This is a genomic window from Arthrobacter sp. Y3225209 (assembly GCF_059090685.1).
The window spans coordinates 1-56,241 of the sequence record NZ_JBNHFW010000017.1; the positions used below are offsets into that span (position 1 = coordinate 1).

General features: G+C 66.7%; 55 protein-coding genes (1 of these 55 only partly in view). 29 read left to right on the plus strand and 26 right to left on the minus strand.

Translation table 11 applies throughout. The annotated features are described in order from the left end of the window. The 5 genes from AC5RVB_RS10595 to AC5RVB_RS10615 all read left to right on the plus strand — a co-directional run. A partial coding sequence (locus AC5RVB_RS10595; protein WP_494142664.1) for a V-type ATP synthase subunit A occupies window positions 1–1,815 on the plus strand: 1,815 nt, incomplete at its 5' end. Further along, window positions 1,808–3,220: a V-type ATP synthase subunit B gene (locus AC5RVB_RS10600; protein WP_227902156.1), complete on the plus strand. Its 1,413-nt coding sequence runs from the start codon at window positions 1,808–1,810 to the stop codon at window positions 3,218–3,220. The genes AC5RVB_RS10595 and AC5RVB_RS10600, both read left to right, overlap by 8 nt. A 13-nt stretch (window positions 3,221–3,233) precedes the next feature. After that, the gene (locus AC5RVB_RS10605; RefSeq protein WP_227902157.1) at window positions 3,234–3,833 is read left to right on the plus strand and encodes a V-type ATP synthase subunit D; all 600 of its coding nucleotides are present in this window, start codon (window positions 3,234–3,236) and stop codon (window positions 3,831–3,833) included. A gap of 440 nt (window positions 3,834–4,273) precedes the next feature. Continuing rightward, window positions 4,274–4,732: a ribosomal maturation YjgA family protein gene (locus AC5RVB_RS10610; protein ID WP_494142665.1), complete on the plus strand. Its 459-nt coding sequence runs from the start codon at window positions 4,274–4,276 to the stop codon at window positions 4,730–4,732. Window positions 4,733–4,755: 23 nt separating this feature from the next. Continuing rightward, complete coding sequence (locus tag AC5RVB_RS10615; protein ID WP_494142666.1) at window positions 4,756–4,938, plus strand: hypothetical protein; 183 nt, start codon at window positions 4,756–4,758, stop codon at window positions 4,936–4,938. A 69-nt stretch (window positions 4,939–5,007) separates the two neighbouring features. Here AC5RVB_RS10615 and AC5RVB_RS10620 read toward each other — a convergent pair whose 3' ends face one another. Continuing rightward, entirely contained in the window at window positions 5,008–6,174 is a 1,167-nt protein-coding gene (locus tag AC5RVB_RS10620) for an acetyl-CoA C-acetyltransferase (protein WP_227927978.1), read from the minus strand. Between the two features lie 285 nt (window positions 6,175–6,459). On the opposite strand from AC5RVB_RS10620, the gene AC5RVB_RS10625 reads away from it, so the two are divergent. The 8 genes from AC5RVB_RS10625 to AC5RVB_RS10660 all read left to right on the plus strand — a co-directional run bounded on the left by AC5RVB_RS10625 (window position 6,460) and on the right by AC5RVB_RS10660 (window position 15,006). Then, on the plus strand, window positions 6,460–8,088 hold the full coding sequence (locus AC5RVB_RS10625; protein ID WP_227927979.1) for a peptide chain release factor 3: 1,629 nt from the start codon (window positions 6,460–6,462) through the stop codon (window positions 8,086–8,088). Between the two features lie 181 nt (window positions 8,089–8,269). Further along, window positions 8,270–9,700 carry a DUF6421 family protein gene (locus AC5RVB_RS10630; protein ID WP_227927980.1) on the plus strand — a complete coding sequence of 477 codons (1,431 nt, stop codon included), beginning with the start codon at window positions 8,270–8,272 and terminating at the stop codon, window positions 9,698–9,700. After that, window positions 9,697–10,464, plus strand: coding sequence for an SDR family oxidoreductase (locus AC5RVB_RS10635; RefSeq protein ID WP_227927981.1), 768 nt, complete (start codon window positions 9,697–9,699; stop codon window positions 10,462–10,464). Before AC5RVB_RS10630 ends, AC5RVB_RS10635 begins: the two co-directional genes overlap by 4 nt. A gap of 45 nt (window positions 10,465–10,509) precedes the next feature. Further along, window positions 10,510–11,592: a threonine aldolase family protein gene (locus AC5RVB_RS10640; protein WP_494142667.1), complete on the plus strand. Its 1,083-nt coding sequence runs from the start codon at window positions 10,510–10,512 to the stop codon at window positions 11,590–11,592. 123 nt (window positions 11,593–11,715) lie between these two features. Then, window positions 11,716–12,339 carry a DUF3000 domain-containing protein gene (locus tag AC5RVB_RS10645; RefSeq protein ID WP_227928084.1) on the plus strand — a complete coding sequence of 208 codons (624 nt, stop codon included), beginning with the start codon at window positions 11,716–11,718 and terminating at the stop codon, window positions 12,337–12,339. 51 nt (window positions 12,340–12,390) lie between these two features. Then, a complete protein-coding gene (locus tag AC5RVB_RS10650; protein WP_227927983.1) occupies window positions 12,391–13,722 on the plus strand; it encodes an HRDC domain-containing protein in 1,332 nt (443 codons plus the stop codon). A gap of 247 nt (window positions 13,723–13,969) precedes the next feature. Further along, window positions 13,970–14,395 (plus strand): SRPBCC domain-containing protein, encoded by a 426-nt coding sequence (locus AC5RVB_RS10655; protein WP_494142668.1) that lies wholly within the window; start codon window positions 13,970–13,972, stop codon window positions 14,393–14,395. 56 nt (window positions 14,396–14,451) lie between these two features. After that, window positions 14,452–15,006: a GNAT family N-acetyltransferase gene (locus tag AC5RVB_RS10660; RefSeq protein WP_227927985.1), complete on the plus strand. Its 555-nt coding sequence runs from the start codon at window positions 14,452–14,454 to the stop codon at window positions 15,004–15,006. Here the strand turns inward: AC5RVB_RS10660 and AC5RVB_RS10665 are convergent. Continuing rightward, complete coding sequence (locus AC5RVB_RS10665; RefSeq protein WP_227927986.1) at window positions 15,003–15,503, minus strand: DinB family protein; 501 nt, start codon at window positions 15,501–15,503, stop codon at window positions 15,003–15,005. The two genes, AC5RVB_RS10660 and AC5RVB_RS10665, sit on opposite strands and share 4 nt — an antisense overlap. A 145-nt stretch (window positions 15,504–15,648) precedes the next feature. On the opposite strand from AC5RVB_RS10665, the gene AC5RVB_RS10670 reads away from it, so the two are divergent. Then, window positions 15,649–15,906 carry a hypothetical protein gene (locus AC5RVB_RS10670; protein ID WP_227927987.1) on the plus strand — a complete coding sequence of 86 codons (258 nt, stop codon included), beginning with the start codon at window positions 15,649–15,651 and terminating at the stop codon, window positions 15,904–15,906. A gap of 140 nt (window positions 15,907–16,046) precedes the next feature. On the opposite strand, the gene AC5RVB_RS10675 is transcribed toward AC5RVB_RS10670, so the two are convergent. Together AC5RVB_RS10675 and AC5RVB_RS10680 are read right to left on the minus strand one after the other, a co-directional pair. Continuing rightward, on the minus strand, window positions 16,047–16,319 hold the full coding sequence (locus AC5RVB_RS10675; RefSeq protein ID WP_227902169.1) for a GlsB/YeaQ/YmgE family stress response membrane protein: 273 nt from the start codon (window positions 16,317–16,319) through the stop codon (window positions 16,047–16,049). Window positions 16,320–16,438: 119 nt separating this feature from the next. Then, complete coding sequence (locus AC5RVB_RS10680) at window positions 16,439–17,074, minus strand: hypothetical protein (RefSeq protein WP_227902170.1); 636 nt, start codon at window positions 17,072–17,074, stop codon at window positions 16,439–16,441. Window positions 17,075–17,267: 193 nt separating this feature from the next. Here AC5RVB_RS10680 and AC5RVB_RS10685 point away from each other — a divergent pair, with 193 nt between their 5' ends. Then, entirely contained in the window at window positions 17,268–19,097 is a 1,830-nt protein-coding gene (locus AC5RVB_RS10685) for an immune inhibitor A domain-containing protein (protein ID WP_227927988.1), read from the plus strand. Window positions 19,098–19,233: 136 nt separating this feature from the next. Here AC5RVB_RS10685 and AC5RVB_RS10690 read toward each other — a convergent pair whose 3' ends face one another. The 3 genes from AC5RVB_RS10690 to AC5RVB_RS10700 form a co-directional block, all read right to left on the minus strand. Continuing rightward, complete coding sequence (locus AC5RVB_RS10690; RefSeq protein WP_494142669.1) at window positions 19,234–19,758, minus strand: GNAT family N-acetyltransferase; 525 nt, start codon at window positions 19,756–19,758, stop codon at window positions 19,234–19,236. Continuing rightward, window positions 19,755–20,267 (minus strand): GNAT family N-acetyltransferase, encoded by a 513-nt coding sequence (locus tag AC5RVB_RS10695; RefSeq protein WP_494142695.1) that lies wholly within the window; start codon window positions 20,265–20,267, stop codon window positions 19,755–19,757. The genes AC5RVB_RS10690 and AC5RVB_RS10695 overlap by 4 nt, the downstream gene beginning before the upstream one ends. Before the next feature lie 87 nt (window positions 20,268–20,354). After that, the gene (locus AC5RVB_RS10700) at window positions 20,355–20,816 is read right to left on the minus strand and encodes an SAM-dependent methyltransferase (RefSeq protein WP_494142670.1); all 462 of its coding nucleotides are present in this window, start codon (window positions 20,814–20,816) and stop codon (window positions 20,355–20,357) included. 124 nt (window positions 20,817–20,940) lie between these two features. Here AC5RVB_RS10700 and AC5RVB_RS10705 point away from each other — a divergent pair, with 124 nt between their 5' ends. After that, window positions 20,941–21,450 (plus strand): PGPGW domain-containing protein, encoded by a 510-nt coding sequence (locus AC5RVB_RS10705; protein WP_227927991.1) that lies wholly within the window; start codon window positions 20,941–20,943, stop codon window positions 21,448–21,450. A 21-nt stretch (window positions 21,451–21,471) separates the two neighbouring features. Here AC5RVB_RS10705 and AC5RVB_RS10710 read toward each other — a convergent pair whose 3' ends face one another. Next, window positions 21,472–22,863 (minus strand): MFS transporter, encoded by a 1,392-nt coding sequence (locus AC5RVB_RS10710; protein WP_494142671.1) that lies wholly within the window; start codon window positions 22,861–22,863, stop codon window positions 21,472–21,474. Window positions 22,864–22,977: 114 nt separating this feature from the next. On the opposite strand from AC5RVB_RS10710, the gene AC5RVB_RS10715 reads away from it, so the two are divergent. Further along, window positions 22,978–23,379, plus strand: coding sequence for a ClpX C4-type zinc finger protein (locus AC5RVB_RS10715; protein WP_227902176.1), 402 nt, complete (start codon window positions 22,978–22,980; stop codon window positions 23,377–23,379). On the opposite strand, the gene uvrA is transcribed toward AC5RVB_RS10715, so the two are convergent. Further along, window positions 23,376–25,847 (minus strand): excinuclease ABC subunit UvrA, encoded by a 2,472-nt coding sequence (gene uvrA, locus AC5RVB_RS10720; RefSeq protein WP_494142696.1) that lies wholly within the window; start codon window positions 25,845–25,847, stop codon window positions 23,376–23,378. The genes AC5RVB_RS10715 and uvrA overlap by 4 nt on opposite strands. Before the next feature lie 360 nt (window positions 25,848–26,207). Between uvrA and AC5RVB_RS10725 the strand changes: the two genes are divergently transcribed. The 4 genes from AC5RVB_RS10725 to AC5RVB_RS10740 all read left to right on the plus strand — a co-directional run bounded on the left by AC5RVB_RS10725 (window position 26,208) and on the right by AC5RVB_RS10740 (window position 29,612). Continuing rightward, window positions 26,208–26,585 carry a PLDc N-terminal domain-containing protein gene (locus AC5RVB_RS10725; protein WP_227927993.1) on the plus strand — a complete coding sequence of 126 codons (378 nt, stop codon included), beginning with the start codon at window positions 26,208–26,210 and terminating at the stop codon, window positions 26,583–26,585. Window positions 26,586–26,677: 92 nt separating this feature from the next. Further along, the gene (locus AC5RVB_RS10730; protein WP_494142672.1) at window positions 26,678–28,588 is read left to right on the plus strand and encodes a MalT transcriptional regulator family protein; all 1,911 of its coding nucleotides are present in this window, start codon (window positions 26,678–26,680) and stop codon (window positions 28,586–28,588) included. Window positions 28,589–28,673: 85 nt separating this feature from the next. Further along, entirely contained in the window at window positions 28,674–29,099 is a 426-nt protein-coding gene (locus AC5RVB_RS10735) for a helix-turn-helix transcriptional regulator (RefSeq protein ID WP_494142673.1), read from the plus strand. A gap of 99 nt (window positions 29,100–29,198) precedes the next feature. Further along, window positions 29,199–29,612 carry a hypothetical protein gene (locus AC5RVB_RS10740; RefSeq protein WP_341482015.1) on the plus strand — a complete coding sequence of 138 codons (414 nt, stop codon included), beginning with the start codon at window positions 29,199–29,201 and terminating at the stop codon, window positions 29,610–29,612. Here AC5RVB_RS10740 and AC5RVB_RS10745 read toward each other — a convergent pair. Next, window positions 29,557–30,591, minus strand: coding sequence for an alpha/beta hydrolase fold domain-containing protein (locus AC5RVB_RS10745; RefSeq protein ID WP_494142674.1), 1,035 nt, complete (start codon window positions 30,589–30,591; stop codon window positions 29,557–29,559). The genes AC5RVB_RS10740 and AC5RVB_RS10745 overlap by 56 nt on opposite strands. 223 nt (window positions 30,592–30,814) lie before the next feature. Here AC5RVB_RS10745 and AC5RVB_RS10750 point away from each other — a divergent pair, with 223 nt between their 5' ends. Next, on the plus strand, window positions 30,815–32,029 hold the full coding sequence (locus tag AC5RVB_RS10750; protein WP_423723495.1) for a thiolase family protein: 1,215 nt from the start codon (window positions 30,815–30,817) through the stop codon (window positions 32,027–32,029). After that, window positions 32,029–34,158, plus strand: coding sequence for a 3-hydroxyacyl-CoA dehydrogenase NAD-binding domain-containing protein (locus tag AC5RVB_RS10755; protein ID WP_494142675.1), 2,130 nt, complete (start codon window positions 32,029–32,031; stop codon window positions 34,156–34,158). The genes AC5RVB_RS10750 and AC5RVB_RS10755 overlap by 1 nt, the downstream gene beginning before the upstream one ends. 193 nt (window positions 34,159–34,351) lie before the next feature. Here the strand turns inward: AC5RVB_RS10755 and AC5RVB_RS10760 are convergent, their stop codons facing one another. Then, complete coding sequence (locus AC5RVB_RS10760) at window positions 34,352–35,263, minus strand: SDR family NAD(P)-dependent oxidoreductase (RefSeq protein WP_227927996.1); 912 nt, start codon at window positions 35,261–35,263, stop codon at window positions 34,352–34,354. A gap of 101 nt (window positions 35,264–35,364) precedes the next feature. On the opposite strand from AC5RVB_RS10760, the gene AC5RVB_RS10765 reads away from it, so the two are divergent. Continuing rightward, window positions 35,365–36,030 carry a TetR/AcrR family transcriptional regulator gene (locus AC5RVB_RS10765; protein WP_494142676.1) on the plus strand — a complete coding sequence of 222 codons (666 nt, stop codon included), beginning with the start codon at window positions 35,365–35,367 and terminating at the stop codon, window positions 36,028–36,030. A gap of 59 nt (window positions 36,031–36,089) precedes the next feature. Next, window positions 36,090–36,323 carry a hypothetical protein gene (locus tag AC5RVB_RS10770; RefSeq protein ID WP_227902185.1) on the plus strand — a complete coding sequence of 78 codons (234 nt, stop codon included), beginning with the start codon at window positions 36,090–36,092 and terminating at the stop codon, window positions 36,321–36,323. A 322-nt stretch (window positions 36,324–36,645) separates the two neighbouring features. Here AC5RVB_RS10770 and AC5RVB_RS10775 read toward each other — a convergent pair whose 3' ends face one another. From AC5RVB_RS10775 to AC5RVB_RS10800, 6 genes are all read right to left on the minus strand, one after another. Next, a complete protein-coding gene (locus tag AC5RVB_RS10775) occupies window positions 36,646–37,623 on the minus strand; it encodes an aldo/keto reductase (protein ID WP_494142677.1) in 978 nt (325 codons plus the stop codon). Window positions 37,624–37,662: 39 nt separating this feature from the next. Next, window positions 37,663–37,980, minus strand: coding sequence for a hypothetical protein (locus tag AC5RVB_RS10780; RefSeq protein WP_494142678.1), 318 nt, complete (start codon window positions 37,978–37,980; stop codon window positions 37,663–37,665). A 49-nt stretch (window positions 37,981–38,029) separates the two neighbouring features. Then, the gene (locus tag AC5RVB_RS10785; protein WP_494142679.1) at window positions 38,030–38,884 is read right to left on the minus strand and encodes an SDR family oxidoreductase; all 855 of its coding nucleotides are present in this window, start codon (window positions 38,882–38,884) and stop codon (window positions 38,030–38,032) included. 50 nt (window positions 38,885–38,934) lie between these two features. Then, a complete protein-coding gene (dxs, locus tag AC5RVB_RS10790; RefSeq protein WP_494142680.1) occupies window positions 38,935–40,908 on the minus strand; it encodes a 1-deoxy-D-xylulose-5-phosphate synthase in 1,974 nt (657 codons plus the stop codon). Window positions 40,909–41,082: 174 nt separating this feature from the next. Next, window positions 41,083–43,908 carry an aconitate hydratase AcnA gene (gene acnA, locus AC5RVB_RS10795; protein ID WP_494142681.1) on the minus strand — a complete coding sequence of 942 codons (2,826 nt, stop codon included), beginning with the start codon at window positions 43,906–43,908 and terminating at the stop codon, window positions 41,083–41,085. A gap of 287 nt (window positions 43,909–44,195) precedes the next feature. Beyond that, window positions 44,196–45,485 (minus strand): class I SAM-dependent RNA methyltransferase, encoded by a 1,290-nt coding sequence (locus tag AC5RVB_RS10800; RefSeq protein ID WP_494142682.1) that lies wholly within the window; start codon window positions 45,483–45,485, stop codon window positions 44,196–44,198. Window positions 45,486–45,642: 157 nt separating this feature from the next. On the opposite strand from AC5RVB_RS10800, the gene AC5RVB_RS10805 reads away from it, so the two are divergent. Then, window positions 45,643–46,317 carry a potassium channel family protein gene (locus tag AC5RVB_RS10805; protein ID WP_227902192.1) on the plus strand — a complete coding sequence of 225 codons (675 nt, stop codon included), beginning with the start codon at window positions 45,643–45,645 and terminating at the stop codon, window positions 46,315–46,317. Beyond that, entirely contained in the window at window positions 46,314–47,099 is a 786-nt protein-coding gene (locus tag AC5RVB_RS10810) for a potassium channel family protein (protein ID WP_494142683.1), read from the plus strand. The genes AC5RVB_RS10805 and AC5RVB_RS10810 overlap by 4 nt, the downstream gene beginning before the upstream one ends. On the opposite strand, the gene AC5RVB_RS10815 is transcribed toward AC5RVB_RS10810, so the two are convergent. The 4 genes from AC5RVB_RS10815 to dut form a co-directional block, all read right to left on the minus strand. Then, window positions 46,988–47,725, minus strand: coding sequence for a DUF3159 domain-containing protein (locus AC5RVB_RS10815; protein ID WP_494142684.1), 738 nt, complete (start codon window positions 47,723–47,725; stop codon window positions 46,988–46,990). The genes AC5RVB_RS10810 and AC5RVB_RS10815 overlap by 112 nt on opposite strands. Beyond that, window positions 47,722–48,063, minus strand: coding sequence for a hypothetical protein (locus AC5RVB_RS10820; protein WP_227902195.1), 342 nt, complete (start codon window positions 48,061–48,063; stop codon window positions 47,722–47,724). Before AC5RVB_RS10820 ends, AC5RVB_RS10815 begins: the two co-directional genes overlap by 4 nt. Before the next feature lie 3 nt (window positions 48,064–48,066). Beyond that, a complete protein-coding gene (locus tag AC5RVB_RS10825) occupies window positions 48,067–48,807 on the minus strand; it encodes a DUF3710 domain-containing protein (RefSeq protein ID WP_494142685.1) in 741 nt (246 codons plus the stop codon). Window positions 48,808–48,871: 64 nt separating this feature from the next. Beyond that, window positions 48,872–49,342 carry a dUTP diphosphatase gene (gene dut, locus AC5RVB_RS10830; protein WP_341482016.1) on the minus strand — a complete coding sequence of 157 codons (471 nt, stop codon included), beginning with the start codon at window positions 49,340–49,342 and terminating at the stop codon, window positions 48,872–48,874. Window positions 49,343–49,577: 235 nt separating this feature from the next. Here dut and AC5RVB_RS10835 point away from each other — a divergent pair, with 235 nt between their 5' ends. Beyond that, complete coding sequence (locus AC5RVB_RS10835; protein WP_227902198.1) at window positions 49,578–50,048, plus strand: DUF3093 domain-containing protein; 471 nt, start codon at window positions 49,578–49,580, stop codon at window positions 50,046–50,048. Between the two features lie 4 nt (window positions 50,049–50,052). Here AC5RVB_RS10835 and AC5RVB_RS10840 read toward each other — a convergent pair whose 3' ends face one another. After that, window positions 50,053–50,352, minus strand: coding sequence for a DUF4193 domain-containing protein (locus AC5RVB_RS10840; RefSeq protein WP_227902199.1), 300 nt, complete (start codon window positions 50,350–50,352; stop codon window positions 50,053–50,055). 303 nt (window positions 50,353–50,655) lie between these two features. Between AC5RVB_RS10840 and sepH the strand changes: the two genes are divergently transcribed. Further along, complete coding sequence (gene sepH, locus AC5RVB_RS10845) at window positions 50,656–52,053, plus strand: septation protein SepH (protein WP_494142686.1); 1,398 nt, start codon at window positions 50,656–50,658, stop codon at window positions 52,051–52,053. A gap of 144 nt (window positions 52,054–52,197) precedes the next feature. Here sepH and AC5RVB_RS10850 read toward each other — a convergent pair whose 3' ends face one another. The 4 genes in view from AC5RVB_RS10850 to AC5RVB_RS10865 are tightly spaced (at most 60 nt apart) and all read right to left on the minus strand, a layout consistent with a single transcriptional unit that may run on beyond the window. Further along, window positions 52,198–53,001, minus strand: a complete 804-nt coding sequence (locus tag AC5RVB_RS10850) for a thymidine kinase (RefSeq protein ID WP_494142687.1) — start codon at window positions 52,999–53,001, stop codon at window positions 52,198–52,200. 2 nt (window positions 53,002–53,003) lie between these two features. Beyond that, on the minus strand, window positions 53,004–54,221 hold the full coding sequence (locus tag AC5RVB_RS10855) for an alkaline phosphatase family protein (protein WP_494142688.1): 1,218 nt from the start codon (window positions 54,219–54,221) through the stop codon (window positions 53,004–53,006). A gap of 4 nt (window positions 54,222–54,225) precedes the next feature. Next, a complete protein-coding gene (locus AC5RVB_RS10860; protein WP_227902203.1) occupies window positions 54,226–54,894 on the minus strand; it encodes a DUF5998 family protein in 669 nt (222 codons plus the stop codon). Window positions 54,895–54,954: 60 nt separating this feature from the next. Beyond that, window positions 54,955–56,241, minus strand: partial view of a bifunctional acetate--CoA ligase family protein/GNAT family N-acetyltransferase gene (locus tag AC5RVB_RS10865; protein WP_494142689.1) — the end only. The gene runs 1,401 nt beyond the window's last position; 1,287 of the gene's 2,688 nt are visible here — the last part of the coding sequence; its start codon lies beyond the right edge, outside the window — the gene reads right to left on this strand; the stop codon is at window positions 54,955–54,957.

Here is a 56,241-nt window from a genome sequence, read left to right on the forward strand (position 1 = left end):
TCGGCGGCGGCGGCGGGAGGAGCGGCAGCCGGGCAGGCACGGGGCGAAACGGGCGTGGTCACACGGGTCAGCGGACCGCTGGTTGAAATCCGCGGCCTGCCCGGCCTGACCATGCTTGAAGTGGTCAATGTGGGTCCCGAAGGTATTGCCGCCCAGGCGGTATCCATCAACGGGGATACCGCCACTGTCCAGGCGTATGAGTACACCGGCGGGCTGAAAAACGGTGACCCGGTGGAACGGACCGGCCACCAGCTTGCGGGCCTGCTGGGGCCCGGACTGCTCGGCACCGTTTTTGACGGGCTGCTCCGCCCGCTCTCGTCCGCCCCGCTCTGGCTCACCCAGCAGCGGCAGAGTTCCACTGAAGATCCGACGGTGCTGGAAACCGAATGGGACTTCACCCCCTCCGTAGCGGTCGGGGACACGGTCCGGGCAGGGCAGGTCCTGGGTATTGTCCCCACGGCAGGCACAGTTGAATTCCGGGTGATGTCGCCGCCGTCGGTCTCCGGGGAAATCGCTTGGCTGGCGCAGGGAAAAGTCCGACCGTTGGACCCGGTGGCCCGGGTGGGCGGAGTGGAGGTTACCCTGGCCCAGCGCTGGCCGGTGCACCGGCCCCGCCCCTTCGGCGAGCGCATTACCGATCTCGTCCCCCTGCAGACCGGACAGCGTGTGCTGGATCTGCTCTTCCCGGTTCCGCGCGGTGCGGCGGCAGCCGTCCCCGGCGGATTCGGCACCGGCAAAACGCTGACGCTGCAGCAGATTGCCAAATGGTCGGACGCGGACGTGATTGTCTACGTGGGCTGCGGCGAGCGCGGCAATGAGATGGCGGACGTGCTGGACGGGCTCTCGGGTCTGGATGATCCGCGTACCGGCGGCAAGCTCATTGACCGTACGGTCATCATTGCCAATACCTCCAACATGCCGATGATGGCCCGGGAGGCGTCCATTGCCTCCGGGGTTACCGTTGCCGAGTTCTTCCGTGACATGGGCTATGACGCCGTGGTGATTGCCGATTCCACCTCCCGCTGGGCTGAAGCCCTGCGTGAATTCGCCAACCGCAACGGGGACCTGCCCGCCGAGGAGGGCTATCCCGCCTCCCTGGCCAGCGAGCTGGCGGCGTTCTACGAGCGGGCGGCCCGGGTTCGGACCCTGGGCGGGGCGACGGCGTCGGTTACCGTCATCGGCGCCGTCTCCCCTCCCGGCGGGGACATGAGCGAACCGGTGACCACCGGTACCCAGCGCTTTGTCCGTACCCTCTGGCTGCTGGACCGGGATCTGGCTTACTCACGGCACTACCCCGCCGTCTCCTGGCGCGGTTCCTTCTCCCGGGACGCCGAGTCACTGGGCCGCTGGTACTCCGCCCACGGAGACCCGCAGTGGACCGCGCGGCGGGCCCGGGCCTCGCTGCTGCTGGCCGAGGCGGACCGGCTGACCGCGCTCGCGGAAATCATCGGCGCCTCCTCGCTGCCCGGCCATGAGCAGATGGTCCTGCTGGGCGGGCGCCTGCTGCGCGACGGGGTGCTGCTGCAGAATGCGCTCAGTCCCAATGACGGGTACAGCTCCGCGGACAAGGGTGCCGCCCTGCTGCAGACGGTGCTGGATGTGGTGGATACCTGCCAGGCGATGGTGGGACGCGGCGTGCCGCCGGCCGACGTCGAGCGCTACGACTTCTCCCCCGTCCTCCGGCTGCGCGAGGACACGGGCCCCACCGACGCCGAGGGAGTCCGGCAGCGCGCCCGGGACTTCCTGCGCCGGCTGACAGCGGATCTTGACCAGCCATCCACAGTGCAACCAGCGGCGGGAGCAGCCCATGGCTAACAACACCGGCCCCACGGCCCGGGTGGGACACAGCGACGTACGCGAGCTCCGGGGCCCGCTGCTGGTCCTGGGCGACACCGACGGCGTGGGCTGGGACGAGTTTGCCACCGTCTCGGTGGACGGCGGGGCGCAGCGGCACGGCCTGGTGCTGGAGATCGACGGGGACGAAACCACCCTGCAGGTCTTCGAAGGCACCGAGGGCATGGCGCTGGGCGGGGTGGAAGTGCGCTTCCAGGGCCGCCCGCTCTCCGTGCCCGTGGGAGACGGGTGGCTCGGCAGGGTTTGCAACGGCCGGGGGGAACCGCTCGACGGCGGCCCTCCCGTTACTGCCGAGGAAACCGCTCCGGTGGGCGGCTGGCCGCTGAACCCCGTGTTCCGGGAACCGCCGCAGGATCCGGTCATCACCGGCATTTCCGTGGTGGATGCCCTGACCACCCTGGTCCGCGGACAGAAACTGCCGATCTTCTCCATCCCGGGCCTGCCGCACCTGACCCTGGCTACGCAGATCGCCGCCCAGGCCGCCACCTCCTCGGGGCGGGCCTTCCGGGTGGTGTTCGCGGCCATGGGCATGACCCATGCGGACATTGCCTACATCCGCGACCGGCTGGAGGAACGCTCCGCCGCAGGAGAGCTGGTGCTGCTGCTCAACGCCGCTGATGATCCGGTGATTGAACGCATTCTCACCCCGCGGATCGCGCTGACGGTCGCGGAGTCCCTGGCCTATGACCACGGCTCGGATGTGCTGGTGGTGATGTCGGACATGACCAGCTACGCGGAGGCAGTCCGCGAGGTCTCCGCCGCGCGGCGGGAAATACCGGCCCGCCGCGGCTACCCCGGCTACCTCTACAGTGACCTGGCCACCCTGTACGAACGCTGCGGGCGGGTTAAGGGCCGCGAAGGCTCGGTCACCATTGTGCCGGTGCTGACCATGCCCGCCGGGGACATCACCCATCCGGTGCCGGACCTCACCGGTTACATCACCGAGGGGCAGGTAGTGCTCGACGGCGACATTGACGCCCGCGGTATTTACCCGCCCGTGGATGTCCTGTCCTCCCTGTCCCGGCTGATGCGCAGCGGTGCCGGGAAGGGGCGTACCCGTGAGGACCACCTCGACGTCGCCGCCCAGATCCTCTCCGCCATGTCCCGCGCGCGCTCCGCCTCCGAACTGGCCGAACTGGTGGGAGCTGCGGCGCTCAGCGAAACCGACAAGGCCTACATCGAGTTCCGGACCGTGGTGGAACGGGAGCTGCTCAACCAGGGCCGGGACGAGCTGCGCACCCTGCAGCAGACCCTGGACCTGGCGTGGCAGGCACTGTCGCTGCTGCCACGCCGGGAGCTGACCATGCTTTCGGCGGACTTCCTTGACCGGTACCTGCCCGGGCCCGAGGGCGGGGCGCGGCTGTGACGGGACCGGCGCGGTGAGCGGGTTCCGCTCCGGAGGCAGCCGGGCCGAACGGTCCGAGGTGCAGCGACGGCTCGCGACCGCCCGGCGCGGGGCCGAATTGCTGGACCGCAAGCAGCGGATCCTGCAGCGCTCCATCGAGGGGATGGCTGAGCGGGCCGACGCCGCACGGCTGGGCTGGGAAGCAGCGGCCCGTGAAGCATCTGTGTGGCTGCGGCGGACCACGGCACTGGACGGCGCGGACCGCCTGCTGGCTGCGGCCCCGCTGCAGGACGCCCGGGTCCGCGTGCGGTGGGGCGGGGCCATGGGCATCTCCTATCCCGAGGAAGCCACGTGTACCGTCCCGTCTGCGCCGCCGGCCGGGGGCAGTTCGGCCCTGGCATATGCAGCCGCAGCCCACCGGGAAGCGCTGGAGGCGGCAGTCTCCGCTGCGGCCGTCCAGCGGGCACTGCTGCTGGTCTCGGAGGAACTGGCAGCTACCCGGACCCGGCAGCGGGCCGTGGAGAACCGGTGGATTCCGCTGCTCGAGGACCAGCTGAAGGCGATCGAGCAGCGCATAGCGGAGCAGGAGCTGGAGGAAAGCCTGCGGTTGCGCTGGGCTGCCGGGCTGATGTGACGGAGCGGAGATGTGGGGCAGGGAGGCATCGAGTCCGCAGTTCTTACCGTTCGCGGCCGAAAACCCGTAACTACTGCAGAGTCGACACCGGCCCGGCCGTCGGGGTACCGCTGCCCGGTCCGAGGTGAGGTGCAACTGCCTGGCCCGGATCGAGAAGGCACAACTTACCGTTGGCGGGATCGAAAAGGCACAAATTACCGTTATCCGCCGAAAAATCGGTAATTTGTGCCTTCTCGATTGGAGCCTGTGCTTCTGCGCGGACTTCCTGGACGCTCCCAGCCGGGCTCCCGCCTGCTTCCCATCCCGACTGCCCGGAGACGCCCCGCCGGGATCCTGCCTGGTTCCCGGCGGGCTACAGTGACCGCATCGATACTTCACAGCCCCGCTCGGAGAACAACCGGATTCCCGCCGTCCCGCGCAGCACCAGGTCAGGCCCTGGCGTGCCATCCCGCCGGACGGCCCGCCGCCGCGCCGCGCTGGCCGGCGCCGCCGTCGTTGTCCTGATGCTGGGCCTGTTCGTCCGGACAGGGCTGCCGGGAGTCCCGGGCGACGCCGCCGGGGGCTTCCTGTACGCCGCCCTGATCTACCTGCTGCTGGCCTTTGCCCTGCCCGGGGCGAAGCGATTGAGGATGGCGGCTGCCGCCGTCGCACTGTGTACGCTGATCGAATTGTTCCAGCTCACCCCGTACCCGGCGCAATGGGGCACGGCGTGGCCGCCGTTGCGGCTGGTGCTGGGCACCACCTTCAATGCCTGGGACCTGCTCGCATATCTGGCCGGCGCGACGGCTGCAGGCCTGGCCGACGGGCTGATTGGGCGGACGGCCGGGCACGGGCTGTCCCGCCGGACGCAATCCGGCGGGAAGCAACATCCGCAAAGTAACGAGGACAGGACACCCTGACTCCCGGTACGCTGCTTAGGCCCTTGGAGGAGATCCGGGCGGATCTGGAGACCCACCTGTTCGGGACGCTGCGGGTAATCCGCGCCTTCCTTCCCGTGCTCGGGGCCCGGAACGAGGCCGCGATGGTCAACATGCTGTCGGTGCTGTCCTGGGTGGCCACACCGGCCGGATCCGGTTCCTACTCGGTGGCAAAGGCCGCCGAGTAGGAACCTGACCAACGGTGTGCGGGTCGAGCTGGCGGGCCGAAACGTCCCGGCTCTACAGCTGAAACCCGGTTAGAGCCGGAAGCCCTCGTCCAGACGTTCAATGATGGTGACATTGGCCTGGCCGCCGCCCTCGCACATGGTCTGCAGCCCGAAGCGTCCGCCGGTCCGCTCGAGTTCGTGCAGCAGCGTGGTCATGATCCTCGCACCGGTGGCCCCGATGGGGTGGCCCAGGGAAATGCCGCCGCCGTTGACGTTGACCTTGGCCATATCCACGCCAATCTCCCGCTGCCAGGCCAGGACCACGGAAGCGAAGGCCTCGTTGATCTCGAACAGATCGATGTCCTCCACGCTCATGCCGGTGCGCTTCAGGGCATGGCGGGTGGCCTCGATGGGCGCACTCAGCATCATGATCGGATCATCGCCGCGGGCGGAGATTGAGTGGATCCGGGCTCGGGGCTTCAGCCCGTACCGCCGCACCGCGTCTTCCGAGGCGACCAGCAGGACCGCTGCGGCGTCGGAAATCTGCGACGACGTGGCGGCAGTCAGGGAGCCGCCCTCGGCCAGCGGGGCAAGGGTGGCGATCTTGGCCCGGTCCGGATCCCGCGGCCCTTCATCGGCGCTCACGCCGTTCATCGGGAGGATTTCCCGGTCAAAGCGTCCCGCTGTCTGGGCGGCGATGGCCCGGACATGGGACTCGACGGCGAAGTCCTCCATCTCTTCACGGCTGAGCCCCCACTGCTTCACCATCATCTCCGCACCGATGAACTGTGAAACCTGCTGACCGCCGTAGCGCTTTTCCCACCCAACCGAGCCCGCAAACGGATCCGGGAAACCCAGCTCCCTGGCAGCGGTATTCGCGTAACCGATGGGCACGGAGGACATGCTCTGCACACCGCCGGCAATCACCAGGTCGCTGGTGCCGCTCATCACGGCCTGCGCGGCATAGGAAACCGCCTGCTGGCCGGAGCCGCACTGCCGCTCCACGGTGGTCCCGGGAACACGCTCCGACAGGCCGGCAGCCAGCCAGGAGGTGCGGGCAATATCCATGGCCTGAGGACCGACCTGGTCAATGGCGCCGAGGATCACCTCGTCATATTCCTCGGAATCGACGCCGCTGCGGCGGACCGTCTCGGCGATGACATGGGCGGCAAGATCAGCGGGGTGGATGCTGCTCAGTCCCCCCTTGCGCTTGCCAACGGGTGTGCGGACGGCGTCGATAATGAACGCTTCAGCCATGATGGGAGGGCCTTTCGTCGTTGTAAGGCAGATGGTTGCCAGGTGTGTGCTGAGCACCACAGTAGGCGATACCGCGGGTTCGGGCACCCGACCACCGGTATGCCTCCGCGGCCCAGCGCACCGGTGTCCGTGTGGGACAGCCGCCGGGCAGGATCCCTGCCCTGTCCGGGCGGCAGGAAGCCAGCAGGTAGAATGAGAAAGCTGTGTTCTGAGCAGCCGGCTGCCGGGCGCGGACAACATGCAGTCCCCCAGCAGTTCCAACCCACAGAGTCTGAAAGCAGCGGAGTGTCACAACAGGTTTCCACCACCGTCAGCGCCACCGCCACCAAAGAGATCGTTCGGGAGTCCGCCCGGCGGCGCACCTTTGCCGTCATCTCGCACCCCGACGCCGGTAAGTCCACGCTCACCGAGGCGCTGGCCCTGCACGCCCGGGTGATCGGCACCGCCGGCGCCACCAACGGCAAGGAAAACCGCCGCGAGACGGTCTCCGACTGGATGCAGATGGAAAAGGACCGCGGCATCTCCATCAGCTCCACGGCCCTGCAGTTCGCCTACCGCGACACCGTGATCAACCTGCTGGACACCCCCGGCCACGCCGACTTCTCCGAGGACACCTACCGCGTCCTCGCCGCCGTGGACTGCGCCGTAATGCTCGTGGACGCCGCCAAGGGCCTGGAAACCCAGACCATGAAGCTGTTCGAAGTCTGCCGCGCCCGGAACCTGCCCATCATCACCGTGATCAACAAGTGGGACCGCCCCGGACTGGATCCGCTGGCCCTGATGGATGAAATCACCGAACGCACCGGCCTGGCCCCCATGCCCCTGACCTGGGCCGTGGGCATCGCCGGCGATTTCCGCGGTGTCTGGGACCTGCAGAAGGACGAATACGTCCACTTTGAACGGCAGAACTCCGGTGCCTCCCTGGCCAAGGAAGAACACTTCACCCCGGAACAGGCGCTCGAGCGTGAAGGCGATGTGTGGACCGATTCGCTGGACGAGGCCGAACTGGTCATCGACGGCCGCGACTTCGACCGTGACGCTTTCCTGAACGCCAAGGCCACCCCCATCCTCTTCTCCTCGGCTGCCCTGAACTTCGGCGTCAAGCAGATCCTGGACACCCTGGTGGACCTGGCCCCCTCGGCCTCCGCCCGCGAGGACAAGGACGGCGGACTTCGCCCCGTGGACGCACCCTTCTCCGGGTTCGTCTTCAAGGTCCAGGCCGGCATGAACCGCGCGCACCGTGACCACGTGGCTTTCATCCGGGTCTGCTCCGGCATCTTCGAGCGCGGCATGGTGGTCACGCATTCCAACACCGGCAAGACCTTCGCCACCAAGTACGCCCAGCACCTCTTTGGCCGCGAACGCGAAGTGATCGACCAGGCCTACCCGGGCGACGTCGTCGGGCTGGTCAACGCCTCCGCACTGCGGGTGGGCGACAGCCTGTACGTGGAGGAACCGGTGGAATACCCGCCCATCCCGTTCTTCTCCCCCGAGCACTTCCGCGTGGCCCGTTCCCAGGATCCCAGCCGTTACAAGCAGTTCCGCCGGGGCATCGACCAGCTCGAGCACGAGGGCATCATCCAGGTGCTGCGCTCGGACCGCCGCGGCGACCAGGCGCCGGTGCTTGCCGCCGTCGGCCCCATGCAGTTCGAGGTGGTGGAGGACCGCATGACGCAGGACTTCAACGCCCCCATGCGCTACGAGCAGCTTTCCTACTCACTGGCCCGGCTCACCACGCCCGATGCTGCGGAGATTCTCTCCAACGTGCACGGCGCCGAGGTGCTGGAGCGGACCGACGGCGCGTACGTGGCCGTTTTCAATGACGTATGGGCGCTGCGCCGGGTGGAGAAGAACCACCCCGAGGTTTCGCTGACCGTCATCGGCACCGAATCCCCGAACAGCCGCGGCTACTAGCCGTCTGCAGGCGAAGAGGTACTAAAGCTTTGGCGTGACGGGCACCACACGAGCATAAGAGGTACTTACGTGTGGGCTGTTCTTCGGTAAGCGTTAGGAATACGTGAGTATGCTGGCGGCTAATCAGTCCAGCTGCCACCCCACCCCCACGGGACGGCCCCTCCCCCGGAAGGTCACAGCCATGTCCTCCCCAGCATTTTCCGCGCTCAACCGCCCCGACATCGACGCAGTTCCGGCGGGCACCGCCCCCGCCGGAACCGACGCCTGGCTGACCCTGAAACAGGCTGCCACCGATCTGCAGCCGCTGCAGAACAAAAACGGTTCCGTGGACGCCCCGCACCATGACCGGGCCGTGGAGCTGATCGGCACCATCTGCGCAGCCATCACCGCCCTGGCCCCCGCCTTCCCGCATGATGAGGAGTACCTCCGCCTCGTTGTCGCCGACTTCGAACGCTGGGTTGCTGCCGGCCTGGAGACCGAGCCGGATTTCCTGGACTCGCTGATGGCCTTCCAGCCGCAGCGCGAGCGTGTTGACGGCCTGGCGCACCTGGTGGTCTTTCCCATGTACACGCAGAACGGCAGCTCCAACCGCCTCGTGGAGGCTGTGCTGATCGAGGTCATCTGGCCGGAGTTCGTGGCCGAACTCGAGGCCGGTGAGTACTCCAACGGACTCTTCGTCCCGATTCGGTTCCTGGACTTCACCCCGGGCTATGACACCAATTCCGCTGTCCTGTTCCCGGAAACCGTAGCAGTGCGGGAAACCCCGTCCTTCACCTGGGGCGCCATCTTCGCGGACCGGGAAGCCGCCCGTTTCCGCCGCGTCCTTGCCGCGGCAGCGGACATCACCTCCCTGCAGCTGCCGGCCGAAGCCGCGGAACTTCTGGAGGACCAGAAGCTGACCGAGGAAACCTTCATCATGTGGGACCTCATCCACGACCGCACCCACATGCGCGGCGACCTTCCCTTTGACCCGTTCATGATCAAGCAGCGCATGCCCTACTTCCTGTACTCGCTGGAGGAACTGCGCTGCGACCTGACCGCGTTCCGTGAAGCGGTAAAAATCCAGCGCGACGAGGAGGCACCCGCGGAGACCCGCCGGCACGCCCGCCTGGTCCAGTACGCAGTGATCTTCGACCGCATCTTCCGCTTCGCCATCACCGGCAGCCGGGTGCGCAACTATGACGGCCTCGGCGGCCAGCTGCTCTTCGCCTGGATGCACCAGAACCATGTACTGCACTGGACCGACGGCAAACTGAGCATCGACTGGGAAGATGCCGCCGACGTCGTTGTCCGGCTTGGCGCCCGGATCGAGGAACTCTACTGGCGTTCCATCGACCGCCCCAAGACCGCGCACTGGCTCGCGGCCTACGACCTGGTGTCGGCAACCCTGACGCCGCACCCGGCGTCCGTCTGGGCACAGGGTCCGCAGGCGCTGCCGCTGGACGGACCGCCGCGCGGCCTCACCGACCAGGTGCTCGATGACGAGTTCCCGCTGTCCATGTTCTATGAGGCCCTGTCCAAGAAAATGGCTCCGGTTATCGAGTCCACCTCCGGGATCACCGGAGCCACGGCCACCCCGTCCGGCGCACCCGCAGGAGAGCACACCGCATGAGCTCCGAACGGGGCACCGCGCCAGGCCGGGACACCGCGTCCGCGAAGGGCCTGACCGTCCTCGTGGCCGGTGCCGGGAGTGCCTCCGGCACCGCGGTGTGCCAGGCGCTCGACGCCGCCGGTGCCAAGGTGGTGGCCGTTGGCCGCGACGCGGCCCGGCTGGAAAACACGCTGTTCGGGCTCAACAACGCCGATCTGCGCACCTGCGACCTCGCCGACGCCGGGGAGGTCGCGGCCCTGGCCTCGGACATGCAGGAGAGCTACGGCGGGATCGACGGCCTGATCCACCTGGTGGGCGGCTGGCGTGCCGGCGCGGGGATCACCACGCAGTCCGAGGAGGACTGGGATTTCCTGGAAACGAACATCCTGGGCACCCTGCGCAACGTCAGCCGCAGCTTTTATGACCAGCTGGCCGCTTCCCCGAACGGCCGGCTGGCCATCGTGTCAGCCACCGCGGTGGACACCCCCACCGCCGGCGGTGCCGGCTATGCCGCGGCCAAGGCAGCAGCGGATGCCTGGGTGCGGGCCATTGCCGCCGGGTTCCGGCGGGCCCAGTCGGGGCGCAGGGAAAACCCCGAACCCCAGCGTTCCGCCGCCGTGGTGTTTGTGGTGAAATCGCTGGTGGATGACGGGCAGCGGCGGTCCTCCCCGGAACGGACCTTCAAAGGCGCCACCGACGTCGCAGACCTGGCCGGCGCCGTCGTCCGGCTCTTTGGTCAGGAAGCCGGCGACATCAACGGACAGCGGATCTACCTCACCGGCTAGGAAAAAGTAACCTGCGCAACACCAACGTAAGAGATACTAGGAACCGTGACTGACATTCTCCCCCTGCACGACACCACCATCCGGGCCTTCGCCTCCGACAACTACTCCGGTGTCCATCCGGAAATCCTGGCAGCACTGACTGCCGCCAACCAGGGCCACCAGGTGGCCTACGGCGAAGACGTCTACACGGCCAAACTCCGCGAGGTCATGACGGACCAGTTCGGCAGCCGCATCCGTGCCTTCCCCGTCTTCAACGGCACCGGCGCCAACGTGACCGCGCTGCAGTCCCTGCTGCCCCGCTGGGGCGCGGTGATCTGCCCGACGACGGCGCACATCAACGTGGATGAAAACGGCGCCCCCGAACGCATCGGCGGGATGAAGCTGCTGGGCATCCCCACCGATGACGGCAAGCTCACCCCCGAACTGATCGACCGCGAGGCCTGGGGCTGGGGCGATGAGCACCGCGCCCAGCCGCTGGCCGTGTCCATCACCCAGTCCACCGAGCTTGGCACCCTCTACACCGTGGAGGAAATCACCGCCATTGCCGAGCACATCCACGCCCGCGGCATGAAGCTGCACATGGACGGCGCCCGCCTGGGCAACGCCGCAGCCAGCCTTGGGGTCTCCTTCAAGGAAATGACGGCCGACGCCGGTGTGGACATCCTGTCCCTGGGCGGCACCAAGAACGGCATGATGTACGGCGAATGCATCATCACCTTCGACCCGGAGGCCTCCCCGGGCCTGGACTACCTGCGCAAGATGAACATGCAGCTGGCCTCTAAGATGCGCTTCATCTCCGCCCAGTTCGTCACCCTGTACGGCACGAATCTGTGGCACCGCTCGGCGTCGCACGCCAACGCCATGGCGCAGCGCCTGCGTGCCGCGGTGGAGAAGATCGACGGCGTGGAGATCACCCAGGCCACGCAGTCCAATGCCGTGTTCGCCAAGCTGCCCGCCGGCGTCGCCGACCGGCTGCGCAGCGACTTCCGGTTCTATGACTGGGACCAGTCCACCGGCGAGGTGCGCTGGATGTGCACCTTCGATACTTCCGAGGACGATATCGATGCCTTTGCCGAAGCCATCGCCCGTGAAGTTGCCGCCGATCCGGCACCGCTGGGCACGCACTAAATCCGCTTCAGCCTGCCGTCCGTCCGCATTTGCGCCGCGGACGGCAGGTAACGAAACGGCCACACCGGCGAGCCTGCGTCGGCGGCAATGTTCCGCAGGCCATAGTCTGCGGAGGTGAGTGCAATAGGTGACCTTTCCCAGGTGCCCCCGGATTTCCTGACGGCCCTCGGCGCGCTGCGCCGGGCCACCTGCCGGGCGGAACTGAAACTCGAGGAAATCCCCGCCCCCACGCGCCTGGCCCCGTACGCTGTTTCGCTGGGCGCAGAGGTGCTGGCGCCGGGTCCCGCCGGGCCCACCAGCCTGCATGGCCCGGCCGCCCTGCAGATCCCCGAACAGCTGGAGCTGGCCACGGGGCGGTTCATCCTGCTCCATGATCCGGCCGGCTCACCCGTCTGGAACGGAACCTTCCGGATTGTGACCTACATCCGCGCCGAACTGGAGCCGGACATGGGCAATGACCAGCTGCTGGGCTCGGTGGCCTGGACCTGGCTGGTGGAAGCGCTGGAGGAACACGGAGCGCCCTATTCACTGGCCGGCGGCACAGCCACCCGGGTGCTTTCGGAAAGCTACGGCACCCTCGAGGGCAGGGACGACTCGATCGATATTGAGCTGCGGGCGTCCTGGACGCCGGCTGGTGCCGATGTGCAGTCCCATCTGGAAGCGTGGTCGGACATGGTTTGCACCTTCGCCGGGCTGCCCCCGCTGCCCGACGGCGTCACTCCCCTTCCGGGCCGCCGGCGCAGCTAGGGCCGCCGTCCTGTCCGCTGCCCCCGGCTTCGTCGGTAGAATGGAATCCTTATGACCGCGCATATATCCGGCAAGGCCGCAGACCCGTCCAGCTCCGCACCAGCCGAGGCCGGGGAACCGCCGGAGCCGCTTCCGGTACTTGAAACCCCCCGGGACGGTGTGCCGCTGGTCATCGACTCTCCCCGCGGATTGGAACGGGCTGCGGCAGCCCTGGCCGCCGGCACCGGCCCCGCCGGTGTGGATGCCGAACGGGCTTCCGGGTTCCGCTACGGACAGCGCGCCTTTCTCGTCCAGATCCGCCGTGAAGGCGCCGGAACCTGGCTGATCGACCCCGAAGCCTTCGGGGACCTGCGGATTATCAACGAGGCCCTGAGCGGGGTGGAGTGGATACTGCACGCCGCCACCCAGGACCTGCCCTGCCTGTCTGCGCTGGGCATGTGGCCGGACAAGCTCTTCGACACCGAACTTGCCGCCCGGCTGGCCGGACTGCCCCGTGTGGGCCTGGCTGCAGTGATCGAAACCCTGCTGGGTTTCTCCCTGGCCAAGGAGCACTCCGCTGCTGACTGGTCCACCCGGCCCCTGCCCGAGCCGTGGCTGCGTTACGCGGCGCTCGACGTCGAAGTCCTCGCAGAGCTGCGGGTGGAACTGATCCGTGTGCTGGACGAGGCAGGCAAGCTCGAACTGGCCGAGGAAGAGTTTGAAGCCATCCGCACCGCTCCGCCGGCCCCGCCCCGGGTCGATCCCTGGCGCCGCACCTCCGGCATGCACCAGCTCCGGGACCGCCGCCAGCTCGCCGCCGTCCGTGAGCTGTGGACCGAGCGCGAACACCTGGCCGAACTGCGCGACACCGCGCCGGGCCGGCTGATACCGGACTCGGCTATTGTGGCCGCCGCCCGCGCCATGCCCGCCACGGTCCCCCAGCTGCTGAAGACCCCGGGATTCCACGGCCGTGCAGCGCAGAAGGAAGCCCCGCGCTGGCTGCGCTGCATTTCCGCTGCCCGCTCCACCACCGACCTTCCCCCGCTGCACATCCCTACCCACGCCCCGCCACCCCCGCGCGTCTGGGCGAAAAACGACCCGGCGGCCGCTGCCCGGCTGCAGACCGCCAAGCCGCGGCTGACCGCACTGGCGGAAAAACTGAATCTGCCGCTGGAAAACCTGCTTACCCCGGATCACCTGCGCCGGCTGGCCTGGCGTCCGCCGGCGGAGATCAACCTGGACACCATCAGCGCCGCGCTGCGCGGGCTGGGTGCCAGGGAGTGGCAGATCCGGGAGACCGCTGCGGTACTGACCGTCGCCTTCCTGGACCCTGATCCCCTGGTGGAGAAGCCGTCCGAGGAGAAATCCGCGGCCGGAGCCCGTACTTCCGCACGGCAGCGGTAAGCCGGCAGCCTATCCGTTGACTAGGCGGGCAGCGCTTGCCGGGATCGGCGTCGCGGTCATCTAATTGGTTGCGCCGGTGCGGTACTTGGACGCCGTCCGTACCGAACTGCATCCGGTGGATCCGCCCAGCAGAGGGAACTGAGTGCTATCCACAGGCAGCACCTCGGGATAGCGGTCCGGGTGCTGCCTGGTTTATCGTCGCCGCAGACATGCTGCAGACGCGCGGCACCGGCACAGGAGGCAGGCCATGGGCAACATATCGGAGACTCTTTACCGGACCCGCATTGCCTGTCCATCCGAGCGGGTGTGGGCAGAGCTCACTGCAACCGGGGTTCCCCGCCCCTGGATGTGGGACTCAACGCTCTCCGGACCCTTGTCGGAGGGCAGCACGTACACCATGGCCTACGACGGTGAGGACCTGATCATCGGCACCGTCCTGGCGGTGGAGGAACCGGTCCGGCTGGCCCTGACCTTCAATCCGCAGTGGAACGGTACAGTGTCCGCCGAGTCTCCGGGCGTCCTGGAATACACCTTGGAACATGCCGGAGAAGGCTGTGAACTCACCGTCCGAATCACCGGGCTCTACGGGGCGTCGGCCATCTCGGTTGACCACGACACCCCGGGCATTTATGCCGGGTTGAAGGCCATGCTGGAATCATTTCCGGTGGCGTGACACCGCTGAACCGGTGAGGGGTTGGGGAGCCGCTGAGGACGGCGCAATAATGGCGGATGCCCCTAATTACGGCGACGCCGGACTCACTCCAACTGGGGCGATTCACGCTTCGGATCCTCACGGCATCAGACTGGCACCTGGAGCAGGAGCTGTCCCGGGACGAGGACGTCATCCGCTGGACTTTGTTTCCCGCATACCTCAGCGCAGATAACGCCCGACGGCGGGTGGAGCGGGCAGCGGCAGCCCGCCGGGAGAACCTGCTGGCACGCTACGCCCTCTGCGACGGCGACCAGGTGCTCGGTACTGCAGGCATTTCCAGCACTGTGCACGATACCCCCGAAATCATGTATGCGCTGTTGCCGGCCGGGCGGGGGCGGGGAGCCGCCACGGCAGCGGCCCGGGGACTTAGTGACTGGGCGCTGGCGGGAGGCTTCCCGACCGTTGTCCTGCGGACCATCGTGGGCAACGTCCAAAGTGAAGCCGTGGCCCGCCGGGCGGGATTCCGCCCCATCCGTACCGAACGCCAGTCCCAGCGCAGGCACCCGGTCGAGATGCTCTTCTGGACGCGGTCCCGCGGAGGCGGTCCGCGGAGCGGGATCACCGCCGGCTAGTCTCCGGTGGAGCCGTCCAGCAACTCGCGCAGGATGTCCAGATGGCCGCAGTGCCGGCCGGTTTCCTCGATCATGTGGACCAGTACCCAGCGGACTGTCTGCCGGCCTTCGCCGCCGCGGCAGCGGTCCTCCAGGGCATAGTTCAACAGCACGGCTCGTGACCCGGCACAGGCCGATTCGTAGTCGGCGATAATGCCGGCCAGGCTGTCCTCGTCGCTGACCCGGAATTCGCCGTCCGGATCTTCATCGGACCATCTGGTGCGTACGTCCGGCTGTCCGTCGATTCGCCCCTGAAACCAAAAACGTTCCACGTCGGCAAGATGGCGGACCAGCCCGGAGACGGTGGTGATGGAGGGCAGCAGCTGCTTTGCGCCCTGCGCGTCGGTCAGCCCGGAGGCCTTCATCACCACGGTGTCCCGAAAGTAGTCCAGGAATCCGGTCAGGGTCTCGAGTTCCCCGGCTGTCTCGGGCGGGTCGACCCGGTTATCGGTTTGCATGCCCTCAATCTAGCGCCGAATGCCGGCCGGAGCCGGATACGCGCCGTGCCCTTTGACCGGCATTTACAGGAACCGGGGAACCCGATACGGTGGAAACCTCTGTGGTTTAAGACGTGGACCATTGGTTCTTTTGTGAGGACACTTTATGACCCATGCCCCGATCACCCACGTCGACCTGTTTCCCGATTTCGCCGCCATGAACACCAGCAGCCTCGAAGCACTGTGTGACCAGGCGTTCAACCAGTTGGAAGAAGGGCCGCTCATCGAGGGCCTCTTCGGCTTCTATCTCTCCCTCTCCGCTGAGCTTGAGGAGCGCAGCATGCGCCCCGCAGACATCACTCCCGGCACTGCCCCGGCCGAAGCCGCTGGCGGTTACCCGGCTCCGGAATCGCTGCCTGCCTGATCCGGCCGCCGGCGCACACACTTGGAAAGAAACGTCAGATAAAAAACCGTCCCGGCCCCACAGCATGATGCGGTGGAGCCGGGACGGCTTGTTTTTGGGGCTGAGGTCTCCGGGGTTTGTCCCCCGGGGTGCGGCCGGGTTTACCGGCGGATCTGGGAGTTGCCCTTGTTCCGGCCGGCAATAGCTTCAGCGGTCCCCACGAGCAGTACAGCTGCAACAACTGCGATGATGAAGCCGAAGACATTGAGTTCAAAAATGTCACCCGTACCCAGCAGATTGGCGATCACGCCACCGATGACGGAACCTGCCAGGCCGAGCAGCAGGGTTGCCAGGATACCCAGGTTCTGCTTGCCGGGCTTGATCAGCCGCGCCAGCGCTCCGATGATTAGCCCTGCGATGATGAATCCGATCATGATCCTGATCCCTTCGTAACGGTGTACACAACGGAAGTCCAAGCGGTTGTCCAGGCTTCCGGAGAGCTATTCTGCCTTCAATCCTAGACTGGAAGCCGCCAGTCTCCTAAGCCTGCTGTCTATTTCAGGCGTCTCAGGGCCTCACTGACAGCCATCTCGGCCGATTGCAGTTGGTCCCCGGGCGCTCCCGCAGCAATGCGAAGATGCAGCGCCCGCCGGAACTCAGTTAGTGCCCAGACGGGATGTCCAGCGTCCAGGAGTACCTTGCCGCGATGCTGGTGCAGGAACGCCCGGCTGACCAGCGCGTCACCGGGCTTCCCGTGGCCGGGCGCGGCCAGGAACCGGTCCACGGCCGCCAGCAGGCGCAGGGCGTCGCTGAGCTGCCCTTTCCACTGCAGCACTTGGGCCAGGCGGATGGCCGGGCGGACTCCTGCGGACAGCATGCCGGCACCGATACGGGCGCCGGAATGCAGGGCGCCGGCATGCAGGAACGCAGGGGTTACGGCATTGAGTGCTTCCCGGGCGGCCGCTTCGGCTTCGGGAAGCCGTCCCAGGATCCGCAGCCAGGCGATCCGGGCGGACGCGGGGCGTCCATCACCCGCCGTCGTTGCCAGCCACGCCTCGGCGCTGCCGGGATCCAGTGGTATTTCCCGCAGGGTTCGCGGATCAATCCGGTATTCGGGTTCAGGCAGTGCAGTTCCTTTGCCCGTGCCGTCCGCGGTGTTCTCCCCCATGCGTTCCCCAGCGTGTGTCATCAACCGCAGTGTAGCCGCACGTTAGGAAGACCTTTTACTGCTTAGGAAGCGTTTTTGGAAGAGGCTGCGTATAAACCCGTGCCACTTTGATGCCAATTCATTTCCTATCCGATTTACGGTCCTTCCGGGAACCGGCGCTCCAGTAGCTTGATTCCACCTCACTTACGCACCACGCACTTTCTAAGGGGAACAATTGAGTTCAATAAACAACGTTGCGCGGAAGGCTGCCGTGCTGGCTTTCAGCAGCGCCCTTCTGCTCTCGCCGGTGGTGGCCGTGTCCGCCGTCGCCGCCCCGTCCCCCCAGCCCCCGGGCGGCGGGAGCAACGGCGCTTCCGGCGCCCCCGGGGCCAACGGCAGCACCGCGAAAACCGACGACCGCCCCGACGCCGCCGCTGATGAGCGCCGGACGCTGAACCAGCAGGCGGTGGAGAAGGTAGTGCGCGGCGAAGCCCCGGTCCAGAACCGCGGCGGCTCCAAGGCTGTCCAGGTGGCTCCCGGCCAGTGGGCAGAATACGGGCTGGAGGACAGCGACCAGATCCTGTCCTTCCTGATTGAGTTCGGGGACCAGGTGGATCCCCGCTTCCCCGGCTCCGCTCCGGGTCCGGAACATAACCGGATCCCCGCACCCAACCGCAGCATGGACAACTCCACATACTGGCTCCCCGAGTTTGACCGGGAACATTACATGGATATGTTCTTTAACCCGCAGGGCGAATCGTTGAAGACCCTCTATGAGGAAATGTCCAGCGGCCGCTACACGGTCGACGGCGACGTGAGCGACTGGGTAACCGTCCCTTATAACTCGGCCAGCTACGGCGAAACGGAATCCCAGACGGATATGACCCGGTTCGTACAGGACGCGGCCGACGCCTGGTACGACGGGCAGATCGCCGCCGGTAAGAGTGCCGCGGATATCGACGCCTACCTTGCCGGTTTCGACCAGTGGGACCGTTATGACTACAACAACAACGGCAACTTCGACGAGCCGGACGGGTACATCGACCACTTCCAGGCCATCCATTCCGGCGAGGGCGAGGAAGCCGGTGCTGCGTCGTCGGCCATCTGGTCGCACCGCTGGTCCGTGGGCCAGGCCGGACGCGGAATCGAGGGCCCGGCCAGCAACCCGTTTGGCGGTATCCGGATTGGCGATTCCAAGGTCTGGATCCGCGACTACACCACCGAACCGGAGAACGGCGGACTCGGTGTCTTTGCCCACGAATACGGTCACGACCTGGGCCTGCCGGACCTGTACGACACGGCAGGCGGAGACAACGGAACCGGTTTCTGGACCCTGATGAGTTCCGGCTCCTGGCTGGGCCGCGGCGAAGACTCCATCGGCACCACACCCAACCACATGGGCGCCTGGGAAAAGCTGCAGATGGGCTGGCTGGACTATGACGTGGCAACGGCGGGCGTAAAGTCCACGCACATGCTTGGCCCGTCCTACCACGCCACCAAAAAGCAGCAGGCCGTAGTGGTGACCCTCCCCAAGGACGCCAACGGCAACGGCAGGTATTACATTGCCGAGAACCGGCAATACGCCGGCTACGATGCCACCCTCCAGACCGGCCCGTACAACTTCGGCTGGGCCGTCAGCGCACCGGACAAGGTGGAACACTTCCCCTACCAGAACGGACTGCTGGTGACGTACTGGAACGCAGGGCAGCGCAACAACAACACCAGCCAGCATCCCGGCGCCGGCCTGGTCCTTCCCGTGGATGCCCGCCCGCAGGCCCTGCGCTGGACTGACGGCGCACTGGCACGGAACCGCATCCAGAGCTTTGATGCGACGTTCAGCAAGGAAGCCACCGATCCGATTCTCCTGCACCGCGAAACGGCTGCCGGGATGACAACGCTCAATGTGCCTTCCAAACCCGGCATCGCCGTCTTCAATGACAGCAACCCGAATGCGTACTACGACCCGGCAAACCCGCAGGGCAGCGTAGTAGTGGCCGGCACCGGAACCACCATTGAGGTTATCCAGAGCAATCCGAAGGGCATGATGACCGTCAAGGTCAAGTAGCAGCTTTTCGACCCCCAAAGGGCGGGGATCGGAGCAGGACGCTCCGATCCCCGCCCTTCTGCTGCGCCGGCACTGCTACACCGGCGGGGCCACACCGGCGCTGTTACACCGGCACTGTTACACCGGCACGCCCGGGCTACCCAGCCGGCGTGGCGCTGCGCCAGAGCTCCTCGCCGTCCTCGTCCAGCTGACCGCTGCCGGCCAACCCCAGTTTCCGTGCGACGCCGGTGGAGGCCAGATTCCCAGGAGCGATATAAGCAGCAACCGGTCCTCCGGTACGGGGCAGCAGCCAGCTGAGCAGGGCCCGGGCCGCTTCCGTGGCAATGCCGCGGCCTTGGAAGTCCTCGCCTACCACCCATGCCACGTACGCCGTCGGGCACGGTGCGCCAACGGCGACGGTGGCCTGCACAAAGCCGACGGCGGCGCCCTGCTCCCGGATGATCCAGTTCAGCCATGCCTCCCTGCCGTCCGGTGACGCCCCGACCGATTGGCCGGCGTACCGGGCAGCCAATTCCTGCGCGGTGGGTGCTGTACCCCCGATATGCCGGTAGATGGCAGTGCCCGCCAGCACCGGAACCATTTCCCGGGCATGGTGCACGGACAGCGGTTCCAGCCTCAGGCGTTCCGTGGCTATCAGTTCGGCCCGCAGTACCCCGTTCACAGCGGACCCTGCAGGATCCGCTGGAAAAGCACGTGATCCTGCCATTGGCCGGCGATCCTCAGGTACCGCGGAGCCAGACCGATACGTTCAAAGTCCAGCCGTTCCAGAATCCGCTGCGACGGGACGTTGTGCGGCAGCGTCGCCGCCTGGAGTCGGTGCAGGCCCAGGCGTTCCCGGGCGGCCTCCAGGACGGCGGCAACGGCCGCAGTTCCGATCCCCCGCCCGGCGTATTCTCCGTCTATCCAGTAGCCCAGATTCGCGGACAGGAACGGACCACGGACAATACCGGTCAGCGTGATGGTACCGATGATGCGCTCCCCTGCAGCCAAAACCCAGGGCACTTCCGTACCGGCCCGGAACAGCAAAAGTTTTGCCTCAATCACGGCCTTCTGCCCGTCGGAGCTGTAAAAGAATTCCTCCCGTAACGGCTCCCAGGGGGCAAGATAGGTGCGGTTGCGCCGGTACCCCGCTGCGAGCGCATCGGCGTGGGATGCGGCCATGACCTCCATCCGGATGCCGTGCAGCAGCGTGGTCGCGGAAAGCGGTTCAGTAAGCACGCCCCAACCTAACCCATGCGGGCCCGGTTCCCCGGAAAGCTACCAGTAGCCGCGCATAAGCTCCGTGGCCCACCAGGGCTGGATCACCGCGCCGCGCGGACCGAATTCAGCCATAAAGGGCTTAATGTCCAACACCGGCGTGCCGTCGACGGCATCCAGTCCGGAAACCTTCATGGACAGCCCGTCCACTGATTCGATCCGCACAACGGTGCTTCCGATCCGGTTTGGCCGGTTCTTCCCGCGCTGGGCGAAAATGCCCACCAGCGGCCAGTCTGGGTTGCCGCGCGGCCGCCGGGCACCGCGCTCAATCTTGCTCTCGGGGACCTGGTCGAAGACGAACAGGATTTCTGCGTGGCTGAACTCCGCCAGCCCCCACAGCGCTTCCTCCGTGAACCGGGCCGGATCCAAGGTGATGACGGCGTTCTCACTGTCCCAGTCGTCGTCGCGCACCTCGCTCCGGCTGGATGACACCGCCCCTATGGCCTCCATAAGCAATTCCATTGTTTTTCCTTCCCGTCCGCCGGTTCTTAGGCAGCATTCTGGCACCCGGTACGGGAGCCTGCGGAATCGGTGACGGGTCCCGGCGGGCCTGCATCAAGGTCCGGCTGTATGCAAAGCTTGGTGGATGACGCGCACGGAACGGATCCCGGCCTGGCTGCGCCGCACCGGTATTGAGGTGGCCGGTTGGACCCTTGTTGTCCTGGGACTGGCCGCATTGGTGCTCCCCGGGCCGGGCCTGCTGATGATCGTGGCCGGCCTGGCCGTTTTGTCACTGCGTTATGCGTGGGCACACCGGTGGCTGCACCCGGTGCGCATTCATGCCTTCCGTGCTGCGGCGCAGGGCGTGCAGACCTGGCCCCGGATCGCCGGGTCCGTGTGCGCTGCCTTTGCGGTGATGGCCGCAGGCGTGGTCTGGGGGCTCTGGCGGCAGGTGCCGCAATGGTGGCAGTTCCGGGATTCCTGGTGGCTGCCCGGTGGCTGGGTCACCGGCGGAACCCTGATCGCCTCGGGATGTATCGGGCTGGCACTCATTGTTTACAGTTACATCCGTTTCCGCCCGAACGGTGGCCCACGGGCCTCACGGCAGGCACCTCCCCCGGATACCGCAGATCCCTCCACTCCCCCGGCAGAGTAGCCGCAGCAGCGGCAACGCGGGTCAGCGGAAACGGTCGAGGGAACGTGTACCCACAATGGGCACGGCAGCTGCTGCCGCCAGCAGGACCCACAGCCAGAAGACGGGCGGTGTTCCGGCAGTTGCCCCAAGCAGACCGGCTGCGAGGGCGGCGACGGGCATAACGCCAAGTGTCAGCGTCCGCTGTGCCGCACCGACGGTGGCCAGGCGGTCAGGCTGCACTGTTCCGGGCAGGACCTCCGACCCGGCTACTCCGGCAACGGCCACCAGAAAGGCCCAGAGCAGGAACTCCAGACCGAGCCACACCAGTTCCGGGCCGGGGAGCCTGGTGCAGGCCACGGCCAGCAGGATGGCAGGGACGGAAAGCACCGCCGCACCCGCACGCGAAACCCGCAACCCCAGCCTGCTGCTGATGGACGGCGCCGCAGCAGCACCCAGGACCGCCCCCAGCGCACCAAACGCGCCAAGCACGGCGTACGCAGCTGGCGGCAGGGAAAGATCCCGCAGCACGTAGACAGGCAGGATCGTGTTACCGACCATGGCCGCCGCGTTGGTCAGGCAGGCGCTGAGGGTCAGTGCCCGCAGGGCTGGTGACTTCCGGAGGATGGCAAAACCTTCCCTGCCGGCCCGCCGCGGCCTCACCTGAGGCTGATGGCCGTCTGCACCCGTGCCGGCGAGCCCGCTGTTGCCGGGTTGCCTGTCTGCGCCGGGTTCACGCTCTGCGCCGGGTTCACGCTCTGTGGCAGGTTGACGCTCTGTGCCAAGGGCGCCGCTGCGCACGCTCCTGGGCAGGCCAAGCTGGAACAGCCGTGAGGCGGCGTAGGCAACTGCCGCTGCCGCGAGCAGCAGCGGCATGCCGAGCAGCGCCAGGAACGCCCCTGCCGCTGCGGCCGCTGTGGCCGACGCCGTCTGTCCGGTGATGGCCAGGCGTGAGTATGCATGCTTCAGGCCCCGCCTGCCGGCGACGGCGGGAATGAGCACGGTCTGGGCAGTGGTGAACACGACGTCGGCCACGCCGATGAGAACGGCTGCCGCGGCGAGCATCGTGGGTGAGAGCCATCCGCTGACAGCCGCGGCTGCGAGACCCAGAAGTGCCAGGCACCGCAGCAGCGAGGCGGCGCCCATGGCGCTGTGCGGCTGCCCCCGCCGGTCCACCGCAGCGCCCACCTGTACGCCGAGGAGCACAAACGCTGCAATCCCGATCGCATTGAGAACCCCGACAAACCCGGCCCCCAGACCCAGCACCGACACGGCCAGGATGGGAAGCGCTGCACGGCTGACGGCGTCCCCGAACCCCTCGGCCGCGGCAGTGGCCAGCAGGAAACCGAGCCCGCGGCTGCTCTTCTGCTGGGCCACGGCTGCGCTGCGCTGCGTGCCCTCCGGCCCGGCCGTGCCGGTAATGTCCTTGGCCGCCATCAGAGATCCCCCCGCACTGTCCGGGGACTTCCCGAAACTGCGGACATCCTGTCAGGTATTACCTGACACCACAAGAGGTACGCGACCGGCTATCGGGCTGGATAGGATGGCCGCATGCCTCCCGAGCAGCCCGCAGCGGGCCACGCCGAGCCTTTGCACCAGCCGTTTATGTGTTCATTCTGCCTGCGCGGCCGCGAGGAGACCGGCGTGCTGGCGGCAGCACCCACTGCCGCTGTCTGCCGTGACTGTGCAGCCAAGGCGCTGCGGATGCTGGACGCGCACCACACCTCGGCGTCGGACCCGCTTCCCGGAACACCCTGGGAGGCGCTGAACAACGAGGAACTGCTCATACGCCTGCCCCGGGTCGCCGAGGCCCGGGACCAGGTCGAGCAGCACCTTCAGCGCTGGGTGGCGGTGGCCCGGGAGCGCAACATCAGCTGGGCCGCCATCGGCACTGCCCTGGGCATGTCGCGGCAGTCCGCCTGGGAACGCTTCCGGAGCGGGCCGGGAGCCTAACCCAGCGTCTTCAGCGCCGCGGCAAGGTACGGGGCTGTCCGGCTCGCATCGCAGCCGGCCACGTCTGCAGCGGTGCCGGCACAAATGATCCGGCCGCCTTCCTCGCCGCCGGACGGGCCCATGTCGATCACCCAGTCGGCTGAGGCCACCACATTCATGGAGTGCTCCACCACCACCACGGTGTTGCCTGCATCCACGAGCCGGTTCAGCTGGGCCAGCAGCAGCTGCACGTCCTGCGGATGCAGCCCGGTAGTGGGCTCATCCAACAGGTAGAGAGTGTGTCCGCGCCGGGCGCGCTGCAGCTCGGTGGCCAGTTTGATGCGCTGTGCCTCGCCGCCGGAGAGCTCCGTGGCCGGCTGACCCAGGCGCAGGTAGCCCAGGCCGACGTCGAGCAGGGTACGCAGGCTGCGGGCGGCTGCGGGCACATCGGCGAGGAACTCGGCGGCGGATTCCACCCGCATGCCCAACACATCAGCGATGGACTTGCCCCGGTAGGTGACTTCCAGGGTTTCCTCGTTGTAGCGGGCGCCGTGGCAGACCGGGCACGGCCCGTAGGTGCCGGGAAGGAACAGCAGCTCGACGGCGAGGAAGCCTTCACCCTGGCAGGTCTCGCAGCGTCCGCCGGCCACGTTGAAGGAGAACCGCCCTGCGGTGTACCCCCGGGCCCGTGCCTCATCCGTTGAGGCGTAAAGCTTCCGGACCGCGTCGAACAGGCCGGTATAGGTGGCGAGGTTGGAGCGCGGCGTGCGGCCGATGGGCCGCTGGTCCACCCGGACCAGCCGGTCCAGGTGCTCCAGGCCGGCGATGCCGCGGACCTTGGCGCCGGGATCATTGTCCTCGGCTTCCTCACCGTCAGCAGGCTCCGGCGCGGCACCGTTGACCTTGCTGCCCACCGTTTCGGCCAGCACCTGGCTGACCAGGGTGGACTTACCGGAGCCGGAGACACCGGTCACCGCCGTCAGCACCCCCAGGGGGATTTCCGCATCCAGCTCGCGCAGGTTGTGCCGGGTAATGCCTTTCAGGCTCAGCCATTGCTCGGGGACCCGGCGGGGCGGCCGGACGTCCCGGGCTTCGCCGAACAGGAACGGGCGCGTGGCGCTGTCCCTGACCTTGGCCAGCCCTTCCACGGGTCCGCTGTACAGGACCGTTCCGCCGCCGTCGCCGGCCTGCGGGCCGACGTCGACAATCCACTCCGCGCTGCGCACTACGTCCATGTTGTGTTCAACGACGAACACCGAGTTACCCGCGTCCTTCAGTTCCTGGAGGACGGTGAGCAGCGGTTCCGCGTCCGCCGGGTGCAGGCCCGCGGACGGTTCGTCCAGGACATAAATGACGCCGAAAAGCCCGGAGCGCAGCTGGGTGGCAATCCGCAGGCGCTGCATCTCCCCGGGCGACAGGGTGGGGGTGGCGCGGGAGAGGCTAAGGTAGCCCAGGCCCAGGCCGGTCAGTATTTCCAGCCGGCCCAGCAGGTCCCTGGTAATGGTCACGGCCACTTCGGTGTCTTCATTGGAGGCAGCCGCACGGGAGGCCGTGCCGGCGGACTTCAGCTCCGCCGTCGGCCGGATGATCTCGGCCAGTTCGGCCAGCGTTGCACCGTTCAGCTCGGCGATGTTCCGGCCGGCGAAGGTAACGGCGAGCGCTTCGGGGCGCAGGCCCGCGCCGCCGCAGACCGGGCACGGTCCGGAAACCATGTAGGCCAGGACCCGCTCGCGCATCTGTGCACTGCCGGAATCAGCCAGGGTATGCATCACGTAGCTTTTGGCGCTCCAGAAGCGGCCCTTGTACGGTTTGGCCACGCGGTCCCGCTGCGGGGTAATCATGACCACAGGCTGTTCGTCGGTGAACAGGATCCAGTCGCGATCCTTTTTCGGCAGCTTTTTCCACGGCACGTCGACGTCGTAGCCCAGCTGGATGAGGATGTCACGCAGGTTCTTGCCCTGCCATGCCCCGGGCCAGGCGGCAATGGCACCCTCACGGATGGTCAGTGACGGATCCGGTACCAGGGAATCCTCGGTCACGGTATGGGCAATGCCCAACCCGGAGCATTCCCGGCAGGCCCCGGCGGCGGTGTTCGGGGAGAAGGCATCCGAGTCAAGGCTGCCCGGTTCCGCGTCCGCCGGGTAGGTGCCGCCGCGGGAGAAGAGCATACGCATGGAGTTTGAGAGCGTCGTCAGGGTGCCCACGGTGGAGCGGGAACTGGGTGCGCCGCGGCGCTGCTGCAGGGCAACGGCCGGGGGCAGCCCGGTGATTTCCTCGACCTTGGGGTTGTGCCCCTGGGAGAGCAGCCGGCGCGCGTACGGCGCCACTGATTCGAAGTAGCGCCGCTGGGCTTCGGCGTAAATGGTGCCGAACGCGAGGGAGGATTTCCCGGATCCCGACACCCCCGTAAAAGCGACGATCGCGTCACGCGGAACGTCGACGTCGACGTTGCGCAGGTTGTTCTCCTGCGCTCCGCGGACGCTGACCATGCCGTTGCGGGTGGATGCCTGTACTGGGTTGGATTTCACGCTGCTCATCATTCTCAGGTTAGCGAGGACCGAGGCAGGGGACTAAACGCTAAGCATGCTTTCAGCCAAGAGCGTCAACGTCGGTTACCGGGCCTGCGGCGGCAGCCTTGGGCGGGACTTCCAGGCTTTGGACTCCGGACTGACGCCTCACCTAGACCGGGTGGATTCCGCGCGCCTGCCTTTTCGGTTTTCCGGAACCGTTTCATCCGCCTGTAAACCGGCTCCACAATGGAGCATCACCTCCGTGGCATTGTCCGGCCGCTGCATCCCACCCCCGCACCTCCGGTCCCGCCATAGGTGAACCTAAAGGAGAGCTGAGCCATGACTTTTTGGGAATCGATCTGGAGCATTGTTGTTGCGTTCCTCTTCGTGGCCTACCTGATCCTGTTGTTTCAGATCATTTCCGATCTGTTCCGTGACAGGGAGTTGGGCGGATTCGCGAAGGCGGTATGGGTTTTCTTCCTCTTTTTCGCGCCGTTTATTACAGCGCTGGCCTACATCATCGCCCGGGGCCGGGGCATGGCCCTGCGCAGCGAACAAAGGGCCCGGGAAGTTACCGAGCAAAACGAAAGCTATATCCGGCGGGTAGCTGACAGCACGTCGCCGGCACAGCAGATTGCGTCCGCACACGATCTGCTGGAAGAAGGACAGATCACTGAGCCGGAGTTCGAGCGGCTGAAATCCCTGGCCTTGTCCTGAGTACCGGCATCCGAAGTACAGGCACCCGAAGTACCGGCACCCGATCGCAGTCCGCCGGGTCAAACTGGTCCGGAGGGACCTAGAATCGCACGGTGGAGACTTCAGCGGCCCACCCCCAGCCCGCGGCAGCACCTTCCGCCAGGGGAACGCTTCCGGCGCTTATCCCCCGCCCACACCTTCTCGAACGCCTGGGCGGCACCACAGGTCCGGTTCTCATCGCGGCCCCGCCCGGATACGGCAAAACCACGCTGCTGCGGCAATGGTCCGGCACACTGAGGCCACAGCCGGTGTGGGTGGTTCCGCGGGACGGCGGCACGGTGTGGCCAGCCATTATGGCCGGCCTGCAGGCGGCACGGGTTGTGCCGGAAGGGAATGCGGGCGCACTTCAGCCGCCCGGCGGCCTGGATGATGCCCTGGCATTCCTCACCCGGAAACTCACCGGGTCCCGGATCCGCCTGGTGTTCGACGCCGTTGAGGGTTTCAGGGCGGCTGAAAGAGAGTCGTGGTTCCGCGCCCTGCTGAACCGGGACCCCGTCCCGTTCCAAGTCATTGTTGCCACGCGGGACAGCACCGCCATAGACGCGACCGATGCCCGCCTTGCCTTCCGCCTCCTGGACCTGCGGGCCGAGGACCTTGCCTTCTCCGCTGCGGAGACCTCCGCTCTGGCCGCCCTGGCGGTTCCCGGTGCAGGGCAACGCACCGTCCGGCAGATCCATTCGGACTGTGGCGGCTGGCCTGCGTGCACCGCCCTCGCACTGGGATACCTGCAAGGCGACCGATCCCCTGCCCGCCCCGCCGTGGAGGACCGGAGCGGGACGATTGCTGCCTACCTGGACCGGACGGTACTGCCCGCGCTGACGCTGACGGAAATCCGGGTGATCGCGGCTGCGTGTATTTGCGGCACGAGTGAGCCTGCCCAGGCGGCTGCGCTCTGCGGGGTTCCGGACGCCGGGACCATTCTGGGCCGACTCGCCACGCAGGGCCTGATTCAGCGCCGCGGGCAGCAGGCGTTTGTGCTGCGTCCGGTTCTGCGGCAGCATTTGCTGCAAATGCTCTGGCGGGCCGATCCCGCCGGGCTTCGCCGGCTACACCGCCGAGCCTCATCCTGGCACAGCACCGCAGGCAGCGCCGCGGCATGCCTGCGCCATGCGGCAGCGTCCGGTGAGGGGCCCCACCTCGCAGCCGTCCTGGCCCACCACGGCGCCGATCTGGTCCACTCCGGGGAATCGGATGCCGTGCTCGCTGCACTGTCGCTGCTGGGCGACGCCGAAGTCACCTCGGATGGCAGACTCAGCCTGATCGCGTCGCTGGCCCACTCGGTGCAGTTGGAGCCGACGGCGGCTTCCCGGTACCTGCAGGCGGCAGACCTTGCCTGGCGGTCGGCAATGCCTCGCGAGTCGGAGGCACTTCGTGAACTCGTACAGGCGCGGAGCACCTTATTCAGCTCCGGCTGGTCCCGGCCATTCCCCGGATCCGGGGTCCGCCCGGCAGCGCTTTCCGCCGCCGCCCTTCCGGGCATCCGGATCGAGGCGACACTGGCGAATGCTGTGGCGTTGCTCGGCAGCGGACGCTATTCCGCTGCCCAGGAGTCCGCTGCGAAAGCCTTATCCGAGGCAGCTGCTGTCCACAACGGTTATCTGGCCGGCAGGAGCCTGTTTGATCAGGCCATCGGGGCCCAGCTGCAGGGAAACAACCGCAGGGCGGCCGGCCTGCTGCGGGATGCCCGCGCCCGATCCCCGGCCCGCGTCCGGCAGCCCGGTCCCCGGCATGCAGCCGTCAGCCTGGTGTACGCCGGCCAGGCGCTCCTCCGTTTGGAGCCCGTCTCAGCCCATAACCTGGCAGTCGATGCGGCGGGGAACCTCGACGCACTTGAGCCCACCCCCGCCGGGCTCGGCGCAGCGATGCGTTCTGCTGCCGCCTTGCTGGAAGCGGGCGCCCTTTTTGACCTCGGTGAGGTGCAGCGGGGGCGCGGAACTCTGCCTGCTCCGTGCTTCCGCCGCTGACTCCGCCGGCAGGGCGGAGTCAGCGGCGCATCACCTGCGCCAGCTTCGGGAGGAAAGCCTTCCCGCGCTGCTGGCCTGGACTGCCGTGGAAGTTCCCCTGCTGGAGTGTCTAACCGCCCTGCGCAACGGGCAGCGGGCCCGCGCCGTCGGGCATCTGTCCCTGGCACTGCGGAAGGCTGTGGACCTGGACGTCCTGCGGCCCCTGGCGGGGGCGGGACCGGAGGTAAGGTCCCTGCTGATGGAGCGGGTGGGCGGTCACGGGCCGGAAGCGGCGGCGGTACGCACGGTGCTGCAGCAGCGGACGCCGGAGAATATCAGCGCACTCACACCACGTGAACTGGAAATCCTTACGCTTCTCCCCTCTCACCTTTCGCTCAGACAAGTGGCAGAAGACCTGCAGCTGTCAGTCAATACGGTCAAAACCCATGTCCGTATCCTGTATTCAAAACTCGGTGTGACCAACCGTCATGACGCAGTGGAAGCAGCGTTCAGGCACGGCCATGTCGCCTAGTTTCCGCAGCCCGGCGGCTCACCCCATGAGGGTGGTCCCGGACCCGCCCTGCAGCCCTAGCCTTGTGGGAATGGCACAAACAGCCTTTTCGGCAGGCGGGTGAACACCATGAAAAACATCCTGAGCACCGTAGGGATCCAGATTCTGGCTGCCTGCGCAGGCTTGCTGCTGAGCCTGTGGTGGGTGTCCGGTTTCGACATCCAGTTGCCCGGTTTCCTGGTGGCGGTGGTGGTTGTTGTCCTGGCCCAGGCGGTCCTGACCCCGCTGGTTTCCAAGGCGGCGCACCGCTACGCACCGGCGTTCCTGGGTGGAACCGGGCTAATTGCGGCTCTTCTTGCCCTGCTGATAGCGGGCCTTTTCCCGGGCGGTGTGACGGTCACCGGAATTGGCGACTGGCTTTTATCCGCCCTGATCCTGTGGGTCGCCAGCGCTGTGGGTGCATTGGTGGATCAACGGCTTACGTCGCGCCGTTCGGCGCATCCGGCGGGGCGTTCCGGTCCCGCCGCAGCATAGCGGTGTGCGACAGTAGCGCACCGTAGGCAGCGAGCAGGGAGTCGCCGGCATGGCGGGCAGCAGGCGAGACGGCGTCGAGGGTCAGGAACCCGTGCACCAGGTCAGGATGCGGCCGATACTCGACGCCGGTGCCGCCCCGGGCCAGTTCTTCGGCCAGCAGCTTCCCTTCATCCCGCAGGGGATCGTGTCCGGCGGTCGCGAGCAGCGTCCGGACCGGCAACGGCTGCGCCCGGGCCACTTCCACAGGACTGAACTTCCCCAGCAGCGACGCGTCCGGAACCCATTGGGCAATGTAGAACGCCAGGTCCTGCACGGACAACCCCCAGCCTTCCCCCTTCTCAGAGACGCTCTGCAGACTCAGACTGAGATCGGCATTCGGGTAGGCCAGAAACAACACATCAGGCAGTGCCGGCGTGCCGGCCAGCCCGCAGGCCGCCAGATAGGCAATCAGCCCGCCGGCGCTGTCTCCTGCCAGGCCTGTCCCCGGCAGCAGCTGCCCCAGCTCCTTCGGCCGGGACGCCACCCATTCCAATGCCCGCATGACGTCGTCCACCGCGGCGGGAGCAGGATGCTCCGGCGCCAGCCGGTAGTCCACTGCCAGAACCGCGGTGCCGGCCAGCAGTGCGAGCCTGCGGCACAGCCGGTCGTGGGACTCCAAGCCACCAAAGACAAATCCCCCGCCATGCACAAAAACCGTCAGTGACAGCGCTTCGGGGCCGGAGCGGTACAGCCGTGCCCGGAGCGGGACATGGTCCGTAATACTTCCGGTCCCCGCCCGCGTTCCGCCGCCGCGGCGTTCGCCGATCGGGTCCTCCCGGGCGGGGATTTCGATCCCGCGTACCTCGGACAGTCCGGGGCCCGCTTCCCGCGGTCGCGGGGCGCGCAGTCGGCGTATCTGCGCAAGCGACGGCGGTATGGCGGGAGCGGCGCGCACTTCGGTCAGCCACGCCGCCAGCGCGGGATCGGCAACGGCATCCATCGGACCACGGTAGCAGCGGAAATCCTGCTGCGGTTTCCGGCGGTATGTGGGTAGGGTCGGTGGCGGGACCTGCATGATCCACGTCATAGCGGATTCGCTCCCCGAGTGGCGCCCGCGGTCCTTGCGGCCTATGTTACTCACGAGTAACATCGAGTCGGACGTTGTTCCGTTTCATATCTCAAAGAGGAGTAAGTACGTGAGCCCACAAAGCCGATCACGGCAGATCAGGGACGTAGTTTTCGTAGACGGAGTACGGACTCCGTTCGGCAAGGCCGGTGAAAAGGGCATCTACGCCGGAATGCGTGCAGACGACCTGGTGGTCAAGTGCATCCGTGAACTGATGCGCCGCAACCCCTCCCTCCCCGCGGAACGGATCGACGAAGTAGCCATTGCCGCCACCACCCAGTCCGGTGACCAGGGCATGACCATCGGCCGCACCGCCGCGCTGCTCGCGGGCCTGCCCCGCACAGTGCCCGGCTTCGCCATCGACCGCATGTGCGCCGGCGCCATGACCGCCGTGACCACCACTGCCTCGGGCATCGGCTTCGGCGCCTACGACGTCGTCATCGCCGGCGGCGTGGAGCACATGGGCAACCACCCGATGGGCAAGGACGCCGATCCGAACCCCCGCTTTATGACCGAGCGGCTGGTGGACCCGGCCGCCCTGAACATGGGCAACACCGCAGAAAACCTGCACGACCGGTTCCCGAACATCACCAAGGAACGCACTGACGCGTACGCCGCCGCCAGCCAGGAGAAGCTCGCCAAGGCCTACGCCAACAACGAGATCCAGCCTGACCTGGTACCGGTTGCCACCAAGAAGCCCGGCACCGGCTGGACCCTGAACACTGTGGACGAGCCGCCGCGCCCGGGCACCACGGTTGAGGACCTGGCCGAGCTGCGCACCCCGTTCCGCGCCCACGGCCGCGTCACGGCAGGTAACGCTGCCGGCCTGAACGACGGCGCCACCACCGCCCTGCTCGCCTCAGCCGAAGCTGCCGAGGAGCTCGGCCTGGGCGTGAAGATGCGCCTGGTCGGCTTCGCGTTCGCCGGCGTCGAGCCCGAGGTCATGGGCTACGGACCGGTTCCCGCAACCGAAAAGGTGCTGAAGCAGACCGGCCTGTCCATTGAGGACATCGGCCTGTTCGAAATCAACGAGGCCTTCGCCATCCAGGTGCTCTCCTTCCTGGACCACTTCGGCATTGCAGATGATGATCCCCGGGTTAACCGCTACGGCGGAGCCATCGCCGTCGGGCACCCGCTGGCATCCTCGGGCGTGCGCCTGATGAACCAGCTGGCCCGCCAGTTCGAGGAAGATCCGAGCGTCCGCTACGGCATGACCACCATGTGCATCGGCCTGGGCATGGGTGCCACCGTGATCTGGGAAAACCCGAACCACCCCGACTACAACACCGATTCCACGGAGGCAACGAAGTAATGTCAGCTCCCGATTACCAGCGCCTCGCGGGCCTCTTCCCCACCGAGGTTGTCACCCACTCGTATGTCTCGGACGTCCAGCTGCCCGGCAACGCCGGCACCTTCGCGCTGATCACCCTGGACAACGACGTCGACCACTCCCGTCCCACCACGCTGGGCCCGAACACCCTGCTCGAGCTCGGTGAAAAGCTGGACGAGCTCAAGGCGCGCGCCGAGGCCGGCGAGATTGTCGGCGTCGGCGTCACCGGCAAGCCGTTCTACCTGGTGGCCGGTGCCGACCTGTCCGCGGTAAAGGGCATCTCCGACTTCGAAGCCGGCTACGCCATGGCCCGCCTGGGGCACGACGTGTACGCCAAGCTGGGCAGCCTGGGTGTGCCCAGCTTCGCCTTCATCAACGGTGTGGCACTGGGCGGCGGGCTGGAAATCGCCCTGCAGTCCGATTACCGCACGGTGTCCACCGGCGCCGGTGCGATCTCCCTGCCCGAGGCCTTTATCGGCCTGGTTCCGGGCTGGGGCGGGGTTTACCTGCTGCCGCGCCTGATCGGGCCCGAGAACGCCGTCAAGGTGATGATCGAGAACCCGCTCAGCAACAACCGCACCCTGAATGGCAAAGCTGCCTATGACCTGGGCATCGCCGACGCCCTGTTCGAGCCGGCCGATTTCCTGGAGCAGTCCCTCACCTGGGCCGCTCGCGTTATCACCGGCGAGGAGCAGGTACAGCGGCCCAATGCCGTCGAGCCGGCTGCCGTGGGCGAGGCATGGGACGCCGCCGTCGCCAAGGGCCGCGCCTTTGTGGAGGCCAAGACCTCCAACGCCGCACCGGCGCCGGCCAAGGTCCTGGACCTGCTGGAGAACGGCAAAACCTGGACGCGCGAGGAATCCCGCGAAGCCGAGTGCGACGCCCTGGCCGAACTGATGCAGACGCCGCAGTTCAGCTCCACTGTCTACGCCTTCCTGGACCTGGTGCAGAAGCGCGGCAAGCGTCCCGCCGGTGCTCCGGACAAAAAGCTTGCCCGTCCGGTCACCAAGGTGGGCGTGGTCGGTGCAGGCCTGATGGCCAGCCAGCTCGCCCTGCTCTTCGCACGCCAGCTGAAGGTTCCCGTGGTGATGACGGACATCGACCAGGAGCGCGTGGACAAGGGTGTGGGCTACGTGCACGCCGAGGTGGACAAGCTCCTTGCCAAGAAGCGCATCTCCCCCGACGCCGCCAACCGCACCAAGGCGCTGGTCACCGGCTCGGTGTCCAAGGAGGCCTTCTCCGACGCCGACTTCGTCATCGAAGCCGTCTTCGAGGAGATGTCGGTCAAGAAGCAGGTCTTCGCCGAGGTGGAGGCCGTGGTCTCCCCCGAGTGCATCCTGGCCACCAACACCTCCTCGCTCTCGGTGACGGAGATGGCAGCAGACCTCAAGCACCCCGAGCGCGTGGTGGGCTTCCACTTCTTCAACCCGGTGGCAGTGATGCCGCTGCTGGAGATTGTCCGTGCTCCGAAGACCGACGACGCCGTCCTGGCCACTGCGTTTGTCCTCGCCAAGCAGCTGAAGAAGACCGCTGTGCTGGTCAAGGATGCGGCCGCCTTTGTGGTGAACCGTATTCTGGGCCGCATGTTCGGTGAGATCACCCGAGTCTTTGACGAGGGCACGGACGCCGCCACGGCGGACAACGCCCTGCGCCCCATGGGCCTGCCGATGTCCCCGTTCACCCTGCTGGCCCTCGTGGGCCTGCCGGTGGGCCAGCACGTGCAGGAATCCCTGCACTCGGCCTTCGGTGAACGGTTCTGGCTCTCCAAGAACTCGCAGAAGATCATCGACGCCGGCATCAAGTCCCTGTGGCAGAAGGACGAGAACGGCAACCAATACATCCCGGAGGAAACCCTGACGATGCTGGACTTCGGCACCACCCCCTCCACCTCCGAGGAAGTCCTGCGCCGCACGCAGGACGCCCTGGCCGAGGAGATCGGGCTCATGCTCGAAGAGGGTGTTGTGGCAGGTCCCGAAGACATCGACCTGTGCATGATCCTCGGCGCCGGCTGGCCGATGCACCTGGGCGGCATCACGCCGTACCTGGACCGCGTCGGTGCATCCGAGCGGGTCAACGGCAAGAAGTTCCATGAGGCGGCTGTGGCTGCTTAGCCTTTCGCCTTAGGTTTCGCCCGCGCCGGGCGTCCGCGCCTCGCGTCCGCGCCGGGCGGACCGGAACGGCGGCAACGAAAATCCCTGCTCGCAGAGCTCGCAAGGATTATTAAAGCCGCCTAACCCGGTCCGTCCGGCGCTCTCGTTTTAATCGTCCCGTGAGCGACCGGGCGGGTCTGTAACGCTCGCCGGGTCAGGTCCGTGGTGCCAGAGGGAAGGTTACTCCGGTGAGTTCCTCCGAGATGGTCCAGAGGCGTTGCTGGATCGCTTGGTCGTGGGAGGCAGGGCTGGACGTGACCGGCTTTGGGAAGCCGCGCGTCTGGGAGCGGTTGCCCGGACCATAGTACTGGCCGCCGGTGACGTTCGGGTCGGTAGCCGCACGCAGGGTCGGGAGGGCGCCCATCGCCGGCGTCTGGGTGAGCACAGGAGCGAGCCAGGAGACCGGAATCCGGAGCGCTGCAGGTGTGTTCCTGATGAGTTCGGTGTTGGACACGCCGGGATGGGCGGCCACCGCAATGGTTGTGCCGTAGGAGGCCAGCCGTCGCTGCAGTTCATAGGTGAACATGAGGTTGGCGAGCTTGGCCTGGCCGTAGGCCGCCACACGGTTATACGAGCGTTCCCACTGGAGATCGTCGAAATGGATGGCTGCACGGATCCGGTGGCCCGTGCTGCTGACCGTCACCACGCGCGAGCCGGGCACCGGCAGCAGCCGGTCCAGCAGCAGCCCGGTCAGGGCGAAGTGCCCAAGGTGGTTGGTACCGAACTGCTGCTCGAAGCCGTCCGCCGTGGTCCGCTTGGGTGTGTACATCACCCCGGCATTGTTAATCAGCAGGTCTATGCGCGGGTGGGCAGCCCTGATGCTCTCGGCAGCGGACCGGATGGAATCCAGGGACGTCAGGTCCAGCGCCTGGACCGTCACGTCGCCGGCAATGCCCGCGGCCGCCTGTTTGCCTTTCTGCAGGTCGCGCACCGCCAGGACCACCGTGGCACCGTGCTCAGCAAGCACCTTGGCAGTTTCGAAGCCCAGCCCGGTGTTGGCGCCAGTCACTACCGCCACCCGCCCCCGCTGATCGGGGACGTTTTGTTCATCCCATGTGCCGTTCATTCCAGCTCCTCAAACACCGTAGGTCTGTTACGTGGTGACGACGCTAAAAGACCGGTGGTCTGAAGTCAATAGACCGCCGGTCTATAAGTTAGGCTGGGGCCGTGACTTTCCAACGGGCACGCAGCGAAGAACAGAAGGAAGCCCGCCGTCGGGCGATCCTGGACACCACGGCTGCCATGCTGGAGGAAATGCCGGTAGCCGAGGTGAGCCTCAACGAGCTAAGCCGGCGGGTGGGGCTGGCCAAGTCGAATGTCCTGCGATATTTCGAGTCCCGCGAAGCGGTGCTGCTCGAACTGCTCGATGATTTCCTGGGGACGTGGCTTGCCGGGTTGGCAGAGGAACTGACAGCAGCGATTGAGCCGTCGGAGGCACCGGAGACCCGCGCGGATCAGCTGGCGGACATCCTCAGCCGTTCCCTGGGCGCACGTCCGGCGCTGTGCGACCTCTTCGGTGCGCAGGGCGGTGTCCTGGAACGCAACATCTCGGTGGAGGTGGCGAAGCGCCATAAGCGGTCATCCCTGGCCCGGCTGGAAACCATGACGGGCCTGATCCGTCGCCACCTGCCCGAGCTTGGTGACGCTGCGCAACAATTCTGCCTGATGAGCCTCATCACGGCCGGCGCCCTCTCGTCCTACGTACCTGCCCCGCCCACCCTGCTTGCCGCCTACGCCGAGGAGCCCGATCTGGGTGTTTTGAACGTGGATTTGCAGGACGCGCTGCAGATGGCTTTCACCTCCGCGCTCGTTGGGGTATTGCCGCGCGCGTGAGCCCGCAAGGCGCGCGGTTTGCTCTGGTCAGGACACAGCCCCGGCGCTAATCTCGCTCCATGAGCCAGGAGCCGGCATGGTCGCAGAAGCGTGCCAAACGGATGGTTGCGCTGCTGCTTAGTGCCTGTGTTTCTTTCTGGCTGGTTATTCTCCTACCCTTTGACGAGCCCTGGAACTGGCTGATGGCCGGTCTGTCGCTGGCACTGGCAGGGGCCTTCGTCACCCTGCTGGCACGCCTTGCCCTCCGGCAGCGTGACGATTATTGGCGCGGGCAAAGGAACACTGACCGTTAGCCATCAGAGTCCCAGGGGCAAGAGCATGTCTTTCCAGGCCTACCTAGACGCCACCGAAGTGGAAACCGGACTAACGCCCCGCCACCATCGGGGCTGCCCGAAGTGGCCGGAGTAGGCGCGCGCAAGGGCCCGGAGTGGGCGCGCGCAGGCGCCCGCAAGGGGCCGGAGTAGGCGCCCGCAAGGGGCCGGAGTAGGCGCCCGCAAGGGGCCGGAGGATCCGGGTTAGGCGGCTTTAATAATTTCTGCGAGCTCTGCGAGCAGGAATTTTCGTTGCCGCCGTTCCGGACCCTCCACGCACCCACGGTGACGAAACGGGCGAACCCTAGAACAAAGCAACCTTCGGCGTCTTCGGGAAGATCCGGTCCAGTTCTTCCAAATCCTTCTCCGAGGGCACCCAATCCGCGGCCTGGGCGTTCTGCTGCACCTGCTCCACCTTGGTGGCACCGGCAATGACGGAGGCCACGGATGGCTGCGCTGCGAGCCAGGAGAAGGCCACCTGCACCTCGGTGAGGCCGCGCTCGGCGGCGAACCGGCCGAACTCCCGCAGCTGCTCAAAATCGGCGTTCTCGAGGAGATTGGTCCGGGAGTGCGTGAGCCGGCTCCCCTCGGGTGCCTGGCCATTGCTGTACTTTCCGGTGAGGAGGCCGTTGGCCAGCGGGAAATAGGGCAGCACGCCCAAACCATACGCCTCAGCCGCCGGAGTAACTTCCAGCTCGGCCCGGCGGTCCAGCAGGTTGTAGTGGTTCTGCGAGGAAATGAACGGCGTGTAGCCGCCCATCCGGGCCACGAATTCCGCCTCGGCAATCTGCCAGCCGGCACGGTTCGAGTGTCCGATGTACCGCACCTTGCCACTGGTGACCAGATCATCCAGGGCAGCGAGGGTTTCCTCGATCGGCGTCAGCGGGTCCGGGGTGTGGAACTGGTAGAGATCGATCCAGTCCGTGTTCAGCCGGCGGAGCGACGCCTCCGCCGCTTTCACGATGTAGCGGCGCGATCCGCGGGCACCGAAGTCGGCCCCGTTGGCTCCCTGCATGTCCATGCCGAACTTGGTGGCAAGGACCACGTCCTCGCGCCGGGAGCCCAGGGCCCTGCCGAGCATTTCCTCGCTGAGCCCCGGTGTCCGGCCATACGTATCGGCAACGTCAAAAAGCGTAATACCGGCGTCGATCGCGGCGTTGATGACGGCGTCGGTCCCCTCCTGCGATTCCGTGGGCGTTCCCGGACGGCCGAGGTTGTTGCAGCCCAGCCCTACCGTCGACACGGTCAGGCCGGAGTTTCCGAGTCTGTTGTAAGAAGTCATGGAAGCTACGCTATACCCGCCCGGGACGGAGCCCGCGTCCTATGCCGGGAAGATGTCCAGTCCGCTGTTGGGACCGGGCGCCTTGTCGGTTTCGAGGATGTACTGGATGGGGATGGCTCCGGTGGGCAGCAGGCCGGTGTAGACCTGCTCGCTGCGCCGGCGCTCGGCTTCGATGCCTTCCTCGCGGACAGCGGCGGAAAAGGCCTGCACTGCCAGCGGGTCCGTACCCTGCTGCTCACTCCAGATGATGTACATGCCGTACAGATCGGCTACGGGGGTTGCTTCATCCTCGTCCAGGTCACTTACCGTGCATTCGGCGAGAAAGCGGCGGATGTCCGGCACAGATCCATCAGTCATGCCTCCAAGACTATCCGCTGAGAGCCGTGCCACCCAGTCTTCCTTACGCTCAGTAACGGCCGGCCAGCAGGTAATCCTGAAAGGCCAGCGGAGCCGTACCGGTGAGGCGCTCGATGTCCGGGGTCGCCGGGCCGAGCGCGCCGGCGGCGATGGCCTGGTAACTGCTAGTCCAGGCCTCCGCCTGCCAGCGGGCGGCATGCCCCTGCAGCCGGCTGGCCATTGCCTGCTCATAGGTTTCGTTCTCATACCCGACATGGCTGCCGGTGACGCGGGTCAGGACCTCCGCGACTTCCGCCATGCTGAGCTCCGTTGGTCCGGTGAGCGTGTAGGTGCGGTTCCGGTGCTCCCCCGGGGCAAGGAGGATTGTGGCGGCGGTGCGTGCAATGTCGGTCCTGGCCACCGGGGCGAACCGGCCGTCGCCGGCGGGCCCGCGGATGACGCCGTCCGGCTGGATGAAGGTGGGCAGGACATCCTGGTACAGGCAGTTCCGCAGGAACGTCCAGGACATGCCGCTGCCCTTGATGTGCTCCTCGGTGGCCGCATGGTCCCGGGCCAGGGAAAACACTGCGTCCGGCGCGGCACCCATAAAGGAGGTGTACACAATGTGGTCCACCCCGGCCTCCGCCGCGGCGTCGACGAAGGTCTGCTGGTCTTCGACTCGGTGCGGGCTTTCGGCTGCGGACACCATAAAGAGCGTATGGACGCCGCGCAGCGCGCTCACCGCCTGCGCGCGGTCCAGATAGGAAACGGCAAAGACCGGGGTGTCCGGCAGCTCAGGCAGCCGGGCCGTGTGCCTGGCCAGCAGCCGCTGGCGCACCCCTGACTCGGCCAGCAGCCGGGCAACGGCACCGCCCAGGGCGCCGGTAGCGCCCGTGACGGCGAGGGCTGGAACGTTATCGGCCATGGCTTTCACACCCCTTTTTCCGTTGACCCGGCTAACGGGTCCCTGCACGGCTACTGGATTTTGGGCACCTGCCCTGTGGGCATTTCCTGCCCCGGGAGGGGCCGGGCAAACGGGACCTTCGTGCCCAGGACCTGGGCGACAATGTCATTGGCAACTTGCCGGGCCGTCAGTCCCACCCGCTCAAGCACCTCACCGCGGCTGCCATGGTCCAGGAACTCGACCGGCAGGCCGACTTCGTTCAGGGCGGTGTCCACCCCGGCGGCACGCATTTCCTGCCGGATCCGCGAACCGACCCCGCCTGCCCGCACGCCGTCCTCGATCACTGTGACGATCCGGTGCTCCCCGGCGAGGCGGATGATTGACCGCGGCACCGGCAAGACCCAGCGCGGATCCACCACTGTGGAGCTGATGCCCTGCGCGTCCAGCCGCTCGGCTACGTCCAGGGCCATACCGGCCATGGCCCCCACACTCACAATCAGGACGTCGTTCGAGCTGTCGCCGCTGTGCCGGCGGGCCAGGATGTCCACGCCGTCGGCGGTTCGCTCCACTGAGTCGATATCGCGGCCCACGGTGCCCTTGGAGAACCGCACCACGCTGGGCGCATCCGAGATGGCCACGGCTTCGCGCAGTTCCTCCTTCAGGCGGGTGGCGTCCCGGGGTGCGGACAGATGCAGGCCGGGCACAATCTGCAGCATGGACATGTCCCACATGCCGTGATGGCTGGCGCCGTCCGGTCCGGTCACCCCGGCACGGTCCAGCACAATGGTGACGCCGGCCTTGTGCAGGGCAACGTCCATCAGCAGCTGGTCGAAGGCACGGTTCAGGAACGTGGCGTACAGGGCGACGACGGGGTGCAGTCCGCCGAAGGCCATGCCGGCCGCCGAGGTGAGGGCATGCTGTTCGGCGATGCCGACGTCGAACACGCGGTCCGGATGCTTTGCCGCGAAACGGTGCAGGCCCACGGGGATCAGCATGGCGCCGGTGATACCGACAATGTCCGGACGCTCGTCGGCTATCTGGGCAATCTCCGTCGCAAAGACGGAGGTCCAGGATTCCTTGCCGCCCGGTTCCACCGGTGCGCCGGTCTCGGGATCAATAATGCCGACGGCGTGGAACTGGTCAGCTTCGTGGGCGCGGGCAGGCGCGTAGCCGCGGCCCTTCTCCGTCATGGCGTGCACAATCACGGGACCGGCATAGTTCTTGGCCTTGAGCAGTGCGCGTTCGACGGCGTCGAGATCGTGTCCGTCGATGGGGCCCACGTACTTCATGCCCAGATCCTCGAAGAGGCCCTGGGGGGACCACCAGTCCTTGATGCCCTTCTTGGCGGCATGCAGGCTGCGGTAGGTGAAACGGCCCACGGGGCCGCCCTGCTGCAGCCGGTCCCGCCACCAGCCCAGGGTGTTCTCGTAGGCGTGGTGCGTGCGCACGGCGTCAATGGTGGGGCGCAGCGAGGCCAGGTAGTCAGCCAGGCCGCCGATGGTCGGCGCGTAGGATCGGCCGTTGTCATTGACGACAATCACCACGCGGCGCCGCTGGTCCGCCGCAATGTTGTTCAGTGCCTCCCAGGCCATGCCGCCGGTCAGGGCGCCGTCGCCCACCATCACCACGGTGTAGCGATCGCTCTCGCCGTTCAGCTGCCGGGCCCGGGAAATACCGTCTGCCCAGGACAGGGACGAGGAGGCGTGCGAGCTTTCCACAATGTCATGCACGGATTCCGCGCGGGACGGATAGCCGGAAAGCCCGTGCTGCTGCCGCAGCGTTCCGAAGTCCTGGCGGCCGGTAAGGATTTTATGCACGTAGGACTGATGGCCGGTGTCAAAGACGATGCTGTCCCGCGGCGAATCGAAGACCCGGTGGATGCCCATGGTCAGTTCCACCACGCCCAGGTTCGGGCCGAGGTGGCCGCCGGTCTGTGCCACGTTGGTGATCAGGAACGAACGGATCTCTTCAGCAAGCCGCTTCAGCTGTGTCAGCGAAAGCCTGCTGAGGTCCCGAGGGTCCCGGATTGTTTCCAGAAGTCCCAACAGGGTGCCTCCCTTGAGTCGTAGTCGGCGGCACTGCACACCGTCGCAATGGTTAACTCTAACGCCCAGTGTGCACTGCGCGGTTCCCCCACCAACGCATCAGGACCCCGCGTGCCCTGACCGCCCGTTGGACGGATCGGGGACGCGGGGTCCTGACAATGGTGCTGGTTGCTGCTACTTAGCGGAGATCTGCCGCAGCACGTACTGCAGGATGCCGCCGTTGCGGTAGTAGTCGGCTTCACCCGGGGTATCAATGCGCAGGACCGCATCGAAGGTGATGGCTTCGCCGTTTTCGGGGGTGGCCGTGACGCGAACAGTCTTGGGAGTGTTCCCGTTGTTCAGCTCGGTGACACCCTCAACCGCGAAGGTTTCCGTACCCGTCAGGCCCAGGGACTCGGCGTTGACGCCGGCCGGGTACTGCAGGGGAAGGACGCCCATGCCGATGAGATTGGAGCGGTGGATGCGCTCGTAGCTCTCGGCGATGACAGCCTTGACACCCAGCAGTGCGGTGCCCTTGGCGGCCCAGTCACGCGAGGAGCCGGAACCGTATTCCTTGCCGGCCAGGACGACCAGCGGGGTGCCGGCAGCCTGGTAGTTCATCGCGGCATCGTAAACGGCAGCCTGCGGAGCGTCGGCCTGGCTGAAGTCACGGGTGAAACCGCCTTCAACGCCGTCGAGCAGCTGGTTCTTGATGCGGATGTTGGCGAAGGTACCGCGGATCATGACTTCGTGGTTGCCACGGCGGGAGCCGTAGGAGTTGAAGTCCTTGCGGGCCACACCGTGCTCCAGCAGGTACTTGCCTGCCGGGGTGTCGGACTTGAAGGAGCCGGCCGGGGAGATGTGATCGGTGGTGACCGAGTCGCCCAGCTTCAGCAGGACGCGGGCGCCCTCGATGTCGGAGACGGGCTCCGGCTGTGCCTTCATGCCCTCGAAGTACGGGGGCTTCCGGACGTACGTGGACTCCGTATCCCACTCGAAGGTTGCACCTTCGGGAGTGGGCAGGGACTGCCAGCGCTCGTCACCTTCGAAGATGGTGTCGTAGCTGTTGGAGAACATTTCCTTATCGATGGAGGCATCGATGATCTGCTGGACCTCAACCGGGTTCGGCCAGATGTCCTTCAGGAAGATGTCGTTTCCGGCTTCGTCCTGGCCCAGCGGGTCATTCTCGAAGTCGAAGTCCATGGTGCCGGCCAGGGCGTAGGCGACTACCAGCGGCGGGGAGGCCAGGTAGTTCATCTTCACGTCCGGGTTGATGCGGCCTTCGAAGTTGCGGTTACCGGAGAGCACCGCGGTGACGGCCAGGTCGGCTTCATTGATCGCGTCGGAGATTTCCTCTTCGAGCGGACCGGAGTTGCCGATGCAGGTGGCGCAGCCGTAGCCGACCACGAAGAAGCCCAGCTTCTCGAGGTACGGGATCAGTCCGGACTTCTCGTAGTAGTCCGTGACAACCTTCGAGCCCGGGGCCACGGAGGTCTTGACCCACGGCTTGGAGACCAGGCCCTTGTCCACCGCGTTGCGGGCCAGCACGGCGGCGGCCATCATCACGGAGGGGTTGGACGTGTTGGTGCAGGAGGTGATCGAGGCGATCGTCACGGCACCGTGGTCCAGCTCGAAGCTGCGGCCATCCGCCATGGTGACCGGCACGGAGTTGCTGGCGCGCTTGGCCGGGGCATCGGCTTCGGCAACCAGGTCGTGCTGGTGATCCTCGACGTGCGTGGCGTTGGCGTTGAAGGACGGAGCATCCGAGGCCGGGAAGGTCTCTTCCAGCGTTTCGTCGACAGTGCCGTTTTCCGCCTCAACGGTCTCGTGGACGTAGTTCTTCAGGTCCTTGCGGAACTGCTCCTTCGCGTTGGTCAGCTCCACGCGGTCCTGTGGCCGCTTCGGGCCGGCGATGGAGGAAACCACGGTGGACAGGTCCAGCTCGAGGTACTCGGAGTACTTGATCTCCTTGGACGGATCGTGCCAGAGGCCCTGTTCCTTGGCGTAGGCCTCCACGAGGGCTACGTTCTCCTCGGAGCGGCCGGTCAGGCGCAGGTAATCCAGGGTCACGTCGTCGATCGGGAAGATCGCGGCCGTGGAACCGAACTCCGGGCTCATGTTGCCGATGGTGGCGCGGTTGGCCAGCGGCACAGCGCCAACACCCTCGCCGTAGAACTCCACGAACTTGCCGACAACACCGTGCTTGCGCAGCATTTCGGTGATGGTCAGGACGACGTCGGTGGCGGTGGCGCCGGCGGGGATCTCACCGGTGAGCTTGAAGCCGACAACGCGCGGGATGAGCATGGAGACGGGCTGCCCGAGCATGGCTGCCTCGGCCTCGATGCCGCCAACACCCCAACCCAGGACGCCCAGGCCGTTGACCATGGTGGTGTGGGAGTCGGTGCCGACGCAGGTGTCGGGGTAGGCGCGCAGGACGCCGTCAACTTCACGCGTCATCACGGTGCGGGCCAGGTATTCAATGTTGACCTGGTGCACAATGCCCATTCCCGGGGGAACAACCTTGAAGTCATCGAATGCCGTCTGGCCCCAGCGCAGGAACTGGTACCGCTCGCCGTTGCGCTGGTACTCGATTTCCATGTTGCGCTCCAGGGCGCCGGCGTTGCCGAAGGCATCGATCTGCACCGAGTGGTCAATGACCATTTCGGCCGGTGCCAGCGGGTTCACGCGCTTGGGGTCGCCACCGAGATCGGCAACGGCCTCGCGCATGGTCGCCAGGTCCACGATGCAGGGAACGCCGGTGAAGTCCTGCATGATCACCCGGGCGGGGGTGAACTGGATTTCGGTGCTGGGCTCTGCTTCTGCATCCCACTGCGCCAGGGCACGTACGTGGTCCGCAGTGATGTTTGCACCGTCTTCGGTGCGGAGCAGGTTCTCCAGCAGGACCTTGAGGCTGAACGGAAGGCTCTGGGCGCCTTCGACGGAATTCAGCCGGAAAATTTCATACTCGGAACCATTAACGTCCAGGACGCCTTTGGATCCGAAGCTGTCCACATTAGTCATAACAGGACTCCTCTCGCCACCTTGTTATCTTTGTCCAGCTCACTACTGCCCGCCAGTTAGGTATTCCTAACAGCGACTCAAAGGGACCTGCGAGGGAAACCGGTGGTTCATTTCCCTGCCGAACGGCCCCCTGCCCGGGTATCGGCTTCCCCCAACAACGGGAAACTTCCTTAATGGCGCAGGACTGGACAACTGCCTCCCATCCTAGCCTTTACAGGGACGCCCGCAGGAGATATAGGCCACGACGCGGCGTGACGTATTTTCCATTCCCCCTGCGGGCGCCTGTTTCAGGCCTTGCGGAGGACCGCGAAGGACTCCATGTGGTGGGTGTGCGGGTACAGGTCGAATACCCGCAGGGTTTCGGGTTCCCACCCGGCGCTGCGGAAGTAGCCCAGGTCCCGGGCGAACGACGCCGGGTCGCAGGATACGTAGCCAACTACCCGGGGGGCGGCTGCGTCAATCTGCCGGACCACGGTCTTTCCGGCTCCGGCGCGCGGCGGATCCAGCAGGACGACGTCGAGCTTTCCGGCGTCCCGGAGCACCTTGTCCACCCGGCCCTGGTGAATCTGGACCTGGGGCGCGGCGAAGAGGTTCTTGCGGGCATCCCGGCTGGTGCCCGGGGAGCCTTCCACGGACAGGACGCGCCCGGATGCCCCGGCAGCTCCCGCCAGTGGAGCGGTAAACAGTCCGGCTCCGGCGTACAGGTCCGCGACGGCGTCCCCTGGCTGCACATCGAGGCCGGCCAGGACCGCCGTCGTCAGGGTTTCCGGGGCTGACCGGTGAATCTGCCAGAACCCGGCACCGGTGACCCGGTAGTCCTGTCCCAGCACGGTCTCCTGTACCCAGGTCCGTCCCTTGAGCCGTGTCAGTTCATGGCTTTCCGGGTTCCACGCCGCCACGGACACGCCGTCGGGCAGGCTGCCGGCGATGCGGCCCAGGGTGCGCGGGTGGGTTCCCGCGGCCGGGATGAGCAGGACCAGCGGCTGGCCGCCGGCGGCAGGGGCGGCAACCTCCACACGTTCGACGCCGGAGAAGTCGGTCTCCCAGAGGTGCAGGCTGTTGATGGCCTCCGCGGCGAGGGGCATTTCCTGAACCGGAATCAGTTCATCGGAACGGTGGGCGTGCATGGCCAGGCGCCCGCCCGCTGCCACGGAAAAGCTGACCCTGGTCCGCCAGCCCAGTCCGTCGCTGCTTTCATCCAGCGCCGGCTCCACCTCCGGTGCCAGATCGGTTCCACCGAGGCGGCGCAGCTGCTCGGCGAAGATTTCCGCCTTCAGCCGGCGCTGGACGGCCAGGTCAATGTGGCCAAACTCGGCCCCGCCCACCGGCAGCTTTCCCCGCGCCGCGGCCCGCAGGGCGTCCGCTTCCTTCCAAAAATGCTCGCGGCGTCCCTCGGCTGCTTCGAGGACCTCAACGACGTCGGCACGCCAGAATTTGGCGTCCTCGCCGGACTCCGTCAGCCGGACCCTGACCCGCTCCCCCGGCAGGGCATGCCGGACAAAAACAACGCGGCCCTCGTGGCGGGCAACAAAATGGCCGCCGTGGGCAGGTGCTTCTACGGTGAGTTCAATCGACATGGTGTGGCTGTACTTCCTTCAAGGGGCCTAAAAGTCCATCTCACCACGAGGGCCGGGCGCTGTGCTATTTGGGCCCCGGGCAGGACTAAGCTGGCGTTGATTGTTTTTCATCTGTGGAACAGTCACCAAGGACCGAACCGAAACCGAGGTAGGGCAGTTGGCCCATTACGTGATCATGGGGTGCGGGCGCGTGGGCGTCAGCCTGGCGCACACCCTGGACAATGCCGGCCATTCGGTCGCCATTATCGACCAGGACGAGCGGGCCTTCCGGCGCCTGCGGCACACCTTCACCGGCCGCAAGGTTACCGGCGTCGGGTTTGACCGTGACACGCTGAAGGCTGCCGGCATCGAGGAAGCCTATGCCTTTGCCGCCGTATCCAGTGGCGATAATTCCAACATCCTGGCCACCCGGGTTGCCCGCGAGACCTTTCATGTCGGGCACGTGGTTGCCCGTATCTATGATCCCGGACGCGCGGAGATCTACCAGCGGCTGGGAATCCCCACGGTGGCCGCGGTGCGCTGGAGCGCTGACCAGGTGCTGCGTCGGATCCTGCCTGAGCAGAGCATCAACGGCGACTTCAGGGAGTCTTCCGGCCGGCTGATCCTGGGCGAACTGGCGCTGCACGAGGCCTGGCTGGGCCGCTCACTCTCCGGTATCGAAGCCGCAGCAGGAGTCCGTATCGCCTACGTCACGCGGTTCGGGGAGGGAATACTCCCCCGCCCGGACAGCAGTTACCAGCAGGGCGACGTCCTGCACGCCATGATGTCCGTGGACCGGACGGCGGAAATCAGCAAAATCCTCTCCAAGGAACCGATCAGGGAGTCCCCGTGAAAGTTGTGATTGCCGGTGCCGGCAGCGTGGGCAGCTCCATTGCCAAGGAACTGCTCTCGCACGGGCACGATGTGCTGCTCATTGATGAGAAGCCCGAGTGCGTGGGCCGCAGCGGGCTGCGCGGTGCGCGCTGGCTCATTGGCGACGCCTGCGAACTTACCACCCTCAAGGACGCCCAGCTGGAAGATGCCGACGTCGTGGTCTCGGCCACGGGTGACGATAAGGTGAACCTGGTGGTCTCGCTGCTGGCCAAAAGCGAGTTCGGGGTGGCGCGCACGGTGGGCCGGGTCAACAACCCCAAGAACGACTGGATGTTTGATGACTCCTGGGGTGTGGACGTAGCCGTTAACACCCCGCGGCTGATGACGGCCCTGGTGGAGGAGGCAGTGGAGATCGGTGACCTGGTCCGGCTGCTGACGCTGCAGACCGGTGTCTCCTCGATGGTGGAATTCACCGTCCCCGCGGATTCGCACCTGACCGGACGGACCCTTGGCTCCATCGACTGGCCGCTGGATGCCACGGTGGTGGCCATCCTGCGCGACGACGTGCCCGTCACCCCCAGCAACGACGACGTCGTCGAACCCGGCGACGAACTGTTCTTCATCACCACCATCGCGGCGGAGGATGATCTGCGTGCCGTACTGGCCCCCGGCGCCGATCAGCGTGCCGGTCAGGGAGCGGACGCGGACCCTGTTTCCGGCGGGGCATCGGATGCGGAGCCGTCCGAAACAATGGCCGCGGGACGGGAAACCACCCAGGCCAGCCACAATCCCAGCGCATAGAGCGGTACGCCCATGGCCAGTCGCATGGTGCCCAGGGCGGCAACGTTGTCCGCAAGGTACAGCGGCAGCTGGACTGCCAGCCGCAGCGCGAAGACCGCCACGATGATCCAGCTGGCCCAGATGTAGGCCTTCATCCGCACCGGCACGGCCCGCCAGTCCAGGTTCTCGCCCCGGATGAATCCGAAGAGCAGGCCGGCCACGGGCCACTTCACGGCGATGGAAACCAGGAAGGCCAGGATGTACGCCGCGTTGAGGTAGAACCCGGGCACGAAGTAGGTGGCGCCCTCACCGCTGCGAAGGGCAACAAACGCGCAGATCGCGACGCCGGCCACCCCGGTCAGGGACTGCATCAGCGGACGGCGCTGGATCAGGTTGGCAATGGAAAAGACCGCCGCGGCTGCCACTGCTGCACCCAGGGCAAGGTTCAGCGCGGCACCCACGGTGTAGAGGAGCGTAAACAGCAGGCCCGGGACAATTGCTTCAGCCAGTCCTCGGATTCCGCCCACGGATTTCAGGACGTCAATCTGGCCGTCTTCGCGGCGTTCCATGCCTGCCCGGGCAGCATACTGTCCCGCGAGCTGGTTCAAATCCGGCTGGCCTTCACCGGGGTCCTTCTGGGTGCTCATGCGTCGGCCTCCGGGCGTCCAATGATTTCGTATCTCGGGTTAAAGATTGTGGGATAGCCGTCCACCGTCGAGACCATACCCTCGAAGGCGAGGGAGGTCCCTGCCTCGACGCCGGGAACGCGGCGCTGGCCAACCCAGATGAGCCGCACCTTGGGGCGGGGCTTCAGCGGGGAGCTGCGGTACGCCGCCATGGAATCCTCCACCATCGCCGTGAAACGCGGCGGCTCGGTGGCCGGCGCAACCGTGATGGCTGATACGTAACCGCGGCAGTAGGCCCTGCCGCGTGGCGGCAGGGACTTGACGCTGACGAAGTGGGGGGAACCGTAGGCTGTTGGCACCGATTAGCCGATCGTCGTGATTTCCGGGCCACGCTTAGGTGCGGAAGGCCGGGCGGGGCCTGCAGCCGGCCGCGGCAGCGGGGATGCGTCTCGCGGCAGGCGCAGCTGCAGCAAATCCCTGGGCGGCAGCGGCTGCTCGCCGCGGACAACCACCACGTTACGGAAGACATCCTCCAGGGGGCGTGCAGCATCGGGGTTCATGGCTGCCGGACCGCCGAAGACGCCGCGAAGGAACCAGCGGGGCCCGTCAACACCGACGAAACGCGCCACCCGGTAGCCCTTGGAGCCATCCTGTGCCTGGGCCGGGACCTTGGCCAGCAGCTCGGTGCCGAAGGTGCCGGTAAGTTCATCCACGGTTCCGCCCTGGGAACTGACCGACTTGCCGATCTGCTCACGGATGTCGTCCCAGAGAGTTTCCGAGCGGGGAGCAGCGAACGCCTGGAGCTGCAGGCTGGAGCCCTCAAGATCCAGCGTCACGGCGACCACGCGCTGGGTCTTCTCCTCGACCTCCAGGCGCAGCTGCAGCCCCTGGGAAGCAGCGATCCGCAGGGCACCGAGATCAATGTAGCCTTCCTCCGAAGGCCGGTCGCTCAGGTCATAGGGGCCGGCCGCCTCCGGTGTGCCGGCCTCCGCCGCCGCGGAATCCTGCGCACCTGCGCCCTGCACGTCGCCTGCCGTCTCGGCGGCAACGCCGGCAGCTGCCGGTTCCTCTGCCTTGGTTTTCTTACGGCGCCCAAATGCCATAACCAGGTTCCTTCTCTCTCATCTGCGAAGTTCAAATTTCCCGGCACGGCAGCCGGGCACGGGCTCAGGCCGGTACGGCGCTGAAGCCCCCGGTGGAGCCAAACCCGCCGGCGCCGCGAACGGAGTCCGGCAGTTCGTCAACGACAACAAACCCTGCGGTTTCCACCCGCTGGATCACCAGTTGCGCAATCCGGTCACCCCGCCGCAGGCTGACTGCCTCAGTGGTGTCGGTATTGATCAGTGTGACGGAGATTTCCCCCCGGTAGCCTGCATCGACGGTCCCGGGTGCATTGACAATGCTGATGCCGTGTTTGGTGGCAAGTCCGGAGCGGGGGTGCACAAAGGCGGCATAGCCGTGCGGCAGCGCCAGGGCAACACCGGTGGGAATGAGCTTCCGCTCCCCCGGCTCCAGCGTGAAATCGATCCGCGAGCGAAGGTCCGCCCCGGCGTCGCCGGGATGGGCATACGAGGGCGCTTCCAGGCCTTCGTCAAGCATCTTGAGCTGCACCTTCAGGGTGGTCGCTTCCTCTGGCACCAGTTTCTCCGGTTTCAATAGACCTGCATCCGCTGTCCCGCGGCCGGAGCGGCCACACGGAAGTGAATGGACAAATAATGAATGGTGCCCCGCTTTGGCGGGGCCGGTTGCTTCGCGGGCGTCCGCCCGGGTCAACCCACCACACTTTAGCGCGTTTTCCTGTACGGTTCCCCGGCTCCGCACTGACGGCACGGCGCGGGATGAAATGCCTCGGCAAAGGTGAAAAGCTGTTGGTATGTCATCCCCTTCTGCCAAGAGCCCCGCGAACACAGTGCTGTACTCCGAACGGCTCACGCCCTCCATCTGGATCTGGCTTATCGCCGCAGGCCTTGCCTCCGCCTGCATCCTCGTTTTTATGCCCATCAGTGTTTTTGCCGGCATCACCGGCGCGGTGATTGCCGCCATCATCCTTGCCGTCCTGCTGATCCTCTCCACCCCTGCCATCCGGGTCACGCCGGACTCCCTGCAGGTGGGACGCGCCCAGATTGAACGCCGTTTCATCGGCCGGGTGGAAGGCTTCCGCGGAGATGACGCCACGCTCCAGCGGGGACCGGCGCTGAACGCCACTGCCTACATGTGCATCCGGGGATGGATCTCGCCGGTGGTCCGGATTGAAATCACCGACCCGGCGGACCGCACGCCGTACTGGCTCACCTCCACCCGGCACCCCGAGAAGCTGGTTCAGGCGCTGACCGAGGGCCGCTAGGGCATCAGCCTTCGCAGTCCACGCAGTAGTACATTCCGTCCTTCTCCAAGGCAATCTGGGAGCGGTGGCGGACCAGGAAGCAGGAGGCACAGGTGAATTCGTCTGCCTGCGCCGGCATGACCCGGACAAGCAGCTCTTCACTGGAAAGGTCGGCGCCGGGCAGTTCGAAGCCCTCGGCGGCCTCTGCCTCGTCCTCGTCCACCACAGCCGACTGCGGATCCACCCGCCGGGTCTTGAGTTCTTCTATCGACTCCTCGCCGGCGTCCTCTTCGGTCTTGCGGGGGGCGTCATAATCTGTCGCCATAATGTTTTCTTCTCACCGTCCGGTTGAGTGGTGTTCGCCGTTCCCTGAGTCCGCGCAGGACCGGCTGTCCGGACCCGTGTCAGCGACTCGGAGATATCAACGCCACGGATACCTGTTTTGTGCCCGTAAAGCAGAGATTTTTGCCTAACGGCGGACAAAAAGCCAACCGGTGTCTCCCGGGCGGGCCGGGGGCCCGCTTTCGACCCCTTCCCAATCGCGCCACACCCGGCCAAACCTTAGGTTTTCGCCTCGGGTGATGGCATTGTTTCAAGAAGGAATTGCTATCGGGTGGAGGATTTTTTGATGCAGGATCTACGGCTGGTGGGTGTCCATGAAGGTGGCGAACATCTGCTGTTAAGCGGCAAGGGTGGCGAAACGTTCCGTCTGCGGATCGATGAAGCACTGCGTGTGGCAGCTTCACGCCCCACGCACCGGTCCGCACCACAGGCGGACGCCTCCACCGGGTCCGGCCCCAGCATGACGCCCCGGGACATCCAGGCCCGGATCCGCTCCGGCGCCAGCGCCGAGGAAGTGGCTGAGTTGTCCGGCCACGACCTGGCGCATATCCGCCGCTACGAAGGTCCGGTGCTCGCCGAACGCGAGTATGTGGCCCGGCAGGCCCAGGCCGTTGAAGTTGCGGCCCCGATGTCCGCCACGCACGACGGTTACCGGAGCGCCTTTGGCGAGAACCCGGTCAACCTCGGCGATATGGTCCTGCACCGCCTGCGTTCCTTCGGTGTGGACCCTGATTCCGTGCAGTGGGACGCCTGGCGGCGGCCGGACGGCACCTGGGAGGTTGTTGCCCGGTTCGACCTCAGCGAAAAGTCCCGCGTAGCCGTGGGTGAGGAGCCCCCCGCGCGCTGGATTTTCAGTCCGCTGCGCAAGAGCGTCACCAATACCAACAGGTGGGCCCAGGTCCTTAGCGAACTCGAGCCGCTGGACTCCCCCGTTCCCACCCGGCGCCTGGCCGCCGTCGCGGACCGTGTCTTCGACTTCGAAGCCGAGAGCGGACCGGAGGAGCCGTCCACGGACACCGACAGCATCCTCGAAGTCCTCCGTTCGCGCCGCGGGCAGCGTCTGGGCAGCGACGAAGAAGGGGATGACGCCCTTGCCACGCTGCTCGCCAAGGGCAGTGTTCCCGCTGCCCACCCGCGGGACGGGCGTGCCGATGCCGAAGAGGACGACGACGCAGGAAAGCGGCCGCGTACAGGCCGGCTTACCCTGGCTCCGTCCATCAGCGCACCGTCGGCGGAGGACCCGTCCACTGCTGCTGCGGCCGACGGCGAGGGCACCATTGATCCCATCACGCTGCCGGGCGGGGTGACCCAGACCCGGGAAATCAGTGTCCTGGCCCGCCCGTTCCGCCGCCGTGCGGCCCGCACCGGGGACTCCCCTGACTCCGGGCCGGCGGACACGCAGGACGCTTCGGCATCCCGGGCAGACCCCGCAGCGGAAAACACGCCAGCTGTTTCCGAGCCGGCCGAGGACGCGGCAGACACGGCGGCTGCAGCACGGAAGAATGCCGGACGGGACTTCCCCTGGGACCGGCTGCCCAACGGCGGCCGGGGCCAGCGCGTGGACGAGTCGGACAGCTCCAAGGACGCCAAGCCGGAGGACGGCTCCGAACGCCGGGTGATTAAGCCCAAGCGTTCCTCGGTACCGTCCTGGGACGAGATAGTCTTCGGCACCAAGGGCGATTAGCCCTCCGGCGCCTCCGGCCACCGGAAACACGAACGTAGAAGGGCTGCCCGCCGTGGGCAGCCCTTCTGCGTTGCTGGTTGGGACCGGTTGCTGGTTATGGCCGGTGGTGGGGGCCGGGTAGTGCCGCCAGCCAGTCGGTGGGGTTTAGTGGCGCCGGCGCTGTCCCGCAGCCGGTTCCACGGAGCAGATATCCGCCGAGGCTGGCTCGCCCTCGTCTGTCAGCAAGGCCGCCTGATGCGCGGTGACCCGCCGCATGTAATGCCGGCGGCACAGGGTTTCGTAGCCAACCGCCGGGGCGGTACCGGAGGAAGCGGCCTCCAGCAGGTCATCGGCGTCAAAGAGCGGCTGATCGTCAAACAGGGGCGCGGCATCCGCCTGCCCGTCCCGGCGCGCGTCCGGAGCTGCGGCGGAGGCACGGGCCTCAACGTCACCCACTACCACCTGGTCCCCCTCCGTAACCATCACGCCGTCGACCGTTCGCGCATTATGGGTGGCGCGCCGGCCGCACCAGCACAGGGCCCGAACCTGGAGGACCTCCATGCGGTCGGCCAGCTCCACCAGGCGCTGGGACCCGGGAAACAACCGGGTGCGGAAGTCCGAGGTGATGCCGAAGGCGAACACGTCAATGCCCATTTCATCAACCACACAGGCCAGCTGTTCCACCTGGTCGGCACTGTAGAACTGCGCTTCGTCGCAGATCAGGTAGTCCACGTTGTGTCCCGCCGCGCGGCAGTTGAGCACCTCGGCCCAGAAATCCGTGTCGTCACGGACTTCGACGGCGGGAGTCTGCAGTCCGAGCCGGCTGGAGATCATGGATTCACCGGCGCGGTCATTGCGGCTGAACAGGATTCCCCCGCGTCCGCGGGCGCTGTGGTTGTAGTCCATCTGGAGCGCGAGGGTTGATTTCCCGCAATCCATGGTGCCCGAAAAAAAGACCAGTTCTGCCATGACTACTTTCCGCCGCTGGCCGCACGGGGCCGGGCGTGTGAGCGGGTGGGGGTTTCCGGGCGGGCCAGGACCAGGAGCGGCACTTCGCACTCAGCCCGCGTCAGTGAGCCGTGCTGGCCGACCACATCGAAGGCAGAGGCGGGCACACGCCGCAGGTCGTAGAGGGCGACGGGTTCGCGGGCGGCTACCAGGAGGTCACCGATGCGCGGCAGTACGGCCGGATCCACGTCCGGCCCGAAATACCCGGCCTGCACCGCCTCGTTCCGGGTGAAGATCCAGGCCCGGTTGCCATAGGCTTTCTGCCAGGCGGACCGCAGCCGCTCCAGTGCGGCGCTGCCGGCGTCGGGCTCCAGGTACAGGTGCACCATGCGCGGCTCGCCCGCAGTGTGCCGGACGCCGTCGATAAGTTCAGGCTGCGTACTGAAGTCGAAACGTGCGCCGGCGGGAACATCCACCATTCCGTGGTCCGCCGTCAGCAGCACCAGGGTACCGGCGGGCACCCTGGCGACGAGGCGTTTGAGTGCGCTGTCCAGCTCTTCAAGTTCGTTGCCCCACTCGGCGGAGGCGGACCCGTAGCGGTGCCCGGCCTTATCCAGCTCGTTCCAGTACAGGTACATCAGCATCCGGTCCGCTCCGGCGAGGGCATCCACCGCAGCGGAAACCCTCGCATGGACACCGGAGGCCGGGATGAACGTGCCGCCCCGCAGCGCCGCCCGGGTCAGGGCGGAATCGGCAAAGCGCGGCAGGCTGACGGTGGCAACGGAAACATGCCCGGCTGCCTCTTCCAGGACGGTGGGATACGGCTGCCAGCGCAGCGGATCCACGCCGGCGTCCCAGGAGCCGAGCATGTTCACCACTTTGTCCTGCTCCGGATCCAGCACGTCGTAGCCTACGAGTCCGTGCCGTCCGGGCGGCAGTCCGGTGCCCAGGGAGGCCAGGGAGGCCGCCGTCGTCGTGGGGAAAGAGGCATCCAGGCTGCGGGCACCGGGCAGGAAGCTCCGCAGGAAGGGGGCGTGTCCGCCGCGCTTCTTCAGCAGGGACAGGCCGAGGCCGTCCACCATGACAACACAAACGCGTTTGGCGGCCGGCAGGTTCAGCCGGTTGGTGTATCCGGGCACACCCAGGACGGCAGCTGCGCTGGCGAGGACATCGCTTACGGAGCGGCTGCCGTAAGCCGGTGCCGCGGGCAGGGGCGAGGGAACGGCGGAGTCGGATCCCACGGAGCTACCGCTGCGGGTGGGCGCGGTTGAAGCGTCCGCCAATGCCGGGAACACGCCGTGTGTCGGTGTCCAGGGGACGGGGCGCGGTGGTGGTGTCCGTGTTGACCTTGCGCAGTGCGCGCGCGAAGGCCTTGGCGTTCTGCACTGCCTGCGCGCCGTCGGCTTCGGAGCTCACGCGCAGCACAATGTCCTCCTGGGCAATGGTGCCCGTGTAACCGTGGTCCGCCTCGCACTGCGGGTCGGCACAGCCTGCCGGACCCATGTCCAGCCGCTGCCCGCCGGACCAGGCGATGGCCAGGGTCATTTCGCGGACCGGATCGGAAGGCTTGTAGTTCTGCGGCTGGGCATACATGTAACCCAGCACCACGGACCGGATCTGGGTGACCGGAACCGATTCGGTGGATACCTGGGCCATCATCTGCTCGCCGGCCTCATCCAGCTGCTGATCATCCACGTGGGTGATAACCAGCATGTCCTCGGTGAGGACCAGCACGGTGATGTGCCGGTGCACCTCGGTGCGCTCAAAGTGCGTTTCGAGGTGGATGAGGTGGGACAGCGGTTCCCGGCCGTCGAGGGCGTCGTGGACGACGTCGGCCAGGAGCGTCGGGTAGAAGCCCGCACGTTCCATGGAGGCATCAAGGCTGCGGCGTTCAGCGGAAAGTAACGGCGACATGTCTCCAGTTTCCCCCAGATCGGCCTCCAGTGCCTAAATGGCGCGCGGGCGGCGGGAAGATCAGTCCCGCATCGCCCGCCGTGCACTGTCGGCACGCCGCTGCGGGTGGCCCAGACGGATGTCGGCGCTGAGCACGGTGACCCCTTCGGCCGATACCAGCACCGGGTTGATTTCGATCAGCCCGATCTGCGCGTGCTCGTCCTTCAGCGCCGCTATCCGGGCAATCAGGTCCTCGAGCGCGGCAGTGTCGGCCACCGGCAGGCCCTGATAGCCAAAAAGTTTCACCGAGGCCCGCGGTGTCCGCACGAGATCGGAAATATCGCGGTCCGTCAGCGGCGGTACGGCGTGGGCCCAGTCATCCAGGAGGGAGGTGGCGTCTCCAGCCAGCCCGAAGGAGAGTACCGGTCCCAGCAGGGGATCCTCAATGGCGCGGATCAGGCAGCCCTGGCCGCTGGCTGCCATGGACTGCACTTCCATTTCGAAAGTGCCGTACCGCGCCAGGGCCTCCCGCATCTGCACGATGTTGGTCCGCAGTGCTTCCGGAGTGAAGATGTTCAGCCGCACTCCCCCCAGGTCCAGGCGGTGCCGCAGGTGTCCTTCGCGGGTCTTGACCACCACCGGCCAGCCGAGTTCTTCCGCCGCCTGCACGGCCTCATCCTCGGTAGTGAAACTTTTGGCAGGCAGTACGGAAATGCCGTAGAACTCCAGCAGCCGGGCTGTCTGGGCCTGATCCAGGCGGGTCAGCCGGTCCCCTTCCACCTGGTCCATCAGCGAGTCGATATACGCGGCTGCTCCGTCGGTGTCCACGCCCTCCGGTTCCACGAAAGTACCGTGGTCCCGGGCTGCCCACTCGGTGTAGCGGACCACCGAGGCCAGGGCACTGACCGCTGCCCCGGGGCTGCTGAAGCAGGGAAGGCCCTCCCCCGGCCCGGCGGTATCGGCGGCCAGAAGTCCTTCCACATGTGCGCGGGGATCCACGATCCCCGTGAACGCGGCAACAAGCGGCTTGCCGGTTGCCTGTACGCATTCGGCCAGCGCCGCGGCGATCGCCTCGGTGCCCAGCCCGGGGGCAGGCAGGACGGCGACGACGCCGGCGTCGACGTCATCGGCGGAGAGCACCTCGGTGACGGTCCGGCGCAGCTGCGGCAGCGCAACGCTCATGCCGGTGTCCAGCGCCAGTTCCGTTTCCAGCCGGGCAATGTCCAGGTCCATGCCGGTGCAGGCGTCGGCCAGCACCCGGCCCAGCGCGACGGAGTTGCTGAAAACTGCTATCCGGCGTCCGCGCGGAAGCGGCTGGCTGACCGCTATCTGGGCCACATCGATCAGCTGCTCGTTGGTACTGACCCG

Bases quoted from the DNA above. Each gene is read 5' to 3' on its own strand.
- AC5RVB_RS10600 (WP_227902156.1), top strand. From the start codon at position 1,808: ATGGCTAACAACACCGGCCCCACGGCCCGGGTGGGACACAGCGACGTA.
- AC5RVB_RS10620 (WP_227927978.1), bottom strand. From the start codon at position 6,174: ATGGCTGAAGCGTTCATTATCGACGCCGTCCGCACACCCGTTGGCAAG.
- AC5RVB_RS10630 (WP_227927980.1), top strand. From the start codon at position 8,270: ATGTCCTCCCCAGCATTTTCCGCGCTCAACCGCCCCGACATCGACGCA.
- AC5RVB_RS10635 (WP_227927981.1), top strand. From the start codon at position 9,697: ATGAGCTCCGAACGGGGCACCGCGCCAGGCCGGGACACCGCGTCCGCG.
- AC5RVB_RS10650 (WP_227927983.1), top strand. From the start codon at position 12,391: ATGACCGCGCATATATCCGGCAAGGCCGCAGACCCGTCCAGCTCCGCA.
- AC5RVB_RS10655 (WP_494142668.1), top strand. From the start codon at position 13,970: ATGGGCAACATATCGGAGACTCTTTACCGGACCCGCATTGCCTGTCCA.
- AC5RVB_RS10660 (WP_227927985.1), top strand. From the start codon at position 14,452: ATGCCCCTAATTACGGCGACGCCGGACTCACTCCAACTGGGGCGATTC.
- AC5RVB_RS10665 (WP_227927986.1), bottom strand. From the start codon at position 15,503: ATGCAAACCGATAACCGGGTCGACCCGCCCGAGACAGCCGGGGAACTC.
- AC5RVB_RS10670 (WP_227927987.1), top strand. From the start codon at position 15,649: ATGACCCATGCCCCGATCACCCACGTCGACCTGTTTCCCGATTTCGCC.
- AC5RVB_RS10675 (WP_227902169.1), bottom strand. From the start codon at position 16,319: ATGATCGGATTCATCATCGCAGGGCTAATCATCGGAGCGCTGGCGCGG.
- AC5RVB_RS10680 (WP_227902170.1), bottom strand. From the start codon at position 17,074: ATGACACACGCTGGGGAACGCATGGGGGAGAACACCGCGGACGGCACG.
- AC5RVB_RS10695 (WP_494142695.1), bottom strand. From the start codon at position 20,267: ATGGAGGTCATGGCCGCATCCCACGCCGATGCGCTCGCAGCGGGGTAC.
- AC5RVB_RS10700 (WP_494142670.1), bottom strand. From the start codon at position 20,816: ATGGAATTGCTTATGGAGGCCATAGGGGCGGTGTCATCCAGCCGGAGC.
- AC5RVB_RS10705 (WP_227927991.1), top strand. From the start codon at position 20,941: ATGACGCGCACGGAACGGATCCCGGCCTGGCTGCGCCGCACCGGTATT.
- AC5RVB_RS10710 (WP_494142671.1), bottom strand. From the start codon at position 22,863: ATGGCGGCCAAGGACATTACCGGCACGGCCGGGCCGGAGGGCACGCAG.
- AC5RVB_RS10715 (WP_227902176.1), top strand. From the start codon at position 22,978: ATGCCTCCCGAGCAGCCCGCAGCGGGCCACGCCGAGCCTTTGCACCAG.
- uvrA (WP_494142696.1), bottom strand. From the start codon at position 25,847: ATGGTCAGCGTCCGCGGAGCGCAGGAGAACAACCTGCGCAACGTCGAC.
- AC5RVB_RS10725 (WP_227927993.1), top strand. From the start codon at position 26,208: ATGACTTTTTGGGAATCGATCTGGAGCATTGTTGTTGCGTTCCTCTTC.
- AC5RVB_RS10745 (WP_494142674.1), bottom strand. From the start codon at position 30,591: ATGGATGCCGTTGCCGATCCCGCGCTGGCGGCGTGGCTGACCGAAGTG.
- AC5RVB_RS10755 (WP_494142675.1), top strand. From the start codon at position 32,029: ATGTCAGCTCCCGATTACCAGCGCCTCGCGGGCCTCTTCCCCACCGAG.
- AC5RVB_RS10760 (WP_227927996.1), bottom strand. From the start codon at position 35,263: ATGAACGGCACATGGGATGAACAAAACGTCCCCGATCAGCGGGGGCGG.
- AC5RVB_RS10770 (WP_227902185.1), top strand. From the start codon at position 36,090: ATGAGCCAGGAGCCGGCATGGTCGCAGAAGCGTGCCAAACGGATGGTT.
- AC5RVB_RS10775 (WP_494142677.1), bottom strand. From the start codon at position 37,623: ATGACTTCTTACAACAGACTCGGAAACTCCGGCCTGACCGTGTCGACG.
- AC5RVB_RS10780 (WP_494142678.1), bottom strand. From the start codon at position 37,980: ATGACTGATGGATCTGTGCCGGACATCCGCCGCTTTCTCGCCGAATGC.
- AC5RVB_RS10785 (WP_494142679.1), bottom strand. From the start codon at position 38,884: ATGGCCGATAACGTTCCAGCCCTCGCCGTCACGGGCGCTACCGGCGCC.
- acnA (WP_494142681.1), bottom strand. From the start codon at position 43,908: ATGACTAATGTGGACAGCTTCGGATCCAAAGGCGTCCTGGACGTTAAT.
- AC5RVB_RS10800 (WP_494142682.1), bottom strand. From the start codon at position 45,485: ATGTCGATTGAACTCACCGTAGAAGCACCTGCCCACGGCGGCCATTTT.
- AC5RVB_RS10815 (WP_494142684.1), bottom strand. From the start codon at position 47,725: ATGAGCACCCAGAAGGACCCCGGTGAAGGCCAGCCGGATTTGAACCAG.
- AC5RVB_RS10825 (WP_494142685.1), bottom strand. From the start codon at position 48,807: ATGGCATTTGGGCGCCGTAAGAAAACCAAGGCAGAGGAACCGGCAGCT.
- AC5RVB_RS10835 (WP_227902198.1), top strand. From the start codon at position 49,578: ATGTCATCCCCTTCTGCCAAGAGCCCCGCGAACACAGTGCTGTACTCC.
- AC5RVB_RS10840 (WP_227902199.1), bottom strand. From the start codon at position 50,352: ATGGCGACAGATTATGACGCCCCCCGCAAGACCGAAGAGGACGCCGGC.
- sepH (WP_494142686.1), top strand. From the start codon at position 50,656: ATGCAGGATCTACGGCTGGTGGGTGTCCATGAAGGTGGCGAACATCTG.
- AC5RVB_RS10850 (WP_494142687.1), bottom strand. From the start codon at position 53,001: ATGGCAGAACTGGTCTTTTTTTCGGGCACCATGGATTGCGGGAAATCA.
- AC5RVB_RS10860 (WP_227902203.1), bottom strand. From the start codon at position 54,894: ATGTCGCCGTTACTTTCCGCTGAACGCCGCAGCCTTGATGCCTCCATG.